This is a genomic window from Microbacterium sp. bgisy207 (genome assembly GCF_057706855.1).
In genome coordinates, this window is the sequence record NZ_JBYIPB010000007.1 from 1 (window position 1) to 54,985 (window position 54,985).

Genomic DNA, 54,985 nt, shown 5'->3' on the forward strand with positions numbered 1-54,985 from the left:
GGAACGTCTCGAGCTCATCGATGTGACCCACGCGACACGGCTCGAATCCCACGCGCCAAGTCAATCACCGACGGGATGGATGGGCGCGTGAATGTCGGAGCCCCCTCGTAGTGTCGGGGGTATGGAAGAGGTTGGCGTGGGTGAGTCGGGGACTGGGGCTTCGGATGCTGACGCGTTCCTGTACGAGCACGATGTGTGTGAGTGGGATGGTGAGGCCGGGTGGGTTCCGCCGCGTCCGGATGCTGTCGCTCTGGTGCTCGAGGCGGCTGATCTGGAGGCGGTGCTCGCGGCGCAACGGTTCGCGCGGGTCGATGACCTGCGCCTGGAGGCTTTGGATGATGTGACCCGGTTTGGGGGTGGGTCGCGGGAGCTGGTGATGCGCTCACTCCGGTTGGAGTTGGCGTCGGCGTTGCGGGTGACGGAGAGCGCGGCGGGGATGATGCTCGCCCGTGCCGAGTCGCTGGTGCACTCTTATCCGAGCGTGTTGGAGTCGCTCTCGCACGCGGGTGTGACGGTCCGGCATGCGGAGATCCTCGTTGATGACCTGGATGTGCTCGACCCCGATCTTGCGGCACGCCTGGTGGGGCGGGCGTTGGGGTTGGCGGAGTCGTTGCCGGTGGGGTCTTTTCGGCGGGCGTTGCGGCGGTTGATTGACCGGGAAACCGCCCCGACTCTGACGGAGCGCCATGAAGCCGCGGTGCGGGGGCGTCGGATCGTGGTGGAACCGGTGGGGGATTCGATGGCGTGGGTGCATGCGTTGGTTCCGTCGGTGGAAGCTCACGCGATCTACACCCGGGTCACCCAGCAGGCGGTGGTGATCCGTGACCACGACCGCGGTTCGACCCGCGGCGGCTCGCCCGAAGGTTCGGGGGAGCGGTCGTTGGATGAGATTCGTGCTGACGTGTTCTGCGACCTGCTCATCGATGGGGTCGTGGCCCAGCACCCGGAGGGTGCGCGGGGGATCCAAGCGACCGTGGTGGTCACCGTCCCTGCCCTTGCCCTGCTCGGGGTCGAGGGTGTGACCGATCCGGCGGAGGTGGAGGGGGTTGGTCCGATCCCGATCGAGACCGCCCGGCAGCTGGCCGGTAATGCGTCGGGGTGGATGCGGGTCCTGACCCACCCTGAAACCGGGGCCGTGGTCTCGGTGGGCCGCACGAGGTATCGGCCACCGCCGGAGCTGGTGAAGCTCGTGAAGTGGCGGGCTGACCGGTGTATGGGACCGGGATGCGGGAAACCGGCCTCGCAGTGTCAGATCGACCATACGATCGCGTGGGAACACGGGGGCGAGACGAGTGTGACCAACACGGCCCCGCTCTGTCAGGGCCACCACACGGTGAAACATCATGGCGGGTGGCAGATCACCCACCTCGATGACGGGTCCCTGGAATGGGTATCCCCACACGGGCGCAGGTATGTCGTCCAGCCTGAACGACACCTCCCCACCTTCTACCCCCACGCCGCCTAAGCGCGCTTGGCGCCGGGCAACGGTCGGGTTGTGCCTGGGCGCCGCGATCAGTCCGCGAGCGGGGGTCGGTCCAGCGGCTAGCCGTCGGCACCGCGCTGAGCCGCCAGAGTCAGAACGACAGTCCGAGTAGAGTGCCGTCATGGTGTCGTTTGGTCAGGCGATGGCGGATGCGAAACAGCCGGCTCACGACTCCGCCACCTTCTGGCAAAGGCAGACGGATGCCGTAGCCGACGTCTCCGGCCCCGTGGCGACGCTTCACCTCGGGGCGCTGCGGCACAATGCGCTGGACATGGCGGTGCGTGCTGCAGGCGTCCCGATCCGGGTTGCCAGCAAGTCCATCCGCGTGCGGGAGGCCATCGACGCCACCCTCGCGCTCCCGGGCTACGCCGGGATTCTCGCCTTCACACTGCCCGAAGCGCTCTGGCTCGCCGAAACGCACGACGACGTCGTTCTCGGGTATCCGACAGTTGACCGCGCGGCGATCGCTGCCCTGGCCCAGAGCGACCAGGCATGCGCGCGCGTCACGCTCATGGTCGATGATCTTGCCCAACTCGACGTCGTCGATGCTGTCGTGCCGCCGGGCGCGCGGCCCGTCATCCGTGTCGCAATCGACGCCGACGGGTCGTGGCGTGCTCCCGCTCTCGGTCACATCGGCGTCCGCCGCTCACCCGTGCATGAACCGGGCGAGGTGGCGAGCCTCGCCCGAGCGATCACACGCCGCGACGGTTTCCGACTCGTCGGACTCATGATGTACGAGGCGCAGATCGCCGGCCAGGGGGATGCCACGGGCTCGGGCGATGGCCTCATTCGATGGATGCAGCAGCGCTCGTCCGCTGAGCTTCTGCAGCGGCGTCAGGCGATCGTCTCAGCCCTGCGACCGATCGCCCCCCTCGAGTTCGTCAACGGCGGTGGAACCGGATCGCTCGAGTTCACGGCATCCGACCAGGCAGTCACGGAAGTGACGGCGGGAAGCGGCCTGTTCGCCGGCCACCTGTTCGATGGATACCGCGCCTTCGCCCCCCAGCCAGCGGCCGCCTTCTCGCTCGAGGTCGTGCGCAAGCCCACCCCCGACATCGCGACGGTCCTCGGTGGTGGATGGATAGCGTCGGGCCCGTCCGTCGCGTCGCGCCAGCCCCGGCCGGTCTGGCCGACCGGTCTTCGAACGCTGCCTCGCGAAGGAGCGGGGGAGGTGCAGACCCCCCTGCAGGGCGAAGCGGCTCGACACCTGCGCGTGGGGGATCGGGTGTGGTTCCGGCATGCCAAGAGCGGCGAACTCGCCGAGCGAGTCGAGCATTACCTGCTCGTCGACGACGACACCGTCGTCGGCGAAGCACCGACGTATCGCGGCGAAGGGAAGGCGTTCCTGTGACACGACCGGGTGGCACCTGGCAGAACTGGGGGCGCTCGGCACGCGTGCGACCGCAGAGCGTCGAGTTCCCGGCATCCGCAGATGCCGTGCAGCGGTCGGTGCAGGCGGCGCTCTCCCGCGGCCGTCGTATCAAGGCGGTGGGCTCGGGCCACAGCTTCACCGGGATCGCCATCGCCCCGGACGTCCTGCTCGATCTGAGCGATCTGACAGGGCTCGTGTCCGTCGACGCGCAGCGGCGTCGCGTGACGCTGCGTGCCGGAACGCGGCTGCACCAGATCCCGGGATTGCTCGCGCCACACGGCCTCGCGATGGAGAACCTCGGTGACATCGACCGGCAGACGATCGCCGGCGCCATTTCCACGGGAACACACGGCACCGGTGCCGCCTTCGGAGGGATTTCCACCCAGATCGTCGGGGCGACGCTTGTCACGGGGACCGGCGAGCTACTGCGGGTCACAGAAACCGAGAACGCGGAGTTGCTCCCGGCCGTCGCGCTCGGACTCGGTGCTCTCGGCATCCTGGTCGAGGTGACGGTGCAGTGTGTCCCCGCCTTCCTCCTCGACGCGACTGAGCGTCCGGAGCCGCTGCTCGATGTGCTGGACGGCCTGGACGACCGGGTCGCGGCGACCGATCATTTCGAGTTCTACTGGTTTCCTCACACGGATGTCGCGCTGACGAAGTCGAACACACGACTGCCCGAGTCTGCGGTGCGCTCGCCGCTGCCGGTGGTCGGGAAGTGGGTCGATGAAACCCTGCTCGCCAACGGCGTCTACCGTGCTGTCTGCGGCCTCGGTGCGCGGGTTCCGGCGATCGTGCCGCCGTTCTCCCGCCTCGCGGTCAACCTCACCGGCAATCGCGACTACACCGACCGGTCGAACCGCGTCTTCACGCAGCGCCGGACGGTGCGGTTTCGCGAGATGGAGTACGCCCTCCCGGCCGCGGCGGCCCGCCCCGCGTTCGACGAGATGCGGGCGCTCATCCGTGCCCGAGGGTGGCGGATTTCGTTCCCCGTCGAGGTGCGCTTCGCGGCCGCCGATGACCGGTGGCTCTCGACCGCGCACGAGAGAGACTCCGCGTACATCGCGGTGCACCGCTACTGGCGGGAGGACCCCACCGAGTACTTCACCGCCGTCGAGCAGATCATGCTCGCGCACGACGGCCGGCCGCACTGGGGAAAGATGCACACGCTGGATGCCGAGGCGCTGCGTGTTCGCTATTCGAGGTTTGACGACTTCGTGACACTGCGCGATCGGCTCGATCCGCAGCGGGCCTTCCAGAACGCCTACCTGGAGCGCGTGCTCGGAAGCTGAGTGTGCCGCGCGCGAACACCCGACGCACTCACAGTCAGCGGTGAGGCCCGTCCCCTAGGATGGCTGGCATGTGGGAGTGGCTGATCCCGGTTCTGATCATCGTGGCGCTGGTCGTCATCGTTGGCATCTATCTGTGGGCGACGTACAACTCGCTCGTGCAGCTCAATGTGCGCGTAGACGAGGCCTGGAGCGACATCACCGTCCAGCTCAAGCGCCGCGCGGATCTGATACCCGGGCTCATCGAGACCGTGAAGGGCTACGCAGCCCACGAGCGGGCCGTGTTCGAGAACGTCACTCAGGCGCGAGCCGAGACGCTGTCGGCGTCCGGCCCCGCAGAGGCCGGTGTCGCAGAGGGGCACGTGCAGCAAGCGCTGAAGTCCCTGTTCGCCGTCGCGGAGGCCTACCCGCAGCTGCAGGCGAGCACGAACTTCCTGCAGCTGCAGCAGGCTCTCGTCGACACCGAGGACAAGATCCAGGCATCCCGCCGCTTCTACAACGGCGGTGTTCGCGAACTGAACACCAAGATCAAGGTCTTCCCGAACAATCTCTTCGCCAAGAACCTCGGGTTCACCGAGCGGGAGTTCTTCGAGGTCGTCGACGGGGCAGCGATTTCCGAGCCGCCGCGTATCCAGTTCTAGTCGGCTCCGGCGAGAGGCCGCATGTACAGCGCCATCGCGCGGAACAAGCGCAACACCTGGTTCATCCTGATCCTGTTCGTGCTGGGACTGGGCGCCGTGGGCCTGCTCGCGGGCTGGCTCATGGGCAACAACTGGTGGGTCACCGCTTTCGTGCTGATCTTCGCCGTCGGATACGCAACGGTGCAGTACTTCGCCGCAGACCGCGAAGCGCTCGCGTTGGCAGGCGCGATCGAGGTCTCGCGGGAGGAGGCCCCGCGGTACTACCGGCTGGTCGAGAACCTGTGCATCACGACCGGTACGCCCATGCCGCGGCTCTACGTCGTTGAGGACTCAGCTCCGAACGCCTTCGCCACGGGCCGCAAGCCCGAAGAAGCGGCGATCACGGTGACGACGGGACTGTTCGAGATCATGACCGACCGGGAGCTGGAGGGAGTGCTCGCGCACGAACTCGGACATATCCGCAACTACGACATTCGAGTCTCACTGATCGTGTTCGGCCTCGTCGTCGCGGTGGGGCTGCTCGCCGACATCCTCATGCGCATGGCCTTCTTCGGCGGACTCAGGCGCTCAGGAGGCAACAGCCAGGCGCAGCTGTTCTTCCTCATCTTCGGCATCGTCGCGGCGATCGTCGCGCCGCTGCTGGCCGGCGCGGTGCAGGCGGCTATCTCCCGTCAGCGCGAGTACCTCGCCGACGCCACCGGAGCGCTCACCACGCGCGACCCCGACGGTCTGGCATCCGCGCTCGCCAAGCTCGAGTCCCACGCCCAGCCGCTGAACCGAGCCAATACGTCGATGGCGCACCTGTGGTTTGCGAATCCGCTGAGCGCAAAGGGCATGTCCCGCCTGTTCGCCACGCACCCACCGATCCCCGCGCGGATCGAACGCCTGCACACGATGGGCGCAGAATTCTGACGGACAGCTCGTGCTGCCGCCCGTTCTCAGTCCACCGACAGGACCAGCCGATTGCCGGTGAAGGTCATGCCGCCGCGGAGCGACCATTCATCCGTGCGATAGGTGAAGCTTCCCGCTGAACCGTCGCGGGTCGTGCCGCTGGCAGTCGCGACCAGCACACCGCCGGTCGCCGCGAAGCTCGACAGGTCGTCCGAGAAGGCGAGCGTCGGCGCGGATTCGACGCGAAACGCCAGCGAGGCCAGAGCGGCGAGGTCGGCTGCCCACGGCACACGGATGCCGCAGCTCTCCGGTACCGAGTCGGTGGGCGCGACGCACGCGTCGAGGTACGCCTGGACCTGCGTGGCCGCCGCCTCGACCGCGCCGTCCGCGACCCGCGGCTGCAGGTCCACGGCCGCGGCGCCGCCGGGAACTACCGCCGCGGACGCCTCGCCGGTCAGGATGCCGACAGGAGCGGGGATGACGTCATAGCGCGCGGGGAGGAGGAGCATCGGCTCGTCCGCCGCGACGATCGCGGTGCCGAGCGCCGCGGCGTCTCCGAGCGTTGAGCTGATCGCCATCGATCCGAGCCCGCTCTCGGTCACCTTCCATCCGTCGGCGGTGCGAACGAGCCCCACCGCCGCCGTGCCGGGCTGGGAGTCGAGGGAGAACGCAACCGACACTGTCGCCGTTTCGCCGTCCTCGTCCACCCCTGAGACGGTCACTCCCGAGATCCTCCCCGACGCGCCCTCGAACGCCGCCTGGGCGACGGTGGCATCCACATCCTCAGCGGCGACGAGGGCGAGCGCTGACGCGGCGTCGCCACGGGTGAGAGCCTCGAAGTAGTCCTCCGCGACCGCCTGCGGCCCCGCCGGGCGAAGCAGTACCCAGACCAGTGCGGCGCCCAGCGCAAGCAGCAACGCACCCCCCGCGACAACGGCGATGAGAGGACCACGTTTCACACCCCCACGCTAGTGGGCCTGCTGCCGGCTGGCGGTGCGCCCGGTTCTAGACTGAGCGGATGAGCGCTCCCGACGACAAGCCCAAAGGATCGTTCTTTGACGCGATCCGGGACCGACGTCGGATCGTGTCGATGGAGGCGACGCGCGGCATCCCTCCCGGGTACCATCTCGCCGCGGCGTACGCATGGCGATTCCTCGTGATCGCGGCCGCCGTCGGCGTCGGTGTCTGGATCGTCATCCAGCTCAAACTGCTGGTGATCCCGCTGCTGATCGCGATCCTGCTCACGGCCCTGGTATGGCCTGCGTTCACCGGAATGCTACGCCTTCGCTTCCCGAAGTGGCTCGCGATCCTCCTCACCGTCGTGGGCACTGCCGCCATCATCACGGGCCTGCTGTGGCTGGCGATCTGGCAGATCACGCGCGAGTGGCCGTCGGTTCAGCAGCGCACCATCGAGGCCGTGCAACAGTTTCGCCAGTACCTGATCGATGGACCGCTTCACTTGACGGCCGAACAGATCGACGACCTGCTCGCGCAGGCGTGGACCTTCATTCAGCAGCAGGCCGAACTCTTGTGGACCGGCGCTCTGGCGATCGGGACCACCGTGGGACACGTGGCCACGGGCGCTCTGCTGACTGTCTTCATCCTCCTCACCCTCCTCGCTGACGGATCAGGGATCTGGCGGTGGACCACGCGGCTGTTCCCGCGGGCGTCCCGTCCCGCGGTCGACGGCGCCGGGCGCGCCGGCTGGGTCACCGTCGCCAACTACGCACGGACGCAGTTGCTGGTCGCGACGATCGATGCGGTCGGTATCGGTCTGGGGGCGTTCCTGCTCGGGGTGCCCCTCGCGATCCCCGTCGCCGTCCTGGTCTTCCTCGGCTCCTTCATCCCGATCGTCGGTGCGGTCCTCACCGGAGCGCTCGCCGTCTTCCTCGCGCTCGTCTACAACGGCCCATGGATCGCGCTGTGGATGCTGGTGGTCGTGCTGGGCGTCCAGCAGCTCGAGGGGCACGTTCTGCAGCCGCTTCTGATGGGATCCGCGGTGAAGGTCCATCCGCTGGCCGTCGTGCTCGTCGTCGCGGGCGGCGCGCTCATCGCGGGCATCCCGGGCGCTCTGTTCGCGGTCCCGTTGGCCGCGTTCGTCAACGTCGTGGCCGTCTACATCGGTGACCGGGCATGGGAGACCGGCGCGAGACCCGACGCGCCCGACCTGATTTGGTCGACGGTTCCCCGGCCGAGGAGAATCGGGAGGTGAGCATCCCCACCCTCGCCGACGTCGAGGATGCGGCCGCAACTCTTTCGGGCGTCATCCGCCGCACGCCGATGGACGAGTCCCTGCATCTGACTGACCTGCTCGGCGTTCCCGTCGCCCTCAAACTCGAGAACCTGCAGCGCACCGGCTCGTTCAAGATCCGTGGCGCCGCGAACCGGCTCTCGCGGCTGACCGACGCTGAGCGCGCGCGCGGCGTCGTCGCGGCCTCCGCAGGAAACCACGCGCAGGGCGTCGCCCTGGCCGCACAGGAGCTCGGGATCGCGGCGACGATCTTCATGCCCCTCGGGGTGCCGGTTCCGAAGCTGCTGGCCACACGCGGGTACGGCGCCGATGTGATCCTCGAAGGTGCGACGGTGGAGACCCCCCTTCGCCTGGCCGCCGAGTTTGCGGAGCGCACGGGGGCGGTGCTGATCCACCCGTTCGACCACCCCGATATCATCACGGGCCAGGGAACGCTCGGGCTCGAGCTCATGGACGACGTCCCCGACCTCGACACGGTCATCATCGGCATCGGAGGCGGGGGACTGATCTCCGGTGTCGCCGCAGCGGTCAAGGCGCGCGCAGCGGCCGTGGGCCGGTCCGTCCGCGTCATTGGAGTGCAGGCCGAGAACTCTGCCGCCTACCCCGCGTCACTGGCGGCCGGGCACCCCATCGAGGTCGCCACCCGCGCAACGATCGCCGACGGGATCGCGGTCGCGCGCCCAGGAGACCTGCCCTTCGAGATCATCAGCCAACTGGTCGACGAGGTCGTCACCGTGTCCGAAGACGACATCGCTCGGGCGCTGCTGGTGCTTCTGGAGCGCGCCAAGCAGGTTGTGGAGCCAGCCGGAGCCGTCGGTGTCGCCGCCATTCTCGCCGGCAAGATCACCGCTCAGGGCCCGACGGCGTGCGTGCTGTCGGGGGGCAATATCGACCCGCTGCTTCTTCAGCGCGTCGTCGCCCACGGGCTGTCGGCGTCGGGTCGATACATGACGATGCGCATCCCGCTGCCGGATCGGCCCGGACAGCTTGCGCGCGTGTCAGAGCTGCTGGCGCTGGCCGGAGCGAACGTGATCGAGGTGCTGCACACGCGCCACGGGCAGGGGCTTCAGATCAGCGAGGTGATACTGCAGTTGAGCGTCGAAACCCGAGGCGAGGAGCACAAGGCGCACGTCATCGCGACGCTCGAGAACGCCGGGTTCGTCGTTCATGTCGCCGCGGACTGACAGGGCGACTCACTGTCCGTCGTAGGTCTCGACCTTGACGATCTCCACGGTGATCTCCCGGCCATTGGGCGCGGTGTAGGAGGTCTTGTCTCCCTCGCTGAGGCCGAGGATGGCGGCCCCCAGCGGCGACGCCTCGCTATAGACATCCAACTCGGAACCCGCACCGATCTCGCGATTGCCCAGGAGGAACACCTCCTCGCCGCCCGCGATGATCGCGGTGACGACAGTTCCCGACTCGACGACCCCCATGCTCTCGGGTGCTTCGCCGACCTTGGCGTTCTTGAGCAGCGCCTGGAGGGTACGGATGCGGGCCTCCTGCTTGCCCTGCTCGTCCTTGGCGGCGTGGTAGCCGCCGTTCTCCTTGAGGTCTCCCTCTTCGCGCGCCGCCTCGATACGCTTTGCGATCTCTTCGCGGCCGACCGTGGAGAGGTGCTCGAGTTCGGCGCTGAGGCGATCGAACGCCTCCTGGGTGAGGAAGGTCACCGGGGCATCGCTGGACACGAGCGTCTCCTTTCGTCGGCGCCGATATGGCAAGACGCCCCGGCAGCGCCAGGGCGTCGTGGATTACGGTCTGGCTAGATTACGTCACCCAGCAGGAGTTGATCAAACCCGTCGTGGCGCCGGCCGTCGTGGGGATCGTCTCGACGAATCCCCTCGTGTGTTCGGTCGAGGGCGGGATGACGAGCACGCGCCACCCGACGATCCCGTGATCCTCGTCCTGCGCCTCCAGCACACACGCGACCTCGCGTCCGACGGGAGCCGTCACCTGGAAGCGAAGGTTCACGACCCGATCGTCGATCACCTCGAACCCCGTGGTGTCGGCATCCACGCTCTCGAGTGAGCCCGCGACCGTCATCCATGCGAACCAGCCGATCGCGGCGCCGACCGCCACGAGCCCGAGAGCGATCGCCCAGCGCGGCGCGCGACCGCGCGATCTCCCGTAGCGGTCATCGAGCTTGGCGCGGATCGCGTCGGCGGATGCAGAGGAGGCGGTCGTCATGGGGGTGTCTCGAGGGTCGTAGGCTGGAACTCCAGGCTAGACGCTGGCCACCCGAAACGAGACATGATGCGCATTCCGATGGTCACCGCGACCCCCGTACCGAGTCCGTCATCGACGGTCGATCCGAACCTGGTCACTCCCGGTCCGTGGGGCTTCCTGGTGATCGCGCTGCTCGCGGTGGCAGTGATCCTGCTCATCACCGACATGATGCGACGGATCCGACGCGGCCGCGTGCGCGCCGACATCCGGGATGAACTCGACGCCGAGGCCCGAGCGGAGGCGGAGGGCCTCGGCGTTTCGGACGAATCCGCGACCGAGACGGACGAGGTCGATCCTGAGCGAAACTCGCGGCCCGAAGGCTCCTAACGCGGCGTTCTCGAGGCCGGCGGGGTCTACCCGTGATAGGCCGGGCTGAGCCCGATGAGAAGACACGCGGTCCAGTGGCACAGGAACGCGAGCACGGTGCACACGTGGAAGATCTCGTGGAACCCGAAGTGGTTCGGCCAGGGATTCGGGCGCTTGAGCGCGTAGACGACAGCGCCGAGCGTGTAGAGAACACCGCCGACGGCCACGAGCACCATCATTGCGGCGCTCGCCTGGAACAGCGGAACGATGTACATGACGGCTGCCCAGCCGAGCACCAGGTACAGGGCGACGTAGAGCCAGCGCGGCGTGTCGATCCAGAACACCCGGAACAGGATGCCGAGCACAGCGCCGCCCCACACCAGGGAGAGCAGGATGGTCGCCTCCCTCGTCGGGAGCGCGAGCACCGCGATCGGGGTGTACGTCCCTGCGATCAGCAGCAGGATGTTCGCGTGATCGATGCGCTTGAGAACAGCGCGGGTCGCGGGCTTCCACCGGAACCGGTGGTACAGCGCGGAGTTTCCGAACAGCAACAGCGACGTCAGCATGAACACCGTCGCCGACCACTTCGCGGCGGCACCCTGCGACAGGACGATCAGGACGATGCCGGCCGCAAACGCGATCGGGAAGGTCGCCGCGTGGATCCACCCGCGCCAGGAGGGCTTCAGTTCGTCGCGCGTGACGGACTCGGCTTCTTCGACCAGCGGGATCCGCGGCATTTCCGCGCCCTCGACCGCCTCGTCCCAGTCGGGGGTCGGGGGAGGGGGCTGATGGTCCGCGCCGGATGGGGTCACTCTTCGAGCCTACGAGTCCGCGTATGCCAGTGGGAGTACGCTCGCGGCCTCTCGTCGGCGACGTGCCTCGCAGATGAGTCCGCGGCGGCAGGAGTAACGTTGCCGTGTGGCATCGGGAGTGCGGGCAACGGCGCGCGGTAAGGGGCCGTTGTATCGGCTCTACACCGCTCGACTTCGCCGTCAGCTGACGCCGGAGAACATGCCGCATCACATCGCGATGATGATCGACGGCAATCGCCGCTGGGCGCGCCAGCTCGGCTACGAGACCGCGGCGCACGGCCATCGCGCGGGCGCCGCCAAGATGCGGGAGTTTCTCGAGTGGTGCGACGACCTCGGGGTTCGTGTCGTCTCCCTCTACCTCCTCTCGACCGACAACGTGCGAAAGCGCGACGCCGCGGAGCTGAACGATCTGCTGCAGATCATCGCCGGTCTCGCCGAAGAGCTCTCGCGAGTCCGCGATTGGCGGGTCAAGCACGTGGGGCGGGCTGACCTGCTCCCGCCGGAGCTGAACACCGTGCTGGGTGCTGCCGAAGCCCGCACGGCGGGCAATACCGGGCTCCACGTGAACCTCGCGGTCGGGTACGGGGGAAGATCCGAGATCGTCGACGCCGTGCGAAGCATCATCGCCGCCCACGACCGCGACGGAGGTTCGCTCGAAGAACTCGCGGCGAGCCTGACCCCGGAGCAGATCGGCGAGCACCTCTATACCGGCGGACAGGCCGACCCCGACCTCGTCATCCGCACCTCCGGAGAGCAGCGCCTGAGCGACTTCCTGCTGTGGCAGAGCGCGCACAGCGAGTTCTACTTCATGGAGGCCCTTGGACCCGACCTGCGCGAAGTGGATTTCCTACGGGCGCTGCGTGACTACGCGAGTCGGGAGCGTCGGTTCGGCGGCTAAGCCCCTCTCCCGGGCGTCCTGTCGACGCATCGCGCACGCCCCGTCGGTGCCAGGCCGTGCCAGAATGTGACCGTGACGGGTGACATCACAACGTATATCGAATCGTTCGATTCCGAGCCCGGCTACCTCGACTGGGCCGCGTTCGGTCCGCTTTCGCCCGTCGTGCGCAGTGAAGTGCACGCGGATGCCGAACTCCTTGGAACGGGGCGCCGCTCCAGCGTCGACCTCGTGAACGAGCACGTCGACCAGTCGCGTGCTCACGCGGCATCCGTGCTGGGTGTGCCTGCCGAGCAGGTCGTCATCCAACCCTCTACCAGCCACGGCTTGCAGCAAGCCATCTATGGCCTCAGCGGAACCATCCTGCTCTCGCGTGCGGAGTATCCGGCGCTGACGATTGCCGCCGCGCGCGCCGAGGCCTCGATGGACACCGTTCGCGCAGCCTGGCTCGACCCCGAGCACGGGTACATGACGCCGGATGCTGTGCGCGATGCGCTCACCGACGAGATCACGGCCGTCGCGGTGAGCCTCGTCGACTTCCGCACCGGATTTCGTGCCGATCTGACCGCGTTGCGCGAGGTCATCGGTGACCGTCTTCTGATCGTCGACGCGATCCAGGGACTCGGGATCGTGGATGCCGACTACAGTGCTGCCGATGTCGTCTGCGCGAACGGCTACAAGTGGCTTCGCGCGGGACGCGGTACCGGAGTGGCCAGCTACAGCCAGCGCGCGGTCGACAGGCTGACCCCCGTGCTCTCGGGCTACGCGGGAGTGGCCGACGGGCTCCCCGTCGACGCCCTCCCCGCGCCGGCCCCTGACGCGCGAGCCTTCATCGTCTCGAAGGCTGACTCGCTTGCTGCCGCGCGGCTCGGGAGCGCGCTGCAGGAGATCCATGACGTCGGTGTCGCGACCATTTCCGAGGTCGTCGCCGACCGGGCGACGCGAGTGATCGAGATCGCCGACGAGAACGCCATTCCCGTCCTCACCCCTCGAGAGCCCGAACGTCGCGCGGGCATCGTGACCCTCGCTCCCGATCCGCAGGACGCCGGGCCCCTCGCGGCGGCGCTGGCCAACGCGGGCGTGACCATCACGCCGCGCGGCGGCACGATCCGGGTGTCGGCTCACGCCGGAACGGACGATGAATCGCTCTCGCTGTTCGCGTCCGCCGTGTCGGCGTTCGCGGCATCCCGGTCCTGGTAGCGGTCGAGGGAAATTTACCTCGACGTAACGGTGCCGACAGCGTGTCGCCGCCCGCGGCACCCGGGTGGCGTCGTACGTTCAACTCGTCGGGCAAGGCGCCCGACCGGGTCGGCCGTCAGGATCGCGACTCGTGACCCCTGGTCGACTCGCTGGGTACCGGGATTTACCACCCGGGGCGGGAGTGGGTTGTGACCACACGGGCAGCACAGGCACAGGATCGGGCCCTCCAGGACCACCGGATCGAGGATGCCGAGCAGGATCAGACGCTGCGCACCTACGTGCTCGACACATCGGTGCTGCTGAGTGATCCTCGCGCGTTCTTCCGATTCGCGGAGCACAACGTCGTGGTTCCGGTTGTCGTGATCACCGAGCTCGAAGGCAAGCGGCACGATCCCGAGATCGGCTACTTCGCGCGACAGGCGCTGCGTCACCTCGACGAACTCCGGGTAGAGCACGGGCGACTGGACTTCCCGGTTCCGGTCGGTGCGGGCGGCACGCTGCGCGTCGAGCTCAACAACACGAACCCCGACGCTCTGCCCTCAGGGATGCGGCTGGGCGACAACGACAGTCGAATCCTTGCCGTCGCGATGAATCTCGCCTCCGACGGTCAAGAGGTGACCGTCGTGTCCAAGGACCTGCCGATGCGCGTCAAGGCCGCTTCGCTGGGGATCTCGGCCGAGGAGTACCTGGCCGAGCAGGCAGTGGATTCCGGATGGACGGGCATCGCAACCATCGACATCTCCGGCGACGAGCTGAGCGATCTCTACGAGAGCGAGGTGGCCACCAGCGAGCAGGTCACCGGACTGCCCGTAAACACCGGCCTCATCATCCACTCCGAACGCGGATCGGCCCTCGGGCGAGTCACCGGCGACGGGGGCTTTCGCCTCGTCCGCGGCGACCGGGAGGTCTTCGGACTGCACGGCCGCTCCGCGGAACAGCGTGTCGCCATCGATCTTCTCCTGGATCCCGAGGTGGGCATCGTGTCCCTCGGGGGCAGGGCGGGCACCGGCAAGTCCGCGCTCGCGCTCTGCGCGGCGCTCGAGGCAGTGCTCGAGCGGCAGCAGCAACGCAAGATCATCGTGTTCCGCCCTCTGTTCGCTGTCGGCGGTCAGGAGCTGGGCTACCTCCCGGGTGACCAGAGCGAGAAGATGAACCCCTGGGGGCAGGCGGTCTTCGACACGCTGGGTTCGGTCGTCTCGGGCAATGTCCTCGACGAGGTCGTCGAGCGCGGCTTGCTGGAGGTCCTGCCGCTGACCCACATCCGCGGGCGCTCGCTCCACGACGCGTTCGTCATCGTCGACGAGGCGCAGTCGCTCGAGCGGAACGTCCTCTTGACGGTCCTCAGCCGCATCGGCCAGAACTCACGGGTTGTCCTCACCCATGACGTCGGTCAGCGCGACAACCTCCGGGTCGGTCGGCACGACGGCGTGGCGTCGGTCATCGAGACGCTCAAGGGCCAGGAACTGTTCGGTCACGTCACGCTCGTACGGTCGGAGCGTTCGGCGATCGCGGCGCTGGTCACGGACCTTCTCGAATCCGGAGAGTTGTCCTGATCTGACGGGATCGGCGCGCTCACAGCAGACCCGTATCCAACCATGAGAAGAGTCTCATCGAGGGGCGGGTCTGTGGTGACCGGGTGTCTGACACCATGGAGCTAAAGGGTTCCGCGAGCCCCCCAGATCGCGAGGCCCCCGGTCGGTGACCCCCCAATAGCCGACCCGCCCCCGGCGACTCCCCAGACGCCGGGGGCATTCTCGTTGGTCGTCACTCCCAGCGGTAGCCTGCACCGCGGACGGTGGCGATGTGGTGCGCCCCGAGTTTGCCGCGAAGGTACCGCACATAGACGTCGACGACGTTCGAGCCCGGATCGAAGTCCATCTCCCACACGCGGCTGAGCAACTGTTCGCGCGAGAGCACTGTGCCGGGGCTGCGCAAGAATTGCTCGGCGAGGGCGAACTCCCGTGCTGACAGCTCGACTTCGCGGCCGCCGACCAGCGCTCGCCGGGAGAGCAGGTCCAGCGACACTTCGCCGTGAGAGATCTTCGTCCCGGGGCTGGTCGGCAACTCCCGAAGTCGGGACCGGACACGCGCGAGAAGCTCCTCGAAGGTGAAGGGCTTGCGAATGTAGTCGTTCGCGCCCGCTTCCAGGCCCTCCACGGTGTCCCGCGTGCTCGTGCGGGCGGTGAGCATGATGATGGGCACGGTGCCACCCTCGCGCCGGATCTGACGGAGGACGTCGAAACCGTCCAGCGTCGGCAGACCGATGTCCAGGAGCACCAGGTCGATGCCGCCCGCGCGCAGCAGTTCGAGCGCGGGCGGACCGTCGTCCACGATCACCGTCTCGTACCCCGCGGCGCGCAATCCGCGCGCCACGAAGGCCGATATCTGCGGCTCATCCTCGGCGATGAGAATCGTCGTCACCGGCTCCCCCCTTGGTGAATCACGTCATCGGCGCGTACCGGCGCCGGGTAGGCCGCGCCGCTGGTGTGCGGCACATGGATGGTGAACGTTGCCCCACCCCCGGGGCTGTCGCTCACCTCGCATCGGCCACCGTGGCCTTTTGCGATGGCGTCGACGATCGCCAATCCCAACCCTGATCCTCCTACACTACGGCGTCGCCCCGCGCGGTCGAAACGGCGGAAGATCCGATGCCTCATCGCCGGCGGGACACCGGGGCCGTGGTCGCGGACCCAGAGCCGAACCTCGACAGCATCCGTCTCGCTCCCGATTTCGATCGGAGTTGTCTCGGGGGAGTACTTCGCCGCGTTGTCGGCGAGCTGGAGCCACGCCTGCAGGAGGCGATCGGCGTCGCCCCGCATCCGTCCGGTCGCCCGCGCGGCGACACGCCAGTCGTGCCCGGGGATGACCGCGACCATGTCACCCATCCGCGCGGTGAGCACGGCCAGGTCGATGTCGCCGTGCTCGTACGTGTCGGTCTCGGCCGCCGCGAGCAGATCGATGTCCTCGACCAGACGGGAGAGGCGATCGAGCTCGGCGATCCCGATCGCCCGGGTCGCATCGACATCCGCCTGATCGAAAGCGTCCATGATCTCGAGGTGCCCGCGCACGATGGTGATCGGGGTCTTCAGCTCATGACGGACATCGTCCAGAAGCTGACGATGCGAGTCGACCGAACCTTCGAGTCGGTCGAGCATGGAGTTGACGGTCTGGGACAGTTCCGCGAGACCGTGCTCGCCGTCGGAGGGGAGCCGGCGGCTCAGATCGCCCAGAGTCATGCTCTCGGCGGCGGTCCGCACGCCCTCGATCGAACGGACGGCTGCGCCGACGACGTACCACCCGACGATCGCCACGATCCCGATCGCCACGAGCGATGCCGCGCCGAACACGACCATCGGAAGCAGGAGGTCATCGAGCCGCGCCGGATCGTTCCAGACACCGACCGCCTGAACCGTGAACGTGACGCCTCCGACAAGCGCGAGCGCGACAGCGCACGCCACCGTCGACCCCGTGACGATGCGACGCCGAGCAGTACTCGGCCGTTGCGACCGCGCCATGTCGTGATTATCGCGCGGCACTCGTGCCGAGCGCATCCACGCGCTGTCAGCCCGCGCGGGTCATCGACAGGAGGTCGAGCTTCTCATCGAGCTGCTCGAGGGTGAGCTCGCCCCGGTCGATGTAGCCCAGAGCGATGACCGCCTCGCGGATCGTGATGCCCTCAGACACCGAATGCTTGGCGATCTTCGCGGCGGCCTCATAGCCGATGAGCTTGTTCAGCGGGGTGACGATCGACGGCGACATGCCGGCGAATGCGGCAGCGCGCTCGACGTTCGCCTCGAGGCCGACGATCGTCTTGTCGGCCAGGACCCGAACCGTGTTCGCGAGCAGCCGGATCGACTCCAGAAGCGCGGTACCCATGACAGGGATCGCGACGTTGAGTTCGAAGGCTCCGGAGGCGCCCGCCCACGCGATCGTCGCGTCGTTGCCGATGATCCGTGCGCAGACCATGAGTGTGGCTTCGGGAACCACCGGGTTCACCTTGCCGGGCATGATCGATGACCCGGGCTGGAGGTCGGGGATGCGTAGCTCGGCCAGCCCCGTGTTGGGACCTGACCCCATCCAGCGCAGGTCGTTGTTGATCTTGGTCAGTGACACCGCGATCGTCCGGAGCGCGCCCGATGCCTCGACGAGCGCGTCACGGTTTGCCTGGGCTTCGAAGTGGTCCTTGGCCTCCGTGATCGGCAACTCGGTCTCCGCCACGAGGATCTCGAGGACCCGCTGAGGAAAGCCCAGCGGAGTGTTGATACCGGTGCCCACCGCCGTGCCTCCCAGCGGCACTTCAGCGACATGAGGGATCACCGCCTGCACCCGCTCGATGCCGAGACGGATCTGGCGCGCATAGCCGCCGAACTCCTGGCCGAGCGTGACCGGAGTGGCATCCATGAGGTGCGTGCGTCCGGACTTGACGACGCTCTTCCACTGCTCCGCCTTTTCCTCGAGCGCGACCGCCAGATGGTCCAGAGCCGGGATGAGGTCGTCGATGAGCTCCTGTGTGACGGCGACGTGCACCGATGTGGGGAAGACATCGTTGGAGGACTGCGACGCGTTGACATGGTCGTTCGGGTGCACCGTCTGGCCGAGGCTGCGGGATGCGAGGGTCGCGAGCACCTCGTTCATGTTCATGTTCGACGAGGTCCCGCTGCCGGTCTGGTAGACGTCAATGGGGAACTGGTCGGCGTGAGCGCCGCCGATGATCTCGTCGGCCGCGGATGCGATCGCGTCCGCGATCTGCGGATCGAGCGTGCCGAGGTCCTTGTTGGCAAGCGCGGCGGCCTTCTTGATGCGCGCCAGCGCGACGATCTGCGCGGGGTCGAGCGCGTCGCCCGAGATGGGGAAGTTCTCGACCGCGCGCTGCGTCTGCGCGGCGTAGAGCGCGTGCGTGGGGACCCGCACCTCGCCCATCGTGTCGTGCTCGATGCGGTACTCGATGTCAGTCACGTCCTTGTTCCTTCGCTTCGGTTCTGTCTGGGGCATCCGCCCCGCGGTGATCAGGAGTTCTCGGCGGCGCCCACGATGACGTCGGGTACCGCCGTCCCCTCGGAGAGTCGATAGTTCGCTCCGACGATCGCGAGCGTGCCCGCGGCCACGGCGTCGCTGATCAGCTCGGACGAGTGGAGGAGCTCGGCGACCGTGTCTCTCAGATGCTCGCGGCCGACCTCTTCGGCATCGACAGCGCCGCCCTCGGATGCTCGGATGACCCGTCGTACCGCGGGGACGATGGGGGCGATCTGCCGCCAGATGTGCGGGGGAAGTGAGGGAGCATCGACCGTCGTGGATTCGATGGCTGCCGCAACGGCGCCGCACTCGTCGTGGCCGAGCACGACGATCAGGGGAACCTCGAGCACCGCCACCGCGTACTCCAGGCTCCCGACGACAGAATCCGAGATCACTTGTCCGGCGTTTCGGACGACGAAGAGGTCGCCAAGGCCCTGATCGAAGATGATCTCCGCGGCCAGGCGCGAGTCTGCGCACCCGAACAGTGCGGCACGGGGGCGCTGGCCGCTGGCGAGTTCATGACGACGCTCGACATCCTGCCGGGGGTGGGAAGGATCTCCCGAGACGAACCGGGCGTTGCCCTGGCGCATCTCGTTCCACACCTCGGCGGGCGTCGCGGTCGGCGTCATCAGCTCTCCTCCCGGGCAGCGATGATCTGTTCGGTGAGCCCCTCGGCGACCACGCGCAGCGTTGCGGCATCCGTGGCGCCGTAGACGAGCACGGTGTCGTCGCCGAGCGTGGTGCTGATCGCCGCCGAGATGTTGCCCGCCCTCGCGGGGTCGGGGATGTCGTACTCCACCCATTCGACGCCGTCGATGACGATCGTGCCGGCCGGATCCGCGCCCGAGAGTTCCCGGGTCGCCCACGTCTGGTCGGCGCCGAATCCTTGCGCGACGCGAACGAAGCCGGCATCGCCATCGGGGACATACAGCACCGTCCAGGTGCGCGGGTCCTCGCCCGCGACTGTTGCGGAGGTGACCAGCCAGCTGTCGGGTACCGCTGGAACCAGCGCGGTCGACCCGTCGAGGGTCAGCGATACCTCTCGTGCCACCGCTTCGACATCGATCGGTTCCTGCGGAGCCGGCTCGCCGCGCGGCACCGCGAAGATGACGATCGCGACGACGCCGAGAGTGATGACGAGAGCGGCGATGAGATTGCGGAAGGTCTGGCTCGAGCGGTAGACACGCGAGGACTCGGCCTTGCGCGCTGCCGCCTCAGCGGCCGTTTCGGGTCGGCCGAGTTCGGCGACGATCCGTTCACGCTGCGCCATTACCCCTCGTTCCCGCTCTCGGTACGGCTGGATGATGCGCGCGCCGCATCCAGCCGTTCCTTCGCACCGACGAGCCACTGCTCGCACCGTGCCGCGAGCGCTTCGCCGCGCTCCCACAGTCGGAGTGACTCCTCGAGGGTTGGGGCACCCTGCTCCAACTCCGCGACCACGCGCACGAGCTCGTCGCGCGCCTGCTCGAAAGACAGGCCGTCGATGTCCCCCGAAGCGGAAGGGTTCGCGGCGGTCATGGACTCCATCCTAGAGCGGCGGATCGGGCGTGCTCGCCTCGGCGATCTCACCCGCGGAGCGGGCCGCAAACGATCCCCGTCCGACAGTGACCGTGACGTCGGAGCCGGGGGGTGCCTGCCCGGCGTCGCGCACGATGACGCCGCCAGCGAGGTGCGCGATCGCGTACCCGCGGGCGAGGGTGGAGGCCGGAGACAGCGCCCGTACCGCCGCCCGCAGCTCGGCGGTACGCCGGGACTGCGTCGCCACGGCGCGTTCCGCGTGATCGCGACCTCGCGCAACCAGCAGCTCGATGTGCTGGGCGCGCTGCGAGAGGGCATGCTCAGGATTGCGCAGCACAGGCCGGGAGCGCAGCTGTTCCAACTGGGAGATGTCGTGGGACAGTCGCTGCGTCACCCGCGTTCGCGCTCGACTGAGCAGCTGCGCCACCAGCGCTCGTTGTTCGGCGACATCCGGGACGACGCGCTTTGCGGCATCCGTCGGCGTGGACGCACGAAGGTCGGCCACATCGTCGAGGATCGGGTGGTCGTTCTCATGACCGATCGCGCTGACGATCGGGGTGGATGCCGCAGCGACGGCGCGCACGAGCCGCTCATCGCTGAAGCCGAGGAGTGTCTGTGGGTCGCCGCCGCCACGCGCGATGATGATGACGTCGACCTCGGGGTCGGCGTCGAGGGCCTTCAGCGCGGCGATGGTCTCGGGGACGCAGCGGTCGCCCTGGACTGCCGCGTAGCGCGTGCGGAACCGGACCCGCGGCCAGCGCAGCTCGGCATTTCGGTGGACGTCCTTCTCGGCATCGGAGTTCTCACCCGTGATCAGTCCGATCAGATGCGGCAGGAAGGGAAGCGGCCGCTTGCGGGCGGGATCGAAGAGGCCTTCGCCGCGCAGCTGGGCTCGCAGCCGCTCGAGCCGTTCCAACTGATCCCCCAGACCCACGTGCCGCATAGCCGACACGGCGAAACTGAAGTCACCGGTCCGGGTGAAGTAGTCGGCCTTGACGCACGCGACGACCCGATCGCCGACCGCGAGGTCGGACGGGAGTCGTTGGCGTGTGCTCGACCAGATGCGGATCGAGATCGTGGCGTCGGTCGTCAGATCTTTGATGCGCCCGAAGACGTTCCCGCCGCGAAGGTTCCATGACGTGATTTCGCCCTCGACCCACACCGAGCCCCACGTCTCGACGAAGCCGCGGATCGTCTCGCCGAGACGAGCGACCGACGTCGGAGACTGGGCGTTGGAGTCTCGGGGGTGCACCGAATCCGGGGGAGGGGACTGCCCAGGAACTGCCTCGGGCTGAAACGTCGTCATAGTCCCTCTCGGTTTCCCCGTCCCCGCTCAGACCACGCCCGTAGAATCGGAGCGATGAGCACTCCCGCGGTCCACATGCCCATGCCCCGCGTCCCGCGGCGCCGAGAGCGCCTCCAGGATATCCCGGTCGACCGACCCAAGCGGGTGCTGCTCGCTGCGCCCCGGGGATACTGCGCCGGCGTCGACCGTGCCGTGATCGCGGTCGAGAAGGCCCTGGAGCGGTTCGGCGCCCCCGTTTATGTCCGCAAGCAGATCGTTCACAACATCCACGTCGTGACCGAACTCGAGCAGAAGGGTGCGATCTTCGTCGACGAGGTCGACGAAGTGCCCGAGGGAGCTCACGTGGTCTTCAGTGCGCATGGCGTTTCCCCAGCCGTCGTCCAGTCCGCGGCGGACCGCCAGCTCCAGGCGATCGATGCGACGTGTCCGCTGGTCACCAAGGTGCATCGCGAAGCCGTGCGGTTCGCCCGCGATGACTTCGAGATCCTGCTCATCGGGCACGTCGGTCACGAAGAGGTCGAGGGGACCGCCGGCGAGGCACCCGAGCACATCACGGTCGTGAATTCGCCCGAGGAGGCCGACACTGTGCAGGTGCGGGATCCATCGCGCGTCGTGTGGCTATCGCAGACGACACTGTCGGTCGACGAGACGATGGAAACGGTACGTCGACTGCGTGAGCGTTTTCCCGAGCTGCAAGACCCGCCCTCCGACGACATCTGCTACGCCACGCAGAACCGCCAGGTCGCCATCAAGAAGGTCGCCCAGGACGCTGACCTCGTGATCGTCGTCGGCTCCGCGAACTCTTCGAACAGTGTGCGACTTGTCGAGGTCGCGCTGGAGTACGGTGCGAAGGCCGCGTACCGCGTCGACTATGCCGACGAGATCCGGCAGGAGTGGCTGGAGGGTGTCGCCAGCGTCGGCGTGACCAGCGGCGCATCCGTGCCCGAAGTTCTCGTTCAGCAGGTGCTGGAAGACCTTGCCTCGGCGGGCTACCGAGACGTGGCCGAGGTTCGTACGGCTGAGGAGGACCTGATGTTCTCGCTCCCCAAGGAGCTTCGCCAGGGTGCCGCCGGTCACCGGGGCGGGCGAGTGCGCGCATGAGCGAGGACGAGCGGCCGGAGCCGAGGTACGGCGTCTACGCGACTCCCGAAGAGCAGCGTGCCCGGATCCAGAAACCGGATGCGACGTGGTCGCTTGAGACCGGCGAATCGGTGACCGATGCCGCATCGGCGGCGTCCCCCGACCGTGCTGCGCCCGGGTCCGGCGCCTCGAGCGTCGGGGCGCGCTCCGGCGCGATCGATCGCATCGTCACGTTCGCGCTGCTGGCCTACGCGCTCGTGAATGTCGCGGTTGCGGCGCTGGCGCTTCTCGACTTTCCGCAGTACGCCGCCACGGTCTTCGAGGTGATGGGGATCCCCGGCGAGTACACGAATCTCGACGGCGGACGGGTCTGGGGGACTGCGGCGGCGATCTCGCTCGTGCTCGGCTACCTCATCACCGCGTGGTTTTCGGTGCGTCGCACGATGGCCAGGAAACTCGCGTGGTGGGTTCCGCTGGTCGGTGCGGTCGTCACACACGTGATCGTGGGAGCCCTTGCCGTCGTGCCGCTGATGTCCGACCCGGCGTTCACGGCGTACCTGTCCTCGATGGGGTGAGCGCAGGTACGCCGTGAACGGCGTACACGACCTCAGGCGCCGTGCGACTTGCCTGCCGACCCGAGCTGCTGCGTCGCCTCCACGACACGGGCGGCCATCGCCGACTCGGCGATCTTGCCCCACGCTCGCGGGTCGTAGGCCTTCTTGTTCCCGACCTCGCCGTCGACCTTGAGCACGCCGTCGTAGTTGCTGAACATGAAACCCGCGACCGACCGCGTGAACGCGTACTGGGTGTCGGTGTCGATGTTCATCTTGATGACGCCGTTGGCAACGGCCAGGGCGATCTCCTCATCGGTCGAACCGCTGCCGCCGTGGAAGACGAGATCGAGCGGCTTTGCCGAGGTGCCGAACGCGGCGGCGATACCCTCCTGGATCTCGCCGAGCAGCTCCGGCTTGAGCTTGACGTTCCCCGGCTTGTAGACGCCGTGGACGTTCCCGAACGTGAGCGCCGCGATCCAGCGCCCCTGCTCGCCCAGGCCGAGCGCTTCCACGACCTGCGTCACGTCGCCGGTGGTGGTGTAGAGGGCGTCGTTGGTGCCCTCGTGCTTGACGCCATCCTCTTCCCCGCCGACGACACCGATCTCGACCTCGAGGATCGCGTTGATGTTCTTGAGCCGCGGGAGAAGTTCCTTGGCGATCTCGATGTTCTCGGCGAGCGGCACCGCCGACCCGTCCCACATGTGGGACTGGAAGATGGGCTCGCCGCCTGCCTTCACCTGCTCTTCGGATGCCGCCAGCAGCGGAAGAACGAAGTCCTCCAGCGCGGGCTTCGGGCAGTGGTCGGTGTGCAGAGCCACGGTAATGGGGTAGTTCTTGGCGACTTCGGTCGCGAACTTCGCCATCGCCAGCGCGCCCGTTGCGCGCGCCTTCACGGTGTGGCCGGCGAAGTAGTCCGCGCCGCCGGTGGTGACCTGCAGGATGCCGTCAGAGCCAGCCTCTGTCAGACCCTGGAGCACCGCATTGATCGACTGCGAACTGGACACGTTGATGGCCGGATATGCGAACCCGCCCGCTTTCGCGCGATCGAGCATCTCGGCGTACTGGTCGGGGGTTGCCACGGGCATGAGTGCGCTCCTTGTCGGGGGGATTCACCTCGGTGGGGGTCACGGTCACTCTAGCGAAGCGCGTGCGCGCTCACGCAGACGGGAGCCGTGAGATTGATCGAGCCCGCACAGACGCTGAACCGGAACATGAAGGTTCTGCCATCTTGGCGCGAACTCGCCGCTCGACGCCTAGGGTGGCGCACATGGGAACTGTCTACTACGGAGGGTCGGCGACCCCGATCTACATCGATGACCTCGCGCTCGCGCATCTCAAGGTCGTGATCGCGACCAAGCTGCGCCGCGGCGAAAGTTTCACGGTGTCGTGGCAGCACCCCGATGATCAAGAACCCGGTCGCACCACGCTGTGGCTGCATCCGTCCATTCCGCTCCGGTTCGTGTTCGATGAGCCCGAGCCCCCGCCGCTGAGCCGCGAGTGGATCGAAGACCTCGCCAACTCCGCGAACTCCTCTGGCGGGATTCTCTTGGTCGCGCAGCACTTCGATGCGAAAAGCGAGCCCGTCGTGCGATCGTGAGTCGCGCGGTCGTGAGCCGTGCGGCCGGGTGATCGAGAGCCGACGGGGGCTCTGTCAAGGGGTGTGCGGACTGCGGCCGGCGGTTCTACCGTCACAACGGTGACTGATCCGAAGGAAGACGACCCCACCAGCCTACGCAACCAGCCCGCCATGCGGGAGGGTAGCGAGAAACGGTGGCTGATCGCCGGCGGCATCCTGCTCGTCGTTGCCGGAACCGTGTTCGCGTTCCTCATGCCGTTGCAGTTCGCCTCGGCGGGGATGGCGTTGGCGCTCCTGGTTGCCGGATACCTCGCGATGATCACCAGTGCGATCTACATCCGTTCGCCGCGGGCCAAGAGCATGACCCTCGCGTGGCTCATGGGCGCGATGGCGCTTTCGGCGGTCATCGGCCTCATCGTGCTGATCGCGCTCGAGTGGGCGGCGGGAGTCTCGAGCGGACACAGCGGCGCATAGCCGGCGCGCGGTTTCGCGAGCGGAAAGAACCGTGATTGTTGCGCGCGACGGCGCGCGAAAGAGGGCGGAGAGCGCAGGTGCCGTCGCTAGGGTGAAGGCATGGTGAGCCTGACCGCAGACATGAGCCCCTTGCATCCTGATCGGAACCTCGCTCTCGAGCTGGTACGCGCGACGGAGGCCGCCGCGATCAGATCCGTTCCCTTCATCGGCCGCGGTGCCAAGGAGGCCGCCGACGGGGCGGCCGTTGACGCGATGCGGGCCTTTCTCACGACGGTGAGCTTCGATGGCACGATCGTCATCGGCGAGGGCGAGAAGGACAACGCTCCCATGCTCTTCAACGGCGAGAGCGTCGGGAACGGGCGCGGCCCTCAGTGCGATGTCGCCGTCGATCCGATCGACGGGACATCCCTGACCGCGGCGGGACGCAACAACGCCCTTTCTGTGATCGCCGTGTCCGATCGCGGCACGATGCTTGACGCGTCCTCGGTCTTCTACATGGACAAGCTCGTCACGGGCCCGGCGGGCGTCGGCGTCGTCGACATCCGCCTGCCGATCGGTGAGAACATCCGGCTTCTCGCGAAGGCGCTGGGAAAGCCTGTCGACGAGATCGTGGTGTCGGTCCTCAACCGCCCTCGCCATGACCAGCTCATCGCTGACATCCGCGAGGCGGGGGCGGGCACTCGGCTCATGACCGACGGTGATGTCGCGGGCGGGATCAATGCGGCGCGCCATAACGCGCGCACCGATATGTGCGTCGGGATCGGCGGCAGTCCCGAGGGAATCGTGACCGCGTGCGCGATCAAGGCTCTGGGAGGACACATCCAGGGCAGGCTCTGGCCGCGCGATGACGACGAGTCGCAGCGCGCGATCGATGCCGGACTCAAGATCGGCGGGCACGTGTACGAGGCAGACGACATGGTGCAGGGCAGCAACACGATCTTCGTGGCGACCGGGGTGACCAACGGTGAACTCGTCGCCGGTGTTCGACGCGAGGGCGGTTATGTCTACACCGAGAGCGTCGTGCTGCGCGGGGCATCGGGAACACTCCGGCGCTTGTCTTCGGAGCATCTCGTGTCGAAATGGCTGTGATCGGCCGGCAGAGCTGTGATCGGCTGGCAGAATCGGGGGAGGCCGAACAGAAGCGAGGAGTGACGCGATGTCGACACCGCCGAGCGAGGACCGGAACCCGCGTACGGGTCCGCACACCGGGGCGCAGGCCGTGATCGCCGATGCCAGCGATCCCGCGCGACGACCCGACGTGTTCTTCCGGGTCCGTCGGCCGGAGGGTCACCAGCCGTCGGTGTGGTGGTCGATCGGCGCCTTCATCCTGGTGTCAGGCACCGTCATCGCGCTGCTCAGCCTCATTCCGGGCGGCGCGTAGGCGACTGGATCCGGCCGCGGATGTCGCCGAGATCGGCGGCGATGCGCACGCGAGTATCGGTGTCCGCAACGGTGCCGCCCGGTTCGTCGCCATCGCGGTCGTCAAGGAACTCGATCGCGGTCAGGTGACGCGGGGCCGACTCGATGGGGGCGGGTCCTGTCGCGGCATCCAGCTTCGTCTCATCGATGCCGGGGAACTTGCGCGCCGTGACGAGAACCCGAGACTCGAGCGTTCCTGCGAAGCGGTTGAAGGACTCGACAGTGCGCTCGATGGAGCGACGGAGATCGTTCGCGTGTGAGGCAAGGCCACCCAGACGCGCGAACAGCTCGTTGCCGAGATCGAACAGGCGACGTGCATCCGCGGTGACGTCCTGTTGGGTCCAGGTGTAAGCGACGGTCTTCAGTACGGCCCAGAGGTTGACCGGCGAAGCGAGGGCGACCCGCCTGCCGAACGCGTAGTCCAGCAGCGCCGGGTCGGCATCCAGTGCTGCCGACAAGAGCGATTCGCTCGGAACGAAGCAGATGACGAACTCCGGGCTCGAGGAGAGCCCTGCCCAGTAGGTCTTCTTCGCGAGCGCGTCGACGTGGGCTCGCACCGCCTTGACATGCTTGTCCATGAGCGTGCGCCGGGTCGCTGCGTCAGCGCCGGTTGCGGTGTCGGGGACGGCGACGGCCTCGAGGTACGCGTCGAGGGGGACCTTGGCGTCCACCGCGATCGCCTTGTCTCCGGGGAGCCGGATGATCATGTCGGGACGGCCGGTGCCGGCATCCGTGTCGATCGTCGACTGGATGTCGAAGTCGACGTGGCGTGTGAGACCGGCCGCTTCGACGACTCGGCGTAGCTGCGTCTCTCCCCACACGCCGCGCGTGCTCCCCGATCGCAGCGCGCTCGCGAGGCTCTCGGTGGTCGCACGCAACGCTTCGTCGGATTGCTGCGCCCGGCGCAGCTGCTCGGCGATCGTGCCGTACTGGCTCTGCCGCTCGCGCTCGAGCTCTGCGACAGTCAGCTGCATCGACTGGAGCGTCTCGCGTACCGGCTCCAGGGCGCGAAGCACCGACTGCTCTCGGCGTTCCCGTTCCTCGCGGGCTGCCTGATCGGCCCTCGTCTGTGCGATGAGCTCCCGGTACAGTTCCTTCTGCCCGTCGAGCTGCGCGAGCGCCGCCGAGTGCGCGGCTTCGGTCGCGGCGAGCCGCTCTCGGAGCGCGCTCAGCTGCACGGTTCCGCGCGCTCGCGCCCCTGCCGCGCCGAAGACCCACCCCGCGATGAGCCCGGCGAGCAGACTCCCGAGGATGATCGCCGACATCAGTAATGCGTCCATGTCGTCAGGATGCCGCGAGCCACCGACATCGTCGCCTCACCGCGCCGCGGCGTACTCCAGCCGGCCGGGGCCTCAGCTCAAGACCGTCTCGGTCGCTGCAGCAAACCCTTCCAGACGACCGAGCCGCACGCCGAGCGTCTCGGCAAGAGTGGTGATGTCGTGCGCACCCGCACGGCGCGCCGCGTCGATCGCGATGTGCGCGCACGCCACGGCATCCGCCGTCGCCTCGTGGTGCACAAAACCGGTGTATCCCGCCGCCGCCGCGGCAGCGGGCAGGCGATGAGAGGGGATGTCGTACGTGCGCCGGGACATCTGGACGGTGCAGGCGTAGACGAGATCGGGACACGGCGTCCCGGTCGCCTCGCACGCGCGGCGGATGACGCTCATGTCGAACCCGGCATTGTGCGCGATCGCGATGTCGCCTCCGATGAAGGCGACCACATCCGGAAGCTGCTGCGCCCACGTCGGGGCGTCGGCGACGTCCTGCTCGCGGATTCCGTGGATCCGGGTGTTGATCTCGAAGAATCGGTCATGGGGGAACGGGGGCCGGATGAGCCACCCCGCCGTTTCGACGACGACGCCGGCGCGCACGCGTGCCATGCCCACCGCGCACGCGGAGGCAGTACTGGAGTTCGCCGTCTCGAAATCGATAGCGGTGAAATCCAGTGGCACGGGTTCAGCTTCGCGCGCACCGCCGACATCCGCGCTCAGGCACGCCGGGGTCTGCCTGCCCCGCCCACGTAGACTGGTCCCTCGTGGCTCTCACCATCGGAATCGTCGGACTCCCCAACGTCGGCAAGTCGACCCTTTTCAACGCGCTGACCAAGAACCAGGTGCTCGCGGCGAACTACCCGTTCGCCACGATCGAGCCCAACGTCGGAGTCGTGAATCTGCCTGACCCGCGGCTGGCGACGCTCGCGGAGATCTTCGGTTCCGAGCGGATCCTGCCGGCTGCTGTGTCGTTCGTCGACATCGCCGGCATCGTGCGCGGGGCATCGGAGGGGGAGGGGCTGGGCAACCAGTTCCTCGCGAACATCCGTGAGGCGGACGCGATCGCGCAGGTGGTCCGCGGGTTCGCCGACTCCGACGTGGTCCATATCGACGGGGCGGTCGACCCCAAGAACGACATGGAGACCATCAACGCGGAGTTGCAGCTCGCCGACCTGCAGACCCTCGAGAAGGCGATCGTGCGCTACGAGAAGGAGGTCAAGGGCAGAAAGACCGAGCCGGTCGTGCTCGAGACCGCCCTGGCCGCCAAGGACGCGCTCGAGCGCGGCGCGCTGCTGTCGGCATCCGGCATCGACCTCGCCCCCATCCGGGAACTGGGACTGCTCACCGCCAAGCCGTTCATCTTCGTCTTCAACGTCGACGAGTCGGTGCTCACGGATGCCGCCCGCAAGGCCGAGCTCGAAGCCCTCGTCGCTCCCGCGAAGGCCGTCTTCCTCGACGCGAAGATCGAGTCCGAGCTGATCGACCTCGACCCCGAGGATGCCGCGGAGCTGCTGGCCTCGACGGGGCAGGAGGAGTCGGGGCTCGACCAGCTCGCCCGGATCGGCTTCGACACCCTGGGGCTGCAGACGTACCTCACTGCGGGGCCGAAGGAGGCGCGTGCCTGGACGATCGGGAAGGGCTGGAAGGCCCCGCAGGCGGCGGGCGTCATCCACACCGACTTCGAGAAGGGCTTCATCAAGGCCGAGGTCATCTCGTTCGCCGACCTCGTCGACGCGGGGTCGGTCGTCGAGGCCCGCGCGCGCGGCAAGGCGCGCCTCGAGGGCAAGGACTACGTCATGCAGGACGGCGACGTCGTGGAGTTCCGCTTCAACAATTGAGTTTCGCCCGGGCGAGAGTCCCCGGCATCCGCTCATGAACTTCGGAGAATGTCACCAAACTCGGAAGACTGCGCGTGAATCCTCCGATCTTGGTGACACTGTCCGAAGCTCGTGTCTGTCTGGTCCACCCTTCCCAGGTCGATGTCCGTGCCGGACTCGCCGCGCACCATGCTCCGGCCGGTATCAGCTCGCCCCGGCCTCTTCGGCAATGCCAGCGCACGAGGGACGGCGCGGGCATCGAGCAGCAGCCAGGCCAGGATGACGGTGTTCACGCTGTGACCAAGGCCCTGTCCGACGAGGATGCCGCGGCCGACCTGGCGGACAAGGTCCGGCTCGATGCCACCAGCATGCGGAGGGTCGCGGACTCGCTCAGGGTCACGGCGACGGCGCTTTACAAGCACGTCGCGAACCGCGAAGAGTTGATCGGTGGCATGCTCGACCGGCGCGTGGCGAGAATCGATGTGCCCGCAGGCCGCGTTCCCTGGCAGAACGCGCTGCGGGCGCGCATCCGGTCGCGGCGTGCGACGAGGATGCAGAGTCGCGTTTGCGCCGGATCTCCTCATCGACCGATTCGCGAGAATGCATGAGCAGGGATGGAGCCCCGGTCCGTAGCAGAGTCTCCCGCGATGCGGGCACGCGCGCCGCATGGCGGGTCCAGGACCTCTGATCCGCCGCGTTCGGCGGTCGCAATGACGTCTTCGACGATGGATCCTTGGGGGCACAACCCTATTCCGTCGGAGAACAAAGGAGTTCCCATGGCAACCACGCTCGCACGCCCGCCGTTCGACCCCGAGCTGGAGGCGGTGCTGGCCGTCCTGGCCGACATGCTGCCCCCGGCCATCACGCCGGAGATGATCCCGATGCTCCGGCAGGGGCTCCCCGGTGCTGTCCCGATCGAGGATGTCCTCGCCGAGGCCGGCGTTGAACGCGTCGACCACACGATTCCCGGTCACGGGGGCGACCTCATCGACGTGAGCGTCCTGCGAAAGATCGGCCACGCTGGCCCCGGCCCCGGCATCTTTCATACACACGGCGGCGGCATGATCATCGGTGACCGCTTCACGGGTATCGGCGGAGTCCTCGCGTGGGTCGTGGAGCACGACGCCGTCGCCGTCACCGTCGAGTACCGTCTCGCGCCAGAGTTCCCCGACCCGTACCCGGTGGAGGACTGCTACGCGGCCCTGGTGTGGACGGCGGATCACGCCGAAGAGCTCGGTATCGACCCCGAACGGCTCATCATCGCCGGTGCGAGTGCGGGCGGTGGTCTCGCGGCGGGCACCGCCCTCCTCGCGCGGGACCGTCGGGGCCCCGCGCTGGTCGGTCAGGTGCTCATCTACCCGATGCTCGATGACCGCGATGCCACGGTGTCGACAGCCCAGGTCGACGGCGTCGGCGTGTGGGACCGCACGAGCAATGTGACCGGGTGGTCGGCACTCCTGGGCGACCGTCGCGGGACCGACGACGTCTCGATCTACGCTGCGCCCGCCCGGGCGACCGACCTGTCGGGTCTCCCGCCTGCGTTCATCGACTGCGGGTCGGTCGAGGTGTTCCGCGACGAGGACGTCGCCTACGCGACGTCCCTCTGGCACGCGGGCGTACAGGCCGAGTTGCACGTGTGGCCCGGTGGGTTCCATGGCTTCGACCAGATGGCGCCCCAGTCCGCAATCGCGCAGGCGATGATCGCCGCTCGCGACGCGTGGGTGGCCAGGCTCCTCGCCCGGTAGCACCCGCGGTGGCCCCGCGTTCGCCCGGCGGGCTAGGGTGAGCGCGGAGCCTCATCGCGGAGGACTCCGAGGCAGGTGAGGCGTATGCAAGAGCTCGTTGGCCGCATCACGGCCCTCGATCCCGAGGTGAGCGAGACACTCAAGGTCATCACGTACTTCGACGCCCTCGTCGGCGCGGGAGCCGGGATCGATGCACTCCTGCGGGCTGCGGCCACCCTGTCCGGAGTCACCGCGGGCATTGTGCACCACGACCGAGTTCAGCGCCGTGACCCGTCCGGTCGGCGCGTCGACGGTGATCCGGTGATCCAGGCGCCGACGCGGGGCATCCCGGGTGGCCGCGTGTGGCTGGAACGCGGTGACACGCACATCGTCGGCGACGAGATGGTGGTCGAGCGGCTTGCGCTTGCGGTGACCCTGACTCTCGCCCGCCACGAGCCTGACGCGGCGGTGGAAATCGTCGTCGACGCCGATCGCCCGTTGGTCGATCGCGTCGCTGCACTCGCGCGCCTCCGGATGGATGGCTCGCGGCGTGTGCGCGCGGTTGCCTTGCCGCTTGACGACGACGCACCCGGTTCGGTGCCGCTGACCGCCGCGGCGGGTATCGTCCGAGTCCTCCTCGATGACGGCACCCGGGCAGCGCCCGCGCGCGGAGGGGTGGGCCCGTGGGTGTCTGCCGACCGACTGCCGGAATCGTGGGACGCGGCGACGACGGCTCTCCGCCTCACCGACTCCGCGCACCCGATGGTCGATGCCGGCGAACTCGGCGCTCTCCTGCTCGTTGCCAAGGCGTTCGATCCGGCTGCCCCGCCCGAAGACGTCACCGTGCTCGCGGGTCTCCCACGGCGCTCCCGCGAGATCCTCGACGCCCTGGTCAACACCGAAAGTCTGCGCGCCGCATCCGCCGCGCTCGGCATGCATCATTCGACGGTACAGGCGCGGCACGGGGCGCTCACCCAAGAGCTCGGCTACGATCCTCGTTCGTCGCTGGGTCGCGCTCGTTACCTCACGGCGGAATTGCTGCTGCGACTCTCGGAGCGCTGACGATCACGTCGGCGCCCTGGACGAACCCTGCGGCATCGCTCACGCGAGTCCGTTAGGGTCGTCCAGGATGCACGCCGCGCCGGGACTCCCCTCCCGACGGCGCGACGACAGGCACCCACCGCGAGAGGACTGAGACGGATGGCCGATACCGAGACGTTCGAGCCCGACGGGCGGGCGATTCCATACGCGGATGATCGTCGAGATGGACCCTCGCTCGTGCTGGTTCCGGGTGAGGGACTCAACATCGCCTACCTGGGTCCGCTCGCCGAGGCGCTCACGGAGGAGGACTTCCGTGTCGTGCGGATCGGTGCCCGTCGCCCCGAACCGGGAGCGAGCGTCACGATGCGCGAGCTCGCTCAGGATGTGGTCGATGTCATGGATCATCTCGGGCTCGAGTGCCCGTGGGTAGGTGGGCACGGCTTCGGCGGGACTGTCGCTCGTTCAGTTGCGATCGACCACCCGACACGCGCTGCGGGTCTGCTTCTGCTCGGCGTCGAGACCGGCGTGGATGCGTCGCCGGCCACATCGGAGATCCCCGCCTCGGCGCGGAACACGCAACTCGTGGCAATGCAGCGCACCGCGCGGGCGGAGTGGTCGCGAACGGAGGGGATCCCCTTGCCCCCGGCGATCCCGATCCTCGTGATCCAAGGCGCGATGGATGAGGTGATGCCGCCCGCGAACGCCGAGGCGCTTCGCGCGACCGCGCCGGAGCGGGTCAGCGTCGTCACGATCGACGGTGCGCGTGACCTCTTTCCCCTGACCCACGTCGGGGAAACTGCCTGGCCCATCGAGGACTACCTCGACTGGGACTGACCCGGCGTCGTCCCGTTGTCTCGTTGTCCTCACATCGTGTTCACGATGAGGCCGATGTGCGTGTAGAAGTTCAGCGCTCCGAAGAGCAGGAACGCGATTCCCGACAGGCCCAGGGCGATCCCGGTCACGTATTGTGCCGCGGTGCCGGCTCGCCCCCGACCGGTGTCGCGTGCCGCGAGCGGGAAGGTCAGCGCGCCGAGGCCGGTGATCGCGTACAGACCCGAGATGAAGATTGTCTCGACCCACGGCCACTGCGCGAAGAAGCCGGTCAGCGGCTCTTCGGGCGGTGCGGTAAACAGTTGGAAGGCGATGCCGGCGGCGGCGATCGCGATGAGTGAGAGCCCGAGGCCGACGATGATGATCGCGAGCGGTGCGGCCACCGCGGCGAGTGCCGCGCCGGGTCGTTCCGCCTCGCCCAGGGCTGTGCGCCTGCGCCACAGCACGATCGCGGCCGCCAGCAGCAGGACGCCCAGCGCCAGGCTCGGCTCCCCGAAGATGATGTTGTCGAACGGGAAATAGGCAGCGAACGGCCAGGTGAGGGTCATGTGCGCTCCCGTGATCGTCAGGATCGCTCCGAGCACCCCGAAGTTCACGGCGTGGCCTTCGGCCGAGAACGCCTGCCCGCGCGAGACCCGCCAACCGAGCAGGACGATCGAGAGCAGGCCGGCCCCGGCGGCGACAGCCATGATGGTGTTGTAGGTCGGCATCACTGTCCAGTCGATGGTCAGTCCGTCATCCATTTCGCCTCCTCAACGGGTGGGGTTCGCAGCGCCGGGTGACGCGGCGAACGAAAACCCTCCGCACGATACGGATGCCCCTCCCCGCTGTCAGGGGGGCTTGACAGTCCTCGCGCACCGTGAAGAGTACGGTGAGCGCAGCCCTGTCAAGGCCCGAGACGGCTCACTCGGCGGCCGGTTGACTGGCCGGTATGACGGACGCCACTACTGACACGACCGTGCGCGCCATCGCGCTCAACTGCACCCTCAAGCCATCGCCCGCCGCGTCGAGCACCGAACTGCTCAGCGAGCTGGTGATGGATGCGCTGACGGACCAGGGCGTGACCAGTTCGCGGGTGCGCGTGGTCGATCTCGACATCCGACCCGGGGTGGAAGCCGACATGGGCGACGGGGATGAGTGGCCGCGGGTTCGCGAGCAGATCATGGCTGCCGACATCCTCATCCTCGCCACCCCCACATGGGTAGGCCACATGTCCAGCGTCGCGCAGCGGGTCATCGAGCGGCTCGACGCCGAGATCTCGAAGACGGATGACGAGGGCCGGGCTGTGCTGGCCGGCAAGGTCGCCGTCGTCGTCGTGACGGGCAACGAGGACGGCGCGCACGCGATCATCGCGAACGCGTTCCAGGCGCTCAACGACGTGGGCTTCACGGTGCCCAGCCAGGGAGGTCTGTATTGGAACGGCGAAGCAATGCACTCGACCGACTTCAAGGATCTGGATCAGACCCCCGAGAACGTCGTGACGACGGCGAAGACGGTGGCGATGAACGCGGCTCATCTCGCGCGCACGCTACGGGCCAGGCCGTATCCCGCGCCCTGAAGCGCGCGTGGCTGCTCTGCCTGGGAGCTGTGCTGTGCGTCGCGCTCGTCGGATGCAGCATTCCCGCCGACCCCGACGGCACGACCGACCGCGTGCGGCACGGCGTGCTCCGGGCCGGGGCCTCCGCGGCCGGCGATATGGTCGTCATCGCCGGGGATGAGGTATCCGGGCCCCTTCCTGAGCTCATCGAGAGCTTCGCGACCGAGCTCGGCGCACGGGTCAGCTGGTCGATCGGCAGCGAGGAGCAGTTGGTTGATGCGCTCGAGCGCGGCGTTCTCGACGTGGCGATCGGCGGGATGAGTACCCACACGCCGTGGATGGACCGTGCCAGCGTGACCAGAGAGTACTGGTTGCCGTCCGGCGAGTCGTTCGTCGTTCTTCTTCCGCTCGGGGAGAACCGCTTTCAGTTGACGCTCGAAACCTACCTCGACGGAGTCGCGCCGTGAGGACTCTCGGTCGCACCGACCTTCCCGAGCAGCAGCAGACCGCGCTGCGTGCGGCGGTGCGATGGGAGTGGTTCACGATGGGCTTCACCGTCGTGACGATCACCCTGATGGCGTTCATCCTGGGCGGCTCGCAGGCCATGCGCACCGCGTGGATCGAAGACATGCTCTCGCTGCTGCCGCAGATCTCGTTCCTGCTCGGTCTGATCCTTGTGCGTCGGCGCCCGAACAAGGCCTTCCCTTTCGGGTACCACCGCATCATGGGGGTCGGTCACCTCGTGGCCGGCGTTGCATTGCTCGGCGTCGGCGGCTCGCTCGCAACCCAGTCCGTCATCGGTCTGATCACGGGCGAGCATCCGGCCATCGGAACGGTGCGGATCGCCGGCCACACCATCTGGCTCGGCTGGATCATGATCGCGTTCATGGCGCTCATTGCCGCTGTCCCGCCCCTCTACGGGCGCGCCAAGGCGCGGCTCGCCCAAACCCTTCACAACAAGGTCTTGGCCGCGGATGCCGACATGGCCAAGGCCGATTGGACCAGCAATGCCGCGACCATCGTCGGCGTGCTCGGCGTGGGGATCGGATGGTGGTGGCTCGACGGGGCTGCGGCGCTGTTCATCTCGCTCGGGATCGTCCGCGACGGGTGGACCAACTCTCGCGGCGCGATCGTTGACCTCATGGATCAGCGGGCGCGCTCCACGGACGACGCACGGGTCCATCCGCTTGCTGCGGAGTGCGCGGCACGGCTTCGTTCCCTCCCGTGGGTCGCGGATGCGGCGATACGCATGCGGGACATGGGGCAGGTCTTCCACATCGAGGCGTTCGTCGTTCCCCGCCGCGGCCGAGTCACCCTGTCCCAGTTGGACGACGCCCATGAGCAGCTGGTGGCAGCAGACTGGAAGGTCCAGGATGTCGTGGTGATCCCGGTACGCGTCCTTCCGGCGGAGGCGACCCGGGCTCTCGGCGAGCGCTGAACGCTCGCTGCCGGACGATGAGTGTCGCGCGCGCGGTTGTCAACCGCCTGCCGCATCACCGGTGATCCCGCGTAGGTTCTGGGCGTATGAAGCATGTGCATTACGCCGGTAGGTCGCTGTTCATGCACGACGACACGGCCCAAGCCCTGATCGATTACGCCCGTGTGCTCAGCGAGCACCAGACCGCGGATGCGATCACGGTGCCCGCGGTGAGCGCGGAGGGCAACCGGGTGAGCGCCACATTGCTCCTCAGCGAGGCAACCGCGTTCATCGTCGAATCCGTCGCGGGCGGCATCACTGTCGAGCCCGATCATGCGGCGCTCGAGGAGATTCAGCGGCGCACCGCGCGACTCGACGGCGCGCAGGGAGCAGCCCCCGACGACCCCTGGCCGCTCGAACTGTGATCGCGGGCGCTCATCCCTTGACGGCGCCGGCGCTGACTCCATCGATGATCTGACGCTGAGCGAAGAAGAACACCACGATCATCGGGATCGTCGCGATCACACTGGCGGTGACGATGATCTCCCAGTGCCACTCGCCGCCGAAGCCGTAGGCGTCCACGAGCCACTTCAGGCCCCGGGGAATCGTGAACGTCGTCGAGTCCCGCAGATAGATGAGCGCCCGCATGAGGTCAGTCCAGACCGCCTGAACCTCGAAGACCATCGTCACGGCCAGCGCAGGGCGCGTGAGGGGGAGTGCGATCCGCCAGAACACTGTCCACGCGTTCGCGCCGTCGACGCGCGCCGCATCGAACAGGTCCCGCGGTAGCCCGAGCATGAACTGTCGCAGCAGGAAGATGTAGAACGCGCTGCCGAAGAGGTTCTGCGCCCACAGCGGATAGAGAGTGCCCACGGCTCCGAGCGAGTTCCAGATGAGGAACGTCGGAATCATTGTGACGGCGCCGGGCAGCATCATGGTCGCCAGGACCAGTCCGAACAGCAGACCCCGCAGGGGGAACCGGTAGTAGGAGAATCCCCACGCGACCATCGCGCTCGAGACGGTGACGGCGACCGCTGCAAGAACCGTGACGATCACGGTGTTGAGGATCCACAACGCCAGGGGCGCCTCCTGCCACACGGTGATGTAGTTCTCGAGCGTGAAGGTCTTCGGGATGAGCGCATTGTCGAAGACCTCGCCGCGGGGCTTGAAGGATGCGCTGACGAGCCAGATGAAGGGGTAGGCGAAGATGCCGGCGAGCACCGTCAGGGCCGCGGTGATGCCGATCCGGGAGGCGCGCGCTCGTGGCTGCCGCCGACCGAACCCCTGAGGGCGACGGGTGCGTGGACGCTCGTCGGGCCTTCCGTCGGTATCGGCCGAGGTCCACAGCTCAACCGCCCCGGCACCGGGGGCTTTCTGCGCATCCGTCTCGGACTCGCTCGGCGGCGGAAGGACCTGGGTCATCGTGCGTCCTCGGCTTCGTAATAGACCAGCCGCCGCGAGACCACGAGCTGGATGACCGTCACGAGCATGATGAGCGCGAACAGCAGCCACGCCATGGCTGAGGCGTAGCCCATCTGGAGGAATTCGAACGCCTGTTGGAACAGATAGATGACGTAGAACAGGGCGGCGTCGTTGCTGTAGGTCGTGTTGCCCGCGCCGAAGAACGCCGTGTATGCCTCATCGAAGGTCTGCAGTCCGGCGATCGTGTTGACGACGACGATGAAGAAGATCGCGGGACTGATCAAGGGAAGAGTCACCGACAGCGATTGCCGCCAGAATCCGGCCCCGTCGATCTTGGCCGCGTCATACAGGTCATCGGGTACGCCCCGCAGGGCCGCGAGCAGGATGATCACAGAGGCCCCGATCGTCCACAGGCTCATGATGATGAGCCCCGGCTTGACCCATGCCGGGTCGGTGGTCCACGACGGACCGTCGATTCCGAACCAGCCCAACACCACGTTGATGAGCCCGTTCTGCCCGTTGAACAGCAGCAGGAACAGAACGCCGACGGCGACGGGGGGAGTCATCTTCGGGAGGAAGAAGACGGTGCGGAAGAACCCGGCGCTACGCCCCGCGCGATTGAGCAGGAGAGCGAGAACCAGCGCCACGATGATGTACAACGGCACCTGGAGTGCGGTGAACAGCACCGTGTTGCCCAGGGCCAGGGCGATCTTCGGGTCGGAGAACAGCTGCACATAGTTCTCGAGGCCGACGAAGCCAGGATCGTTGATCACGTCGTAGTCGGTCAGGGAGAGATACGCGCTGTAGATCAGCGGCCACGCGGTGAAGACACCGAAACCCAGAAGCCAGGGGCTCAGGAACAGGAACGCGGCTGCCGCGTTCCGGCGTCGTGCGCGCCGACGAGACCGTGCGCGGTCAGGTGGACGTGGCGGGAGCGAGACCCGGGAGGCGGCCAGTGCCACCTCACTGCTCCCCGTCGATCGCAGCCCATCCCGCGTCCAGTGCGTCCTGCGCGGTCCGCTGAGCTTGCGCGAGAGCGTCGGCCGGCTCAGCCTGATCGTTCAGGACACGGTTGATCGCGTCGAACAGGGCAGTTTCGAACTCGGCGTCGGCGGGGTTGGCCGGGAGCGAGAAGGTGTGGTCATTCGCGTCGTACATCGCGTCGATGCCCGAGTCCCAGGGTTCCCCCGCGGACGTCGTCAGCTCTCGGATCGCCGCATCCGCCTCAGCGTTTCCGGTGAGGATTCCGGTGAATGGCTTCCCCTCCGCCTCGCGCGCCGTCAACCGTGCGTCGGCCGCGGCCATCCACGCGTCGAGAGAGGTCATGCCGCGCGCGAATCGGCACGCCGCCTCGGGGTTCTCGGCGCCCGCAGGGATCGCCCAGGCCGAGCCCGACGCGTAGGCAAGCGGCTCTCCCGTGCGGTCGCGCACCGCATCGAAGGTCATCGGAGCGTCCGGGGACACATCGTTGAGCACGTTGATGTACCACTGCTCCATGGGCATCGCCCCGAGCGTGCCGCTGGCGAACTGGTTGCCGCTGCCGAAGAAGTCCGCCGAGTCACGGTACGCCTTGACGGCGCTGAACCCGCCTTGAGCGTCGTAGATCCCGGCAGCCCACTCGAGAGCTTCGACGGCCGCGGGATCGTCGAGCATCGCGGTTCGGCCATCGTCAGAGATCAGCGGCGCCCCGTTAGCCCGTGCCCACAGGGGGAAGAACTCGGGCAGTTTGCTGTCGAAGCCGATGACGCTGAGCGAACCACCGGTGCCGCGCGTGAGAGTCTCCGTCGCGGCCGTGACGGCGTCCCAGTCGGATCCGTTCACGTCCTCGATCGAGAGCCCCGCCTGCTCGAGCAGAGCCGAATTGGCCATCGTGACCTGCACGGAGTTGAACTCGGGAATCCCGTAGACCTGCCCGCCCAGTGTGACCTGCTCCAGCGCCGCATCCACGTAGGAGTCGGTGGGGATCTGCTCACCCTCGATACAACGGTCGAGAGGCAGAATGGCTCCCCGCGCCGCCAGCGAGCCGATCTGATCACGATTGGCGTAGACGATGGCAGGCGGGGACCCGGTAGCGACCGCGGAGAGGAACTGCTGCATGTCCAGTTCTCCCTCGATGAGCGAGACATTCACGCCGCTGAGGAGCCCCTTCGTGTACTCGAGGCGCGACGTTGCCACCTCGTCCACCCCGGAGAACCCCATGACACTCAGTTCGCCGGACAGCTCGGCATCCCTGTCGTACGAGGCATTGTCATCTCCGGCGCCCGCCGTGCCGACCGCGCAGCTCGAGAGGGTCAGCGCGGCCGTCGTCAGTCCGGCGACAGCCAGCGCCAGGGTCCGCGGTGCTCGCATGATTCTCCTTGCTTCCGGGCGGTCTCCGGTCGCGAAACGCGGCCGGAGAAGTGGGCAATAGAGCGACCGTAGAGCCGCGAAGCGTCTCTCTCCCCGGGGATTGACACCGCCGAGAAGACGGCGTAGCGGCGCCTGCACACTGACAGCGCGCTAGCCTGGGCACATGAAGGCACTCCGAACCGCCGGAATCTGGGCAGGCGTCATCGCCGCGATCATCACGGTGCTCGGGGTTCTCGCGACCGAACTCGTGTCGCTGCTTGCGGCGGTGTTGGGCGCGGTCGTGAAGACCGTGCCCAATCTCAGTGGTTCCGCAGCGCGTCGATGAGTTCGCCCTTGCGCAACGACGAGTAGCCGGAAAGCCCCAGCTCCTTCGCGCGCTTCTTCAGCTCATCGACGGTCCAGTCCTCGTAGCTTCCTGACTCGCCGCCCTTTCGACCGACGTCTGAGCGACCGCGATTGGCTGCCGCGTTGGAGATCCGTGCTGCCTTCTGCTTCGAGGCGCCGTCGTCGCGCAGCTCCTCGTACAGGTCGGGATCCTTCAGACTCGAGTTCCGACGTCCAGGCATGATGTCCTCTTCTCTGTCGGTGGCCGTCCGGCCACGGATGGCGGAGACGGGTGCGGTTTCCGCGTCCCCCGTTACAGTGCTCGTCCTCCCGTCACGGGGAAGACACCGCCTGACACGTACGACGCGTCGTCGCTGGCCAGGTACACGTAGATCCCTGCGAGCTCCGCGGGCTGTCCCGCACGGCCGAGCGGGGTGTCGCTTCCGAAGGTCGTGAGCTTCTCCTCGTCGAAATCCGTCGCCGGAATCAGGGGCGTCCAGATCGGACCCGGGGCAACAGCATTGACCCGGATGCCGCGTGGCCCGAGCTCCTGTGCCATGGCCCGCACGAAGGCAACCTGCGCCGCTTTCGTCATCGCGTAGTCCACGAGGCCGGGCGACGGATCGAAGGCCTGAATGGACGAGGTGACGATGATCGCCGACCCCGCCCCCAGGTGCGCCATGGCGGCCCGCGCGGAAAAGAGCATCCCGTAGAGGTTCGTGCGGAACGTCCGATCGAACTCTGCCGTCTCGAGATCCGCGAGGCTGTCGCGGTCACGCTGGTACGCGGCGTTCAGGACCAGGATGTCGATTCCGCCGAACTCGGTGACGGTGTCGGCGACGATCTCCTCCGCGAACGCCTCGTCGCGCACATCACCGCTGAACGACGCCGCGCGCACTCCTGCGTCTCGAACGAGGGACACGGTCTGCTCGGCATCCTCGTGCTCCTCCGGCAACGACGCGATGGCGACATCGGCTCCCTCGCGAGCAAACGCGATCGCGACCGCGCGGCCGATCCCCGAGTCGCCGCCGGTGATGAGGGCGCGACGGCCAGCGAGCCGGCCGTGCCCGACGTAGGTCTGCTCGCCGTGGTCGGGGACCGGGGCCATCTCGGTCTCCAGCCCGGGCTGTTGCTGTTCCTGCTCGGGGAAGTCGTCGGCGGTGTGGGCGGTCCGAGGGTCCTGGGGGGTGTCGTGTGAAGTCACGGGGCGACGATATGACCGGTCGGAAGGCCTCGCGCAGGGACTTGACCATTCCGCTTGACCCGGCTAGCGCATCACCGCGGGAGCACGTCGTCGGGGAGGTCACCTTCCTCAACGAGCGAGGTGGCCAGGCATACCGCCGAGAGGGCCGCGGTAACGGCGACCTCGGGCAGCGCAACCCCATGGGCGAGTGTCCCGAACCCGTGGGGGTCCACGAGCGTGATCGCGGCCAAGGCGCCGGCGACAATCGCGACGAGCCGGAGGCGGACACGCAGCGAGGATGGCGGGCGGCGGAGCCCGTCAAGGAGCATGACGACGAGGACGATGCGGGCCAGCGTCAGGGGAGGGTCGGCGCTGAGGAGCCCGAGGAAGACCGTGGCGCCGGGCAGGATACCCGCGAAGGCCGCAGCGGCCAGCCACGCCGCCACGGTGATCGCGACGATCCGCTGGATGTTCCGCGCCACCTGTGCGGGCGAGAACGAGCGGCTAGAATCGGACATGAGACCTCCCCGTGTCAAGACGTGACGGTACGCCGGGGACAGTCGAGTAGTTCGGGGGTTGCGCGCTAGCCAGGAGCGTGCCATCGTCCGCGGGAAACGAGTGGTCCGAACAGTGCCATAGGGGGTCCCGGGGGTCCTGGTCAAGACCCTCGCGCGCCGGCGCTTGCCGTGCGACGGTCAACCAGATCCGCACCACGGGGCGTCCCGATACGTCGGGCTGCATCCACCAATGGGAGAAGAAGCGGAATGGGAAAGTTCATTTACGACGGAAACGTCAAGGTCGATTTCGATGATCGGACGTTGGCTCACCTGCAGGTGGTCATCGGGACGAAGCTCAGACGCAACGAGGCCTTCCACTTCACGTGGAAGGACGACGCGAGCATCGGCAACGGCCGCACCACGGTGTGGGTCCACCCGCGGTGCTCACTGGTCTACAAGTTCTATGGCGGTAGGCGTCCGCAGCTGAACATGGCGTGGGTCGATGCCCTTGCGTACACGGCCAACTCTCCATCCGGCTTGTACGTCGTGCCCGAACCGAAGGAAGGCGACCCCGTGCCCGGAGGGAACCATGAAGCGCATTGACATCGTCTACGGCGGAGAGCTCTACAGCGTCGGCGGAAGAGAGTTCGAGGAGGTGCGCCAGGAGGTCGCCGACGGGATCGCCGACGGGTCGAGTTGGCTCCGAGTGAACGACGGTGAGGGCATGCGCCGCGAGGCGTATCTCTTGCTTTCTCCGGGGGTGCCGATCGCCCTCATCCCGGTTCCGGACGACGATGTCGAGGTGGCAGGCAATGGCGAGTGGAGTTCTGGCGACGATCGCTGAGCAGGACGGGACGGATGTCTTCGCCAGGCTCGACGCGTGGTGGCGAGCGGCCACGTACCTGAGCGCCGGGCAGATCTATCTGCGCGAGAACCCGCTGCTTCGCCGGCCTCTCACGCCGGCCGACATCAAACCGCGGCTTCTCGGGCACTTCGGCACCGTCCCCGGCTTGACTCTTGTCTACGCCCACCTGAACCGGGTGATCGTGGAGCGCGGGGCGGAGATCCTCTTCATCGCAGGACCCGGGCACGGCGGTCCCGCCCTGAACGCGGCAAGTTGGCTCGACGGCACCTGGAGTGCAACCTACCCGGACACGCCCCGGACGGAGGAGGGAATGCGCCGCCTGTTCGCGCAGTTCTCGGCGCCCGGCGGTATCCCCAGCCACACGTCCCCGCACGTTCCCGGGTCCATCCAGGAAGGCGGGGAACTCGGGTACTCGCTGGTGCACGCCTATGGTGCGGCCCTGGACGATCCCGATCTCGTCGTGGCGTGCGTGATCGGCGATGGTGAAGCCGAGACCGCCGCGCTGTCGGCGTCGTGGCAGTCGACGGGGTTCCTCGACCCGCGCACCGACGGTGCCGTGCTGCCGATCGTGCATCTCAACGGCTGGAAGATCGACAACCCCACCGTGATGGATCGGATGCCCGAGCATCAGCTGCGCGATCTCATGAGCGGTCATGGGCATGAACCGATCGTCGTCGACCTTCGCGACGCGGCCGACTCGCGCGAGACCCACGGCGTGCTCGCGCACGCGATGGACCGTGCATTCGACCTCATCGCGCAGATCCAGCGTCGCGCGCGAGGTGGGGGCGCACCGACATCCCCTCCGCCGCGCTGGCCCATGATCGTCCTGCGGACACGCAAGGGGTGGACCGGACCGGACGAGGTCGACGGCGAGCCCGTCGAGGGGACCTGGCGGTCGCACCAGGTTCCCCTGGAGGACGTCGCCTCCTCGCCGGAGCGGCTGGCGCTGCTGGAGCGGTGGCTGCGCTCGTACCGTCCGGAAGAGCTCTTCGACGAGCGGGGCACGCCCGCGCTCGCGGTGCGCGCGCTCGTGCCCGGGCCGATGGAGGCGACGATGAGCGGCACGCCCCGGGCCAACGGCGGTCTGCGACGACGAGAGCTCACCGTCCCTGCTCTTGCCCAGGAGGCCGTTGACGCAGGGCCGAGCGGCTCGGAGGCGTCGGCGACGACGGTCCTGGGGGACTGGCTCGGCGACCTGCTGAGAGCAAATCCCCGAGACTTCCGTATCTTCGCCGCCGACGAGTTGCGCTCCAATCGGCTTGCCCAGGGGGTACTGTCGGCCACCGCGAAGCAATGGAACGAGGGTCACCGGGAGGTCGATCAGGACCTGGCGACGCACGGCCGGGTGCTGGAGGTGCTCAGCGAACATCTGTGCCAGGGGTGGCTCGAAGGCTACCTCCTGACGGGCCGTCATGGCCTCTTCACCTCGTACGAGGCCTTCGTCCATGTCGTCGACTCGATGTTCAACCAGTACGCCAAGTGGCTCGAAGCTGCGGACACCTACCCGTGGCGCGCGCCGCTCGCGAGCTTCACGTACCTGCTCACCAGTCATGTCTGGCGTCAGGACCACAACGGGTTCACTCACCAGGACCCGGGGTTCCTCGACCTCGCCGCTCGCAAGAGCTCCGACATCGTGCGGCTTTCGCTTCCCGCCGACGCCAACACCCTGCTGGCGACGATGGAGCGCGCGGTGACCGAACCGGGCCGGATCAATGTCATTGTGGCGGGGAAGCACCCCGAAACGCAGTGGTTCTCGCTCGAGGCCGCGCGTCGGCTCGTCGAGGACGGCGCCGGCATCCTGTCCACCGCGAGGGATGACGACGCGCCGGACGGTGACGCCGACGACCCCGACGTGGTCCTCGCCTGCGCCGGAGACGTCCCCGCCCAGGAAGCGGTAGCCGCCACGGCGTTGCTGCGGGACGTTGCTCCCGCTATCCGGGTGCGGGTCGTCAACGTCGTCGACCTGCTGCGGCTTCGACCGGGTGAGCCCCAGAGCCTGGACGACGATGCGTTCGCGGCCCTCTTCGGCGTCGGCATCCCTGTGGTGTTCGCCTTCCATGGCTACCCGCATCTGATCAGGGAACTGCTGTTCGATCGGCCGCTCACCGGGGGCGTCACGATTCGGGGCTACCAGGAGCGGGGGTCGACGACGACGCCGTTCGACATGTTGCTGCAGAACCGGATGGACCGCTTCACCCTCGCCGCCGACGTTCTCGAGCGCTGCCGTGACGATGACGCGGACCGAGCGCAGGCCGTGCGCGTTCTCGCACAGCGGCGGCAGAACGCCGCTGAGTACCTCCACCGGCACGGAACGGACGATCCCTCGCTCACCTGAGCGGATCCCGCGTGATCACCCGTGAGACAGGCCGCGGGTCAGAGGAACGCCCGTGACGGACGCGAGGCTCGTGACGGTCACCCACCCGGCGGCCAGCAGCGCGGCATCCGTCCCGGGCTCAGGCGTGTTCGGGAGATCCTCGACCGCCAGGCTGATGTGGTGCTCGTCGCGCTCTGCGAGGGTCGTCTGAACGATGCCGAATGGCGCGAGGGCAGCCTCGACCACCCCGAGTGGATGTTCCCGGTTGGGGACGTTCACGTTCAGGATCGTGCCGACCGGCTCGGCCATCAGGTGCGGCAACAGGTCGTCCACAACGGAGACAGCGGTCTCCCACGCGAACGTCTTGGGCGCCAGCCCGACATCCAACGACACCGCGATCGCCCGGGCGCCGTGCAAGCCCCCGGTGAGCGCTGCGCCGACCGTCCCGGAGTGGATCACGGCACGTCCGACGTTCGCGCCGTGATTGACCCCCGAGATCACGATGTCCGGAGGTGTCCCGAACGCGCCACGGGCGGCAATGAGTGCGATCAGACCCGGTCCTGCGTGCACCGCGTGCGCCGGCACACCGTCGGCGCCAGCGAGCTCACGCCGGTCGACTCGGATGCGCCCATCGGACCGCGCCGCCATGATCGACGCGCTCGATCCGCTGGACTGAGCCGCGGGCGCTGCGATCACCGGATCGAATCCGACTCGACGAAAACGGCGTGCGAGGGGAGCGAGCCCCGCAGCGTCGATGCCGTCATCGTTCGTGATCAGGATGCGTGTCATTGGACTGCGCCCCGTTCGCGGTGTCTTCGGGGGTTGTCATGGAAGCGAGTTCGTCGGGCGTAACGCGGCCATCGGCGGGGGTGTGAGCGGACTCGAGCGCGCGAACGCTCACGTGCTCGCGAAGCCCCTCGATCGCATCGCGGTGCCCCGTCCCCAAGCCGTGTCGCGTGACATTGAGCGCGCCGGCTGCGGCGCCCAGCGTGAGGGCATCGCGGATGGTCTCACCACGCGCAATGCCAGCCACTACGCCGGCAGTGAGGGAGTCGCCCGCGCCGCGGTGATCGGCGATCTCGAATCGCGGCACAGAGATCTCCGCGAGTCCCTCGGCGTCCAGCAGAAGCGCCGGTTCGCTGGCCCGGGTGAGGATGACCGTCTGCGCGCCGCGCGCGCGCAGCTCGTGCAGGCGCTCGGTGACCGTGGCCGCTGAACCGCGCGCCTCGGTAGCTGCGAGCTCCTCGTCGCTGATCTTCAGAACACTCACACCCCCGCGCAGCGCGGCATCGAGTCGTGGACCCGCGAGATCGACGACGACTGTTGCTCCACCCCGCCGCAGATCGGAGGCGAGCCGATGGTAGATCTCCGCGGGGATCTCGTCGTGCGGCGGGCCGCTGAGGACGGCGAGCCCGCTCTCGATACCTCGGCTCAGCGCGAGCGAGTACAGCTCGTCCATCTCGTGACGGCCGGGTGCTGTCGCGTGCTGCTCGGCGATCGTGCGGCGCTCCCCGTCCCGTCGGTCGTGCACGTACGCGCCCCCGTGGTCGCCGCGGACGACAGCTTCGACGGTGATCCCCTCCCGCTCGAGGAGTGTGCGGATCACGAGACCGCTCTCCCCGCTCAGAAGTGCGCACAGCGTGACGTCCACACCGAGCAGAGTCAGCATCCGGGCCTGCCACACGCCCTGGCCTCCCGCGTGGAGGTGGATGTCATCGCCCGAGGCGTGGCTCTCGATCGTGACGGTGAGGCTGGGGGAGGGGGCGAAGACGGTCGCCGCGTTCACCGGCGCTGCCCTCAGGCGGTCTGGCCCGCGTGTGTGCCCTCGCCGATCTCTTCCACGAGCTTGTCGTTGAATGCCGGAAGGTCGTCGGGCGTGCGGCTCGAGACCAGACCCTGGTCGACGACGACCTCCTCGTCGACCCAGTGCGCCCCGGCATTTCGGAGGTCGGTCTGCAGGCTCGGGTAGCTTGTCAGGGTGCGGCCTTCGACGACGTTCGCCTCGATGAGGGTCCACGCGCCGTGGCAGATCACGCCCACCGGCTTGTGCTGCTCGAAGAAGTCCCGTGCGAAACCGCAGGACGCGGCATCCATGCGCAGATGATCGGCGTTCACGACGCCGCCCGGCAGGACCAGAGCGTCGAAGTCGGCAGCGTTCGCAACGGAGCTGTCGACATCGACGCTTTGCGTATGACCGTTCTTGCCCGTCACACTGTCCCCCGCGGGGGAGACGAGGCGTGCCTGTGCTCCGTGGGAGGTCACCGCTTCCCACGGTGAGGTCAGCTCGCTGTCTTCGAAGCCGTCGGTGACCAGGAACGCGACAGTGGTGCCGGTGAGATGCGACATGGGGATCCTCCGTTGTGCGAGAGTTCGTACTCAGTTGTGCGTGAGTTCGTACGCACACGACGGTAGGCAACCTGACCAGCGCGGGGCAGGGGCTTGCACGCGAGTGACCCACTCGCTACGGGGTCAGTGCGCGGGGATGGCGCCTTCCGGCTGATCCGCGGGCTTACGGATGAGGAACGCGCCCACAAGGATCGGAAGCGCCACGATCGCCGAGACGAGAAAGGCGCCCCGCGCCCCGGCTGCGGCGGCTTCGTCTGCCGCAACGCCCGCCTCGACCGCGGAGGCGGCGATGGCCGACATCGTGGTCACCATGACCGCGACACCCGCCGCTCCAGCCACCTGCTGGACAGTCCCCAGCACGGCCGAGCCGTAGGAGTAGAAGCGCGGCTGGAGAGAAGCGAGGGAGGCCGTGAACAGCGGCGTGAACGAGAGGGCGAGACCGAGCGAGAGCACGATCTGGGTGACGAGGATGACCCAGATCGAGGTGCCCGCGCCGTAGGTCGCGTATGCCCACAGAGCCGCCACGGCAAGGATCGCGCCGGGCACGAGCAGGACTCGCGTGCCGGATGCGTCATAGATCCGACCGACGATCGGTCCGGCGAACCCCATAGCGAGCGAACCGGGCAGCAGCAGGAGGCCGCTTTCGAGAGCCGTCGCCCCGACTGCCTGGCTGAGATACAGCGGCAGGACCGTGATCGCGCCGAAGAAGGCCATCGACAGCACACCCATCTGGGCGATCGAGAGGGAGAAGTTCAGGGAACGGAACACACGCAGATCCATGAGCGCATCGTCCTTGCGCTGCAGCACGAGCTGGCGCCACACGAACAGCGCGAGCGCGATGATGCCGATCGCGATTGCGATCACCAGTGTCATCGTCGAACCCGCCTCTGCGGCCGCGTCGGCCTCCGTCCCACCATGGCTGGCCGCGCCACCGATCTGGCTGAGCCCGTAGACGAGACCGCCGAATCCGAATGCCGACAGGATCACCGAGAGCACGTCGATCGGCGCTCGCGTCGTCTCACCGAGGTTGCGGACCCAGATCGCGCCGGCCACCAGAGCAGCGATCGAGATGGGCAGCACGATCCCGAAGATCCAGTGCCAACCCAGCGAGTCGAGGATCAGTCCCGACAGCGAAGGCCCGATCGCGGGGGCGAGGGCGATGACGATGCTGACGCGTCCCATCATCCGCCCGCGCGCGTGCGGCGGCACGATGGTCATGAGGGTCGTCATCAGCAGCGGCATCATGATCGCCGTACCGGACGCCTGGATCACGCGCGCCGCCAAGAGCACCTCGAAGCCCGGAGCGACGAACGCGACAGCGGTTCCCGTCGAGAAGAGGGTCATCGCTGCCAGGAACACCTGGCGGGTCGTGAAGCGCTGCAGCAGGAAGCCGCTGATAGGGATGACGACGGCCATCGTGAGCATGAACGCTGTGGTCAGCCACTGCGCGGCAACACCCGTGATACCGAGGTCGACGATCAGGTGCGGAATCGCGACGCCCATCGTGGTCTCGTTCAGGATTGCGACGAAGGCAGCGGCGAGCAGGAGCCAGATGATGCGGCTCTCCTCGGGGCGCAGATTCATGCCGCGCGACGCCGGCGCAGGAGCTGCGGCCGGCGTCGGGATCGATCCGGTCTGCGGAGTCGCGTTGATCGCTGCCACGGGGCGGTTCCTCACTATCCAGGCACGTGTCGTCAGCCGGTTTCACCGGGGAGACACCGACAACACAGGCGTCATTGAGCCACGCTCGGTGGCGGCATTCACCCTAACGGCCGGAGCCGACATTCGATTCCCCAGCGGGGGAAGGAGTTTCGCCCGTCGAGGCGACTCAGTCGTCGAGGGTCTCCTCGTCCACCGACTTGTCCCACTGCTCCGACCCGATGGCGTTGGTCGGATGCGGCGTGGGCTCGTCCTCCAAGAGGTCTGCCGGCGTGGGCGAGATGAGCTGCTCCTCGGGGATCGACGACAACTCGTCGATCTCCTTGCGAAGCGCGTCGAGGTCTTCGCGTCCGGTGCCGGCGCCGTCGTTCGCAGTCATGTTCACACCCTATCGGTGTCATCTGTGGCGACGTGATCCAGGCGTGCCTCGAACGCCCTCAGCAGGTCGCGGTACTGCGGATCAGGGTGGTTGGCCGCGATACCGCGAAGGCGCGGGAGGTCCATCGCGTGAATGAGATCTCGCCGCGCACGGTAGGCCCCGTCGTGGTCTGCGAGGACCTCCAGACCGGCGGCCATCGCGTCCAGGCAGTCGCGGAGCACGGTGAGATCCGACTCACGCTGCGTGATGGAGGAGCCGTCGGGGCGCATCCGCCACCGCACCACCACGTCGGGGATCGTGTCGAACGCGGTTGCCGAGACCAGCATCCGTTGCGCGACGACCTGGTCTTCATACAGGCGGCCCTCGGGGAAGCGCAGGGTGTCCCAGACGTGCGCGCGGCTGACCTTCGCCCAGGCGACGATGCTCCCCGTCGCCGCCGGATGCTCACTCAGTCGGACGCGGTGGCGCTCCGGGGCCGTTGCGGCGACGACCCACGGTTGGACGGAGCCCTCGCGGTAGGTGCCGTCGGCTTCCGGCCGCAGTCGCGTGTAGGCGCCGATGACGAAGTCGCTCCCGGTGCGTTCGAGTGTTCCGATCATGCGCTCAAGGGCTCGGGGCGTGAACTCGTCGTCGGCGTCCAGGAACCCGACGAACGGCGTCGTCACGAGATCGAGACCTGCGTTGCGTGCCGCCCCGAGGCCCCGCGTGCGAGGCTGCCGCACAACCTGGAACCGGTCATCGCGGGCTGCGGCATCCGCGAAGAGGTCTCCTGTCGCATCGACTGATCCGTCATCGACGAGGACCGCTCGCCAGTCGCTGCGGGTCTGACGTCGAAGCGAGTCGAGCGCGGCCGGAACGTAGGGGGCCACATCAAGGCCCGGAACGATCACGGTGATCGCCGGGTCTGTCATACCCCGGATCTTACGGCTGCGACCGCTGCCTCTATCGCATCCACGATGGGTGCGACGGAGCCCTCGGCATCGTGCCCGAAGGTCACGCGCACGGCCGTGCGGGCCTGGTCGGGAGGGACGCCCAGGGCGAGAAGCACGTGGGAGGCCTCGTCGCTGCCCGCCGCACAGGCGGAGCCGCTGGAGGTGACAAGTCCCCGCCGTTCGAGCTCGAGCAGCACAGTCTCACCGTTCACGCCGGCGAATGTGAAGCTCGCCGTTCCCGGGAGGCGATGCATCGGATGGCCGGTCAATCGCGCGACCGGGATCCGCTCGAGCACTCCGGTGATCAGTTCGTCCCGCATCGCCGCGACCCGCGCGGCGCCCGAGGCGCGCTCGGATTCCGCGAGCTCGAGCGCGCGCGCGAGTCCGACCGCACCCGCAACGTTCTCCGTGCCGCTGCGCCGCTCGCGCTCCTGTCCGCCGCCGTGCAAGACCGGCTCGAGCGGGATGCGGGCGCGGATGCCGAGCACACCGATCCCCTTGGGAGCGCCGATCTTGTGACCGGCGATCGACACGGCGTCCGCGCCGGTGGCGGCCAGCGGGAGCCAGCCCGCGGCCTGCACCGCATCCAGATGCAGCGGAGCGCGTCCCCCGACGGCCCGGACGAGGCCCGCGACATCCTGAACCGTGCCGATCTCGTTGTTCGCGTAGCCGATGCTCACGATCGCGGTGTCATCGCGCAGCGCGTCGGCCACCGCCGTCGGGTCGACCCGTCCCGTCGCGTCGACGGGGACGAGGCTCGCGTCGAATCCGTGGATCCGGACGAGGTAGTCAATCGAGGCCAACACCGACTCGTGTTCAATCGGGGTGGTCACGATGTGCCGGGCGCCACGACGCTGTTGCGCGGCGATGGCGACCCCTTTGATCGCGAGGTTGTTGGCCTCCGTGGCGCCCGAGGTGAAGACGATGTCGGTGGAGCGCATCCCCAGGACTGCGGCGATGCGAGCTCGGGCGTCGGCCAGTGCACGAGCCGCCTGCTCGCCGATCGTGTGGTGGCTCGACGGGTTGCCGAAGTGCGACGTGAGATACGGGGTCATCGCCTCGAGGACCTCGCGACGCACGGGCGTTGTCGCCGCGTTGTCGAGGTAACGGATGCTCACGACGTGGCGGCTTCGGGCGCGGCGTCGACGCGGATGTCCAGACCGAGATCGATCGCGCGGGCCGAGTGCGTCAGCGCACCGACCGAGACGACGTCGACCCCGGTTGCGGCGATGGCTTCGACGGTCTCCAAAGACACGCCGCCGGATGCTTCGACCACCGCCCGCCCGGCGATGAGGGCCACGCCTGTGCGCAGGTCGTCGAGGGCGAAGTTGTCGAGCATGATGATGTCGACTCCCGCGGCAAGGACCGCCGGGATCTGCTCGAGCCGGTCGACCTCGACCTCGACGCGCATCGTGTGCGGAACGCTCTGCATACCCGAGCGCAGCGCGTCGGTGATCGAGGTCCCCGCAGTGGTGAGGACCGCGAGGTGGTTGTCCTTGACCATGACGGCATCCGAGAGCGAGTGCCGGTGGTTGTGGCCGCCGCCACAACGCACCGCGTGACGTTCGATCGCGCGCAGCCCCGGGGTCGTCTTGCGCGTGTCGGCGATGCGCGCGCCCGTGCCGGCGACTGCCGCGACATATCGCGAGGTCAGCGTCGCGATCCCCGACATCCGTTGCACGAAGTTGAGTCCGATTCGCTCGGCCGTGAGCACACCGCGCGCGGGACCGGTGACGGTCGCGAGCACGTCGCCGGCCGCGAAGGTGTCGCCGTCCGCGACATGGACCGTCACGGCGATCGCCGCATCCGTGAGGGCGAACGCGGCAGCGAAGACGTCGCCGCCGCTGAAGGTGCCGGCTTCACGCGCGACGAGCTCGGCTCGGGCCTGCGCTGCGGCGGGCACGAAGGCTTCTGCCGTGACATCGCCCCACGGTGCGTCCTCGGCAAGCGCCGCCGCGACGACGCGTTCGATCTCGGGCCGCGTCAGCATCAGCCCACCGCCGCGAGTTCGGCGTCGCGCCGATAGTGGGCCCCAGCCGAGGCTGTTCGTCGGCGTGCCGCCGCGACGACGTGCTCGGCGACCAGAAGCAGATTCTCGTCCTCGTATTCGCGCTCGGTACGGGCAGATCGCGCCTGTGAGCGCCACCCGGCGATCACGCCGGCGGCGTGTGCGAGGCCGGCTTCGTCGCGGACGAGCGAGGCGCACTCCCACATGAGCTCCTGCAGTGCGGCGCGGGAGAATGTCGGCCGCGAGCTGTCCGCGGCCGAGCTGGTGGTCGCCGCCGGGGCGGGCGGCGGGCAGACGAACGGCGGCCATGCGCCGGATGCGGCATCCGCGGCGATCGTGTCTCCGGCGCGCGCCCCGAAGACGGCTCCCTCGAGGAGGGAGTTGGATGCGAGCCGGTTCGCGCCGTGGACTCCCGTGCGGGCGGCCTCGCCCACCGCGTACAGTCCCGGCAGCGACGAGCGGCCGTCGGGATCGGTGACGATCCCGCCCATGAGGTAATGGGCGGCAGGGGTGACCGGCACCGGAGTCCGCGCCCAGTCCAGGTTCCGCTCACGCATTGCGGCGTCGATCGTCGGGAACCTCTCGCGCAGCCACGCGGCGCGCATATCGGCATCCGTCGAGTGGATGCCGGTGGCATCCAGCAGTACGGGCCTACCGTCCTGCTGCCGCATGACCCGGGCGATCGCCCGGGCGACGACGTCGCGGGGGGCAAGCTCCCCGTCCGGGTGATCGTCGAACACGAACCGGCGCCCATCCTCGTCGATCAGAACAGCGCCTTCGCCGCGTACCGCCTCGGACACCAGGAATGCGTCGCCGGCGGCGAGCACGGTCGGGTGGAACTGGACGAACTCGAGATCCGCGACCGCCGCACCCGCGCGAAGCGCCGCGGCGATGCCGTCGCCGGTGGCCACAGCGGGATTGGTCGAGTGCGCGAACAGCTCGCCGATCCCGCCGGTGGCCAGCACGACGGCATCCGCTCGCAGGGTCTCGAGCGCGTCCCCGTGACCGTCCCGCGAGGTCCGCAGGATCCGAATGCCGCGCACGCGCCCGCCCTCCACGACGAGGTCGACGAGGAAGGCGTGTTCGATCACGGTTGCTGCCGTCGCGCGTACGGCAGCAACGAGGGCCCGCTCGATCTCGGTGCCGGTCGCATCCCCGCCCGAGTGCAGGATGCGCGGGTAGGAGTGTGCCGCCTCCAGGCCCTTGCGGAACTCCCCGTGCTCGTCGCGGTCGAAGGCGACTCCGAGCGTGACGAGCTCGCGAATGCGGGCGGGCCCCTCGGTCGCGAGCACCCGCACGGCGGCTTCGTCACCAAGGCCCGCGCCCGCAACGAGGGTGTCGCGGATGTGGTCCTCCACGCGGTCGTCGTCGAACATGACCCCGGCGATCCCGCCCTGCGCGTAGCGGGTGTTCGCGTGCTCGAGCACGTCCTTGGTCACGACGGTCACGCGGCATCCGCTGGCGGCGGCGTGAAGGGCGACAGTCAGGCCCGCGATCCCGCTTCCGACGACGATCACGTGCGCGGGGGATGTCATGACGCCTGCTCCCAGGCAGCGGCGGGAGCTCCCGGAGGCTTGGCTGCGAGCATCCGTTCGAGGGCGACCCGGGCGGGATCGGCGACCTCGTCGGGCACCGTGATGCGGTTGACGACCTCCCCGGCAACGAGGGACTCGAGCACCCAGGCCACGTATCCGGGGTGGATACGGTACATCGTCGAGCAGGGGCACACGACCGGGTCGAGGCAGAAGATCTCGTGCTGCGGATGCTCGGCCGCGAGCCGCTGGACGAGGTTCACCTCGGTGCCGATCGCGAAGGTCGTCGGCTCGGTGGCAGCCTCGATCGCCTTGCGGATGTAGTCGGTCGAGCCCGACTCGTCGGCGGCGTCCACGACCTCCATGGGGCACTCCGGATGCACGATGACGCGCACCCCCGGGTGCTCGGCGCGGGCCTTGTCGATCTGGGCGACCGAGAAGCGCCGGTGGACGGAGCAGAACCCGTGCCACAGGATGACGCGCGCGTCCTCGAGAGCTGTCTCGTCGTTGCCGCCGAGGGGTCGGCGGGGGTTCCACATCGGCATCCGCTCGAGGGGGACGCCCATCGCCTTGGCGGTGTTGCGCCCCAGGTGCTGGTCGGGGAAGAACAGGACGCGACGGCCGCGCTCGAACGCCCACTCGAGCACCGTCCGGGCGTTCGACGAGGTGCACACGATGCCGTGGTGGCGTCCGACGAATCCCTTGATGGCGGCGGAGGAGTTCATGTAGGTGACCGGGATCACCGGCAGCAGGCCCTCGGTATCCGGGGTGTCGAGGTCGCCGTAGACGTCGGTGAGCTCCTCCCAGGCCTGCTCGACCTCGTCGATCGAGGCCATGTCGGCCATCGAGCATCCGGCCGCGAGGTTGGGGAGGATGACGGCCTGATCGGGTCCCGAGAGCAGGTCGGCGGTCTCGGCCATGAAGTGCACGCCGCAGAACACGATGGCCTCGGCATCCGTTCGTGCTTTCGCGGCGTTGGCGAGCTGGAACGAGTCCCCGACGTAGTCGGCGTGACGGACGACCTCTTCGCGCTGGTAGAAGTGGCCCAGCACGACGACGCGGTCACCGAGCGTCTTCTTCGCCGCGACGATGCGCGCATCGAGCTCTGTCTCGCTCGCCTCGCGGTACTCGCGCGGCAGCTCGCCCTGGCGCGGCGAGCCGGTAGGGATGACGTCGCGCTCGGACGCGCCGGGACCGTAGCCGGGCACCGCGTCGAAGTTCCACGGCGCGGTGGCGA

General features: G+C 68.1%; 61 protein-coding genes (1 of these 61 cut by a window edge). 30 read left to right on the plus strand and 31 right to left on the minus strand.

Annotated elements, in window-relative coordinates:
* The first annotated feature begins 121 nt into the window (after positions 1 to 121).
* The 5 genes from AC3ENO_RS07905 (at position 122) to AC3ENO_RS07925 (ending at position 5,694) form a co-directional block, all read left to right on the plus strand.
* Positions 122 to 1,465, plus strand: coding sequence for an HNH endonuclease (locus AC3ENO_RS07905; protein ID WP_434970100.1), 1,344 nt, complete (start codon positions 122 to 124; stop codon positions 1,463 to 1,465).
* A 139-nt stretch (positions 1,466 to 1,604) separates the two neighbouring features.
* Positions 1,605 to 2,834: an alanine racemase gene (locus tag AC3ENO_RS07910; protein ID WP_434970101.1), complete on the plus strand. Its 1,230-nt coding sequence runs from the start codon at positions 1,605 to 1,607 to the stop codon at positions 2,832 to 2,834.
* Entirely contained in the window at positions 2,831 to 4,144 is a 1,314-nt protein-coding gene (locus tag AC3ENO_RS07915; RefSeq protein ID WP_434970102.1) for a D-arabinono-1,4-lactone oxidase, read from the plus strand. The genes AC3ENO_RS07910 and AC3ENO_RS07915 overlap by 4 nt, the downstream gene beginning before the upstream one ends.
* Positions 4,145 to 4,212: 68 nt before the next feature.
* A complete protein-coding gene (locus AC3ENO_RS07920; protein WP_434970103.1) occupies positions 4,213 to 4,782 on the plus strand; it encodes a LemA family protein in 570 nt (189 codons plus the stop codon).
* A 21-nt stretch (positions 4,783 to 4,803) separates the two neighbouring features.
* On the plus strand, positions 4,804 to 5,694 hold the full coding sequence (locus AC3ENO_RS07925; protein ID WP_434970104.1) for a M48 family metalloprotease: 891 nt from the start codon (positions 4,804 to 4,806) through the stop codon (positions 5,692 to 5,694).
* Between the two features lie 26 nt (positions 5,695 to 5,720).
* Here AC3ENO_RS07925 and AC3ENO_RS07930 read toward each other — a convergent pair whose 3' ends face one another.
* Positions 5,721 to 6,632, minus strand: coding sequence for a hypothetical protein (locus AC3ENO_RS07930; RefSeq protein WP_434970105.1), 912 nt, complete (start codon positions 6,630 to 6,632; stop codon positions 5,721 to 5,723).
* A 59-nt stretch (positions 6,633 to 6,691) separates the two neighbouring features.
* On the opposite strand from AC3ENO_RS07930, the gene AC3ENO_RS07935 reads away from it, so the two are divergent.
* Together AC3ENO_RS07935 and ilvA are read left to right on the plus strand one after the other, a co-directional pair.
* Positions 6,692 to 7,885: an AI-2E family transporter gene (locus AC3ENO_RS07935; protein ID WP_434970106.1), complete on the plus strand. Its 1,194-nt coding sequence runs from the start codon at positions 6,692 to 6,694 to the stop codon at positions 7,883 to 7,885.
* Positions 7,882 to 9,108 (plus strand): threonine ammonia-lyase, encoded by a 1,227-nt coding sequence (ilvA, locus tag AC3ENO_RS07940; protein ID WP_434970107.1) that lies wholly within the window; start codon positions 7,882 to 7,884, stop codon positions 9,106 to 9,108. The genes AC3ENO_RS07935 and ilvA overlap by 4 nt, the downstream gene beginning before the upstream one ends.
* A 9-nt stretch (positions 9,109 to 9,117) precedes the next feature.
* Here ilvA and greA read toward each other — a convergent pair whose 3' ends face one another.
* Entirely contained in the window at positions 9,118 to 9,609 is a 492-nt protein-coding gene (gene greA, locus AC3ENO_RS07945) for a transcription elongation factor GreA (RefSeq protein WP_434970108.1), read from the minus strand.
* Between the two features lie 79 nt (positions 9,610 to 9,688).
* Positions 9,689 to 10,108, minus strand: a complete 420-nt coding sequence (locus AC3ENO_RS07950) for a DUF4307 domain-containing protein (RefSeq protein WP_434970109.1) — start codon at positions 10,106 to 10,108, stop codon at positions 9,689 to 9,691.
* Positions 10,109 to 10,171: 63 nt separating this feature from the next.
* On the opposite strand from AC3ENO_RS07950, the gene AC3ENO_RS07955 reads away from it, so the two are divergent.
* On the plus strand, positions 10,172 to 10,474 hold the full coding sequence (locus tag AC3ENO_RS07955) for a hypothetical protein (RefSeq protein ID WP_434970110.1): 303 nt from the start codon (positions 10,172 to 10,174) through the stop codon (positions 10,472 to 10,474).
* A 26-nt stretch (positions 10,475 to 10,500) separates the two neighbouring features.
* Here the strand turns inward: AC3ENO_RS07955 and trhA are convergent, their stop codons facing one another.
* Entirely contained in the window at positions 10,501 to 11,190 is a 690-nt protein-coding gene (gene trhA, locus AC3ENO_RS07960) for a PAQR family membrane homeostasis protein TrhA (RefSeq protein ID WP_434970305.1), read from the minus strand.
* A 181-nt stretch (positions 11,191 to 11,371) separates the two neighbouring features.
* Between trhA and AC3ENO_RS07965 the strand changes: the two genes are divergently transcribed.
* From AC3ENO_RS07965 to phoH2, 3 genes are all read left to right on the plus strand, one after another.
* Positions 11,372 to 12,163 (plus strand): isoprenyl transferase, encoded by a 792-nt coding sequence (locus AC3ENO_RS07965; RefSeq protein WP_434970111.1) that lies wholly within the window; start codon positions 11,372 to 11,374, stop codon positions 12,161 to 12,163.
* Positions 12,164 to 12,235: 72 nt separating this feature from the next.
* Positions 12,236 to 13,360, plus strand: a complete 1,125-nt coding sequence (locus AC3ENO_RS07970; RefSeq protein ID WP_434970112.1) for an aminotransferase class V-fold PLP-dependent enzyme — start codon at positions 12,236 to 12,238, stop codon at positions 13,358 to 13,360.
* 188 nt (positions 13,361 to 13,548) lie between these two features.
* Positions 13,549 to 14,913, plus strand: coding sequence for an RNA 5'-3' helicase PhoH2 (gene phoH2, locus AC3ENO_RS07975; protein WP_434970113.1), 1,365 nt, complete (start codon positions 13,549 to 13,551; stop codon positions 14,911 to 14,913).
* Positions 14,914 to 15,124: 211 nt separating this feature from the next.
* Here phoH2 and AC3ENO_RS07980 read toward each other — a convergent pair whose 3' ends face one another.
* The 7 genes from AC3ENO_RS07980 to xseA are packed head-to-tail and all read right to left on the minus strand — an operon-like array spanning position 15,125 to position 21,197.
* Positions 15,125 to 15,781 carry a response regulator transcription factor gene (locus AC3ENO_RS07980; protein WP_434970114.1) on the minus strand — a complete coding sequence of 219 codons (657 nt, stop codon included), beginning with the start codon at positions 15,779 to 15,781 and terminating at the stop codon, positions 15,125 to 15,127.
* Positions 15,778 to 16,875 (minus strand): sensor histidine kinase, encoded by a 1,098-nt coding sequence (locus tag AC3ENO_RS07985; protein ID WP_434970115.1) that lies wholly within the window; start codon positions 16,873 to 16,875, stop codon positions 15,778 to 15,780. Before AC3ENO_RS07985 ends, AC3ENO_RS07980 begins: the two co-directional genes overlap by 4 nt.
* Positions 16,876 to 16,921: 46 nt before the next feature.
* Entirely contained in the window at positions 16,922 to 18,316 is a 1,395-nt protein-coding gene (locus AC3ENO_RS07990; protein ID WP_434970116.1) for a class II fumarate hydratase, read from the minus strand.
* A gap of 50 nt (positions 18,317 to 18,366) precedes the next feature.
* The gene (locus tag AC3ENO_RS07995) at positions 18,367 to 19,002 is read right to left on the minus strand and encodes a carbonic anhydrase (protein WP_434970117.1); all 636 of its coding nucleotides are present in this window, start codon (positions 19,000 to 19,002) and stop codon (positions 18,367 to 18,369) included.
* Positions 19,002 to 19,643, minus strand: a complete 642-nt coding sequence (locus tag AC3ENO_RS08000) for a DUF4245 family protein (protein WP_434970118.1) — start codon at positions 19,641 to 19,643, stop codon at positions 19,002 to 19,004. Before AC3ENO_RS08000 ends, AC3ENO_RS07995 begins: the two co-directional genes overlap by 1 nt.
* Entirely contained in the window at positions 19,643 to 19,891 is a 249-nt protein-coding gene (locus AC3ENO_RS08005; protein WP_434970119.1) for an exodeoxyribonuclease VII small subunit, read from the minus strand. The genes AC3ENO_RS08000 and AC3ENO_RS08005 overlap by 1 nt, the downstream gene beginning before the upstream one ends.
* Positions 19,892 to 19,901: 10 nt before the next feature.
* A complete protein-coding gene (gene xseA, locus AC3ENO_RS08010; RefSeq protein ID WP_434970120.1) occupies positions 19,902 to 21,197 on the minus strand; it encodes an exodeoxyribonuclease VII large subunit in 1,296 nt (431 codons plus the stop codon).
* Between the two features lie 81 nt (positions 21,198 to 21,278).
* Between xseA and AC3ENO_RS08015 the strand changes: the two genes are divergently transcribed.
* Positions 21,279 to 22,298, plus strand: coding sequence for a 4-hydroxy-3-methylbut-2-enyl diphosphate reductase (locus AC3ENO_RS08015; protein ID WP_434970306.1), 1,020 nt, complete (start codon positions 21,279 to 21,281; stop codon positions 22,296 to 22,298).
* Positions 22,295 to 22,852 carry a DUF6264 family protein gene (locus AC3ENO_RS08020; protein ID WP_434970121.1) on the plus strand — a complete coding sequence of 186 codons (558 nt, stop codon included), beginning with the start codon at positions 22,295 to 22,297 and terminating at the stop codon, positions 22,850 to 22,852. The genes AC3ENO_RS08015 and AC3ENO_RS08020 overlap by 4 nt, the downstream gene beginning before the upstream one ends.
* Positions 22,853 to 22,884: 32 nt before the next feature.
* Here the strand turns inward: AC3ENO_RS08020 and fbaA are convergent, their stop codons facing one another.
* Positions 22,885 to 23,916 (minus strand): class II fructose-bisphosphate aldolase, encoded by a 1,032-nt coding sequence (gene fbaA / locus AC3ENO_RS08025; RefSeq protein ID WP_434970122.1) that lies wholly within the window; start codon positions 23,914 to 23,916, stop codon positions 22,885 to 22,887.
* A gap of 182 nt (positions 23,917 to 24,098) precedes the next feature.
* Here fbaA and AC3ENO_RS08030 point away from each other — a divergent pair, with 182 nt between their 5' ends.
* The 4 genes from AC3ENO_RS08030 (at position 24,099) to AC3ENO_RS08045 (ending at position 26,262) form a co-directional block, all read left to right on the plus strand.
* Positions 24,099 to 24,428 carry a DUF7882 family protein gene (locus tag AC3ENO_RS08030; protein ID WP_434970123.1) on the plus strand — a complete coding sequence of 110 codons (330 nt, stop codon included), beginning with the start codon at positions 24,099 to 24,101 and terminating at the stop codon, positions 24,426 to 24,428.
* A gap of 99 nt (positions 24,429 to 24,527) precedes the next feature.
* A complete protein-coding gene (locus tag AC3ENO_RS08035; RefSeq protein ID WP_434970124.1) occupies positions 24,528 to 24,881 on the plus strand; it encodes a hypothetical protein in 354 nt (117 codons plus the stop codon).
* A 99-nt stretch (positions 24,882 to 24,980) separates the two neighbouring features.
* Complete coding sequence (gene glpX, locus AC3ENO_RS08040) at positions 24,981 to 25,970, plus strand: class II fructose-bisphosphatase (protein WP_434970125.1); 990 nt, start codon at positions 24,981 to 24,983, stop codon at positions 25,968 to 25,970.
* A 67-nt stretch (positions 25,971 to 26,037) separates the two neighbouring features.
* Positions 26,038 to 26,262: a UDP-N-acetylmuramyl pentapeptide phosphotransferase gene (locus tag AC3ENO_RS08045; protein ID WP_434970126.1), complete on the plus strand. Its 225-nt coding sequence runs from the start codon at positions 26,038 to 26,040 to the stop codon at positions 26,260 to 26,262.
* Here AC3ENO_RS08045 and AC3ENO_RS08050 read toward each other — a convergent pair.
* Both AC3ENO_RS08050 and AC3ENO_RS08055 read right to left on the minus strand, forming a co-directional pair.
* A complete protein-coding gene (locus AC3ENO_RS08050; RefSeq protein WP_434970127.1) occupies positions 26,243 to 27,580 on the minus strand; it encodes a DNA recombination protein RmuC in 1,338 nt (445 codons plus the stop codon). The genes AC3ENO_RS08045 and AC3ENO_RS08050 overlap by 20 nt on opposite strands.
* Positions 27,581 to 27,652: 72 nt before the next feature.
* Complete coding sequence (locus tag AC3ENO_RS08055; RefSeq protein ID WP_434970128.1) at positions 27,653 to 28,252, minus strand: 3'-5' exonuclease; 600 nt, start codon at positions 28,250 to 28,252, stop codon at positions 27,653 to 27,655.
* An 83-nt stretch (positions 28,253 to 28,335) separates the two neighbouring features.
* Between AC3ENO_RS08055 and ychF the strand changes: the two genes are divergently transcribed.
* The 5 genes from ychF to AC3ENO_RS08080 all read left to right on the plus strand — a co-directional run bounded on the left by ychF (position 28,336) and on the right by AC3ENO_RS08080 (position 32,987).
* Entirely contained in the window at positions 28,336 to 29,409 is a 1,074-nt protein-coding gene (gene ychF, locus AC3ENO_RS08060; RefSeq protein WP_434970129.1) for a redox-regulated ATPase YchF, read from the plus strand.
* A 275-nt stretch (positions 29,410 to 29,684) separates the two neighbouring features.
* Complete coding sequence (locus tag AC3ENO_RS08065; protein ID WP_434970130.1) at positions 29,685 to 29,996, plus strand: TetR family transcriptional regulator; 312 nt, start codon at positions 29,685 to 29,687, stop codon at positions 29,994 to 29,996.
* A 168-nt stretch (positions 29,997 to 30,164) separates the two neighbouring features.
* Positions 30,165 to 31,133: an alpha/beta hydrolase gene (locus AC3ENO_RS08070; protein WP_434970131.1), complete on the plus strand. Its 969-nt coding sequence runs from the start codon at positions 30,165 to 30,167 to the stop codon at positions 31,131 to 31,133.
* An 84-nt stretch (positions 31,134 to 31,217) separates the two neighbouring features.
* On the plus strand, positions 31,218 to 32,174 hold the full coding sequence (locus tag AC3ENO_RS08075) for a hypothetical protein (protein WP_434970132.1): 957 nt from the start codon (positions 31,218 to 31,220) through the stop codon (positions 32,172 to 32,174).
* A 138-nt stretch (positions 32,175 to 32,312) separates the two neighbouring features.
* Positions 32,313 to 32,987 (plus strand): alpha/beta fold hydrolase, encoded by a 675-nt coding sequence (locus AC3ENO_RS08080; RefSeq protein ID WP_434970133.1) that lies wholly within the window; start codon positions 32,313 to 32,315, stop codon positions 32,985 to 32,987.
* A 29-nt stretch (positions 32,988 to 33,016) separates the two neighbouring features.
* On the opposite strand, the gene AC3ENO_RS08085 is transcribed toward AC3ENO_RS08080, so the two are convergent.
* Positions 33,017 to 33,727 (minus strand): DUF981 family protein, encoded by a 711-nt coding sequence (locus tag AC3ENO_RS08085; RefSeq protein ID WP_434970134.1) that lies wholly within the window; start codon positions 33,725 to 33,727, stop codon positions 33,017 to 33,019.
* Between the two features lie 188 nt (positions 33,728 to 33,915).
* Here AC3ENO_RS08085 and AC3ENO_RS08090 point away from each other — a divergent pair, with 188 nt between their 5' ends.
* From AC3ENO_RS08090 to AC3ENO_RS08105, 4 genes are all read left to right on the plus strand, one after another.
* Positions 33,916 to 34,542, plus strand: coding sequence for a flavodoxin family protein (locus AC3ENO_RS08090; protein ID WP_434970135.1), 627 nt, complete (start codon positions 33,916 to 33,918; stop codon positions 34,540 to 34,542).
* 29 nt (positions 34,543 to 34,571) lie between these two features.
* The gene (locus AC3ENO_RS08095) at positions 34,572 to 34,988 is read left to right on the plus strand and encodes a transglycosylase SLT domain-containing protein (RefSeq protein ID WP_434970136.1); all 417 of its coding nucleotides are present in this window, start codon (positions 34,572 to 34,574) and stop codon (positions 34,986 to 34,988) included.
* On the plus strand, positions 34,985 to 35,959 hold the full coding sequence (locus tag AC3ENO_RS08100; protein WP_434970137.1) for a cation efflux transmembrane domain-containing protein: 975 nt from the start codon (positions 34,985 to 34,987) through the stop codon (positions 35,957 to 35,959). The genes AC3ENO_RS08095 and AC3ENO_RS08100 overlap by 4 nt, the downstream gene beginning before the upstream one ends.
* A gap of 86 nt (positions 35,960 to 36,045) precedes the next feature.
* On the plus strand, positions 36,046 to 36,363 hold the full coding sequence (locus AC3ENO_RS08105) for a hypothetical protein (RefSeq protein WP_434970138.1): 318 nt from the start codon (positions 36,046 to 36,048) through the stop codon (positions 36,361 to 36,363).
* A 10-nt stretch (positions 36,364 to 36,373) separates the two neighbouring features.
* Here AC3ENO_RS08105 and AC3ENO_RS08110 read toward each other — a convergent pair whose 3' ends face one another.
* From AC3ENO_RS08110 to AC3ENO_RS08120, 3 genes are read right to left on the minus strand one after another with little or no spacing between them, the layout of a single operon-like run.
* Positions 36,374 to 37,360 carry a carbohydrate ABC transporter permease gene (locus AC3ENO_RS08110; RefSeq protein WP_434970139.1) on the minus strand — a complete coding sequence of 329 codons (987 nt, stop codon included), beginning with the start codon at positions 37,358 to 37,360 and terminating at the stop codon, positions 36,374 to 36,376.
* Positions 37,357 to 38,322 (minus strand): carbohydrate ABC transporter permease, encoded by a 966-nt coding sequence (locus AC3ENO_RS08115; RefSeq protein ID WP_434970140.1) that lies wholly within the window; start codon positions 38,320 to 38,322, stop codon positions 37,357 to 37,359. The genes AC3ENO_RS08110 and AC3ENO_RS08115 overlap by 4 nt, the downstream gene beginning before the upstream one ends.
* Position 38,323: 1 nt before the next feature.
* Positions 38,324 to 39,709, minus strand: a complete 1,386-nt coding sequence (locus AC3ENO_RS08120; RefSeq protein WP_434970141.1) for an ABC transporter substrate-binding protein — start codon at positions 39,707 to 39,709, stop codon at positions 38,324 to 38,326.
* A 163-nt stretch (positions 39,710 to 39,872) separates the two neighbouring features.
* On the opposite strand from AC3ENO_RS08120, the gene AC3ENO_RS08125 reads away from it, so the two are divergent.
* Positions 39,873 to 40,034: a hypothetical protein gene (locus tag AC3ENO_RS08125; protein WP_434970142.1), complete on the plus strand. Its 162-nt coding sequence runs from the start codon at positions 39,873 to 39,875 to the stop codon at positions 40,032 to 40,034.
* Here the strand turns inward: AC3ENO_RS08125 and AC3ENO_RS08130 are convergent.
* From AC3ENO_RS08130 to AC3ENO_RS08140, 3 genes are all read right to left on the minus strand, one after another.
* Entirely contained in the window at positions 40,009 to 40,275 is a 267-nt protein-coding gene (locus AC3ENO_RS08130) for a DUF7218 family protein (protein WP_434970143.1), read from the minus strand. The two genes, AC3ENO_RS08125 and AC3ENO_RS08130, sit on opposite strands and share 26 nt — an antisense overlap.
* Positions 40,276 to 40,346: 71 nt before the next feature.
* A complete protein-coding gene (locus AC3ENO_RS08135) occupies positions 40,347 to 41,237 on the minus strand; it encodes an SDR family oxidoreductase (RefSeq protein ID WP_434970144.1) in 891 nt (296 codons plus the stop codon).
* Positions 41,238 to 41,308: 71 nt separating this feature from the next.
* On the minus strand, positions 41,309 to 41,734 hold the full coding sequence (locus AC3ENO_RS08140; RefSeq protein ID WP_434970145.1) for a hypothetical protein: 426 nt from the start codon (positions 41,732 to 41,734) through the stop codon (positions 41,309 to 41,311).
* Between the two features lie 246 nt (positions 41,735 to 41,980).
* On the opposite strand from AC3ENO_RS08140, the gene AC3ENO_RS08145 reads away from it, so the two are divergent.
* The 3 genes from AC3ENO_RS08145 to AC3ENO_RS08155 are packed head-to-tail and all read left to right on the plus strand — an operon-like array spanning position 41,981 to position 44,913.
* Entirely contained in the window at positions 41,981 to 42,316 is a 336-nt protein-coding gene (locus tag AC3ENO_RS08145) for a DUF7882 family protein (protein ID WP_434970146.1), read from the plus strand.
* Positions 42,303 to 42,557: a hypothetical protein gene (locus tag AC3ENO_RS08150; protein WP_434970147.1), complete on the plus strand. Its 255-nt coding sequence runs from the start codon at positions 42,303 to 42,305 to the stop codon at positions 42,555 to 42,557. The genes AC3ENO_RS08145 and AC3ENO_RS08150 overlap by 14 nt, the downstream gene beginning before the upstream one ends.
* On the plus strand, positions 42,526 to 44,913 hold the full coding sequence (locus tag AC3ENO_RS08155; protein ID WP_434970148.1) for a phosphoketolase family protein: 2,388 nt from the start codon (positions 42,526 to 42,528) through the stop codon (positions 44,911 to 44,913). Before AC3ENO_RS08150 ends, AC3ENO_RS08155 begins: the two co-directional genes overlap by 32 nt.
* Before the next feature lie 15 nt (positions 44,914 to 44,928).
* Here AC3ENO_RS08155 and surE read toward each other — a convergent pair whose 3' ends face one another.
* The 10 genes from surE to nadA all read right to left on the minus strand — a co-directional run.
* Positions 44,929 to 45,681 carry a 5'/3'-nucleotidase SurE gene (surE, locus tag AC3ENO_RS08160; RefSeq protein WP_434970149.1) on the minus strand — a complete coding sequence of 251 codons (753 nt, stop codon included), beginning with the start codon at positions 45,679 to 45,681 and terminating at the stop codon, positions 44,929 to 44,931.
* Positions 45,653 to 46,678 (minus strand): PfkB family carbohydrate kinase, encoded by a 1,026-nt coding sequence (locus AC3ENO_RS08165; RefSeq protein ID WP_434970150.1) that lies wholly within the window; start codon positions 46,676 to 46,678, stop codon positions 45,653 to 45,655. The genes surE and AC3ENO_RS08165 overlap by 29 nt, the downstream gene beginning before the upstream one ends.
* Before the next feature lie 11 nt (positions 46,679 to 46,689).
* Entirely contained in the window at positions 46,690 to 47,238 is a 549-nt protein-coding gene (locus AC3ENO_RS08170) for a type 1 glutamine amidotransferase domain-containing protein (RefSeq protein ID WP_434970151.1), read from the minus strand.
* 123 nt (positions 47,239 to 47,361) lie between these two features.
* A complete protein-coding gene (locus tag AC3ENO_RS08175; protein WP_434970152.1) occupies positions 47,362 to 48,900 on the minus strand; it encodes a DHA2 family efflux MFS transporter permease subunit in 1,539 nt (512 codons plus the stop codon).
* Positions 48,901 to 49,066: 166 nt separating this feature from the next.
* On the minus strand, positions 49,067 to 49,276 hold the full coding sequence (locus AC3ENO_RS08180) for a hypothetical protein (RefSeq protein ID WP_434970153.1): 210 nt from the start codon (positions 49,274 to 49,276) through the stop codon (positions 49,067 to 49,069).
* A gap of 2 nt (positions 49,277 to 49,278) precedes the next feature.
* Positions 49,279 to 50,187 carry a glycosyltransferase family 2 protein gene (locus AC3ENO_RS08185; RefSeq protein WP_434970154.1) on the minus strand — a complete coding sequence of 303 codons (909 nt, stop codon included), beginning with the start codon at positions 50,185 to 50,187 and terminating at the stop codon, positions 49,279 to 49,281.
* The gene (locus AC3ENO_RS08190) at positions 50,184 to 51,320 is read right to left on the minus strand and encodes a cysteine desulfurase family protein (RefSeq protein ID WP_434970307.1); all 1,137 of its coding nucleotides are present in this window, start codon (positions 51,318 to 51,320) and stop codon (positions 50,184 to 50,186) included. Before AC3ENO_RS08190 ends, AC3ENO_RS08185 begins: the two co-directional genes overlap by 4 nt.
* A 2-nt stretch (positions 51,321 to 51,322) precedes the next feature.
* Positions 51,323 to 52,198: a carboxylating nicotinate-nucleotide diphosphorylase gene (gene nadC / locus AC3ENO_RS08195; protein WP_434970155.1), complete on the minus strand. Its 876-nt coding sequence runs from the start codon at positions 52,196 to 52,198 to the stop codon at positions 51,323 to 51,325.
* Complete coding sequence (nadB, locus tag AC3ENO_RS08200; RefSeq protein ID WP_434970156.1) at positions 52,198 to 53,751, minus strand: L-aspartate oxidase; 1,554 nt, start codon at positions 53,749 to 53,751, stop codon at positions 52,198 to 52,200. Before nadB ends, nadC begins: the two co-directional genes overlap by 1 nt.
* Positions 53,748 to 54,985: the 3' portion of a quinolinate synthase NadA gene (nadA, locus tag AC3ENO_RS08205; protein WP_434970157.1), read on the minus strand. The gene runs 112 nt beyond the window's last position; only the last 1,238 of its 1,350 coding nucleotides appear in the window; its start codon lies beyond the right edge, outside the window; the stop codon is at positions 53,748 to 53,750. The genes nadB and nadA overlap by 4 nt, the downstream gene beginning before the upstream one ends.

Bases quoted from the DNA above. Each gene is read 5' to 3' on its own strand.
- AC3ENO_RS08185 (WP_434970154.1), bottom strand. From the start codon at position 50,187: ATGACAGACCCGGCGATCACCGTGATCGTTCCGGGCCTTGATGTGGCC.
- fbaA (WP_434970122.1), bottom strand. From the start codon at position 23,916: ATGCCCGTGGCAACCCCCGACCAGTACGCCGAGATGCTCGATCGCGCG.
- AC3ENO_RS07925 (WP_434970104.1), top strand. From the start codon at position 4,804: ATGTACAGCGCCATCGCGCGGAACAAGCGCAACACCTGGTTCATCCTG.
- AC3ENO_RS08150 (WP_434970147.1), top strand. From the start codon at position 42,303: ATGAAGCGCATTGACATCGTCTACGGCGGAGAGCTCTACAGCGTCGGC.
- AC3ENO_RS08155 (WP_434970148.1), top strand. From the start codon at position 42,526: ATGGCGAGTGGAGTTCTGGCGACGATCGCTGAGCAGGACGGGACGGAT.
- AC3ENO_RS08030 (WP_434970123.1), top strand. From the start codon at position 24,099: ATGGGAACTGTCTACTACGGAGGGTCGGCGACCCCGATCTACATCGAT.
- AC3ENO_RS08105 (WP_434970138.1), top strand. From the start codon at position 36,046: ATGAAGCATGTGCATTACGCCGGTAGGTCGCTGTTCATGCACGACGAC.
- AC3ENO_RS08075 (WP_434970132.1), top strand. From the start codon at position 31,218: ATGCAAGAGCTCGTTGGCCGCATCACGGCCCTCGATCCCGAGGTGAGC.
- AC3ENO_RS08140 (WP_434970145.1), bottom strand. From the start codon at position 41,734: ATGTCCGATTCTAGCCGCTCGTTCTCGCCCGCACAGGTGGCGCGGAAC.
- AC3ENO_RS08080 (WP_434970133.1), top strand. From the start codon at position 32,313: ATGGCCGATACCGAGACGTTCGAGCCCGACGGGCGGGCGATTCCATAC.
- glpX (WP_434970125.1), top strand. From the start codon at position 24,981: ATGGTGAGCCTGACCGCAGACATGAGCCCCTTGCATCCTGATCGGAAC.
- AC3ENO_RS07905 (WP_434970100.1), top strand. From the start codon at position 122: ATGGAAGAGGTTGGCGTGGGTGAGTCGGGGACTGGGGCTTCGGATGCT.
- AC3ENO_RS07985 (WP_434970115.1), bottom strand. From the start codon at position 16,875: ATGGCGCGGTCGCAACGGCCGAGTACTGCTCGGCGTCGCATCGTCACG.
- AC3ENO_RS08130 (WP_434970143.1), bottom strand. From the start codon at position 40,275: ATGCCTGGACGTCGGAACTCGAGTCTGAAGGATCCCGACCTGTACGAG.
- AC3ENO_RS07920 (WP_434970103.1), top strand. From the start codon at position 4,213: ATGTGGGAGTGGCTGATCCCGGTTCTGATCATCGTGGCGCTGGTCGTC.
- surE (WP_434970149.1), bottom strand. From the start codon at position 45,681: ATGACACGCATCCTGATCACGAACGATGACGGCATCGACGCTGCGGGG.
- AC3ENO_RS08015 (WP_434970306.1), top strand. From the start codon at position 21,279: ATGCCCCGCGTCCCGCGGCGCCGAGAGCGCCTCCAGGATATCCCGGTC.
- AC3ENO_RS07950 (WP_434970109.1), bottom strand. From the start codon at position 10,108: ATGACGACCGCCTCCTCTGCATCCGCCGACGCGATCCGCGCCAAGCTC.
- nadC (WP_434970155.1), bottom strand. From the start codon at position 52,198: ATGCTGACGCGGCCCGAGATCGAACGCGTCGTCGCGGCGGCGCTTGCC.
- AC3ENO_RS08090 (WP_434970135.1), top strand. From the start codon at position 33,916: ATGACGGACGCCACTACTGACACGACCGTGCGCGCCATCGCGCTCAAC.
- AC3ENO_RS08005 (WP_434970119.1), bottom strand. From the start codon at position 19,891: ATGACCGCCGCGAACCCTTCCGCTTCGGGGGACATCGACGGCCTGTCT.
- AC3ENO_RS08110 (WP_434970139.1), bottom strand. From the start codon at position 37,360: ATGACCCAGGTCCTTCCGCCGCCGAGCGAGTCCGAGACGGATGCGCAG.
- AC3ENO_RS08070 (WP_434970131.1), top strand. From the start codon at position 30,165: ATGGCAACCACGCTCGCACGCCCGCCGTTCGACCCCGAGCTGGAGGCG.
- AC3ENO_RS08145 (WP_434970146.1), top strand. From the start codon at position 41,981: ATGGGAAAGTTCATTTACGACGGAAACGTCAAGGTCGATTTCGATGAT.
- xseA (WP_434970120.1), bottom strand. From the start codon at position 21,197: ATGACGACGTTTCAGCCCGAGGCAGTTCCTGGGCAGTCCCCTCCCCCG.
- trhA (WP_434970305.1), bottom strand. From the start codon at position 11,190: ATGCCGCGGATCCCGCTGGTCGAAGAAGCCGAGTCCGTCACGCGCGAC.
- AC3ENO_RS07995 (WP_434970117.1), bottom strand. From the start codon at position 19,002: ATGACGCCGACCGCGACGCCCGCCGAGGTGTGGAACGAGATGCGCCAG.
- AC3ENO_RS08000 (WP_434970118.1), bottom strand. From the start codon at position 19,643: ATGGCGCAGCGTGAACGGATCGTCGCCGAACTCGGCCGACCCGAAACG.
- AC3ENO_RS08020 (WP_434970121.1), top strand. From the start codon at position 22,295: ATGAGCGAGGACGAGCGGCCGGAGCCGAGGTACGGCGTCTACGCGACT.
- AC3ENO_RS08120 (WP_434970141.1), bottom strand. From the start codon at position 39,709: ATGCGAGCACCGCGGACCCTGGCGCTGGCTGTCGCCGGACTGACGACG.
- AC3ENO_RS08050 (WP_434970127.1), bottom strand. From the start codon at position 27,580: ATGGACGCATTACTGATGTCGGCGATCATCCTCGGGAGTCTGCTCGCC.
- AC3ENO_RS07910 (WP_434970101.1), top strand. From the start codon at position 1,605: ATGGTGTCGTTTGGTCAGGCGATGGCGGATGCGAAACAGCCGGCTCAC.
- AC3ENO_RS08085 (WP_434970134.1), bottom strand. From the start codon at position 33,727: ATGGATGACGGACTGACCATCGACTGGACAGTGATGCCGACCTACAAC.
- AC3ENO_RS08045 (WP_434970126.1), top strand. From the start codon at position 26,038: ATGTCGACACCGCCGAGCGAGGACCGGAACCCGCGTACGGGTCCGCAC.
- AC3ENO_RS08125 (WP_434970142.1), top strand. From the start codon at position 39,873: ATGAAGGCACTCCGAACCGCCGGAATCTGGGCAGGCGTCATCGCCGCG.
- nadB (WP_434970156.1), bottom strand. From the start codon at position 53,751: ATGACATCCCCCGCGCACGTGATCGTCGTCGGAAGCGGGATCGCGGGC.
- AC3ENO_RS07935 (WP_434970106.1), top strand. From the start codon at position 6,692: ATGAGCGCTCCCGACGACAAGCCCAAAGGATCGTTCTTTGACGCGATC.
- AC3ENO_RS07955 (WP_434970110.1), top strand. From the start codon at position 10,172: ATGATGCGCATTCCGATGGTCACCGCGACCCCCGTACCGAGTCCGTCA.
- AC3ENO_RS08180 (WP_434970153.1), bottom strand. From the start codon at position 49,276: ATGACTGCGAACGACGGCGCCGGCACCGGACGCGAAGACCTCGACGCG.
- AC3ENO_RS08170 (WP_434970151.1), bottom strand. From the start codon at position 47,238: ATGTCGCATCTCACCGGCACCACTGTCGCGTTCCTGGTCACCGACGGC.